At 44.9% G+C, this 57,671-nt stretch carries 43 protein-coding genes and 7 pseudogenes; 34 read left to right on the forward strand and 16 right to left on the reverse strand.

Translation table 11 applies throughout. The features are described from left to right. Positions 1-133 precede the first annotated feature (133 nt). The 7 genes from dnaA to FVA72_RS00035 all read left to right on the forward strand — a co-directional run bounded on the left by dnaA (position 134) and on the right by FVA72_RS00035 (position 11,575). Positions 134-1,525 (forward strand): chromosomal replication initiator protein DnaA, encoded by a 1,392-nt coding sequence (gene dnaA / locus FVA72_RS00005; RefSeq protein WP_004906241.1) that lies wholly within the window; start codon positions 134-136, stop codon positions 1,523-1,525. Positions 1,526-1,530: 5 nt separating this feature from the next. Further along, on the forward strand, positions 1,531-2,631 hold the full coding sequence (gene dnaN, locus FVA72_RS00010) for a DNA polymerase III subunit beta (RefSeq protein WP_004906243.1): 1,101 nt from the start codon (positions 1,531-1,533) through the stop codon (positions 2,629-2,631). Between the two features lie 9 nt (positions 2,632-2,640). Continuing rightward, entirely contained in the window at positions 2,641-3,735 is a 1,095-nt protein-coding gene (recF, locus tag FVA72_RS00015) for a DNA replication/repair protein RecF (protein ID WP_096863652.1), read from the forward strand. A gap of 18 nt (positions 3,736-3,753) precedes the next feature. Further along, positions 3,754-6,168 carry a DNA topoisomerase (ATP-hydrolyzing) subunit B gene (gyrB, locus tag FVA72_RS00020; RefSeq protein ID WP_004906247.1) on the forward strand — a complete coding sequence of 805 codons (2,415 nt, stop codon included), beginning with the start codon at positions 3,754-3,756 and terminating at the stop codon, positions 6,166-6,168. Positions 6,169-6,466: 298 nt separating this feature from the next. After that, the gene (locus FVA72_RS21790; RefSeq protein ID WP_110592766.1) at positions 6,467-9,364 is read left to right on the forward strand and encodes an autotransporter domain-containing protein; all 2,898 of its coding nucleotides are present in this window, start codon (positions 6,467-6,469) and stop codon (positions 9,362-9,364) included. Between the two features lie 210 nt (positions 9,365-9,574). Next, on the forward strand, positions 9,575-11,158 hold the full coding sequence (locus tag FVA72_RS00030; protein WP_110592765.1) for a phosphoethanolamine transferase: 1,584 nt from the start codon (positions 9,575-9,577) through the stop codon (positions 11,156-11,158). 69 nt (positions 11,159-11,227) lie between these two features. Then, positions 11,228-11,575 (forward strand): DUF1622 domain-containing protein, encoded by a 348-nt coding sequence (locus tag FVA72_RS00035; protein ID WP_004906256.1) that lies wholly within the window; start codon positions 11,228-11,230, stop codon positions 11,573-11,575. Between the two features lie 70 nt (positions 11,576-11,645). On the opposite strand, the gene asd is transcribed toward FVA72_RS00035, so the two are convergent. The 3 genes from asd to FVA72_RS00050 form a co-directional block, all read right to left on the reverse strand. Continuing rightward, positions 11,646-12,752, reverse strand: coding sequence for an aspartate-semialdehyde dehydrogenase (asd, locus tag FVA72_RS00040; protein ID WP_004906258.1), 1,107 nt, complete (start codon positions 12,750-12,752; stop codon positions 11,646-11,648). A 335-nt stretch (positions 12,753-13,087) separates the two neighbouring features. Next, entirely contained in the window at positions 13,088-13,228 is a 141-nt protein-coding gene (gene ykgO, locus FVA72_RS00045) for a type B 50S ribosomal protein L36 (RefSeq protein ID WP_004906260.1), read from the reverse strand. Between the two features lie 2 nt (positions 13,229-13,230). Beyond that, positions 13,231-13,491 (reverse strand): type B 50S ribosomal protein L31, encoded by a 261-nt coding sequence (locus tag FVA72_RS00050; protein WP_004906261.1) that lies wholly within the window; start codon positions 13,489-13,491, stop codon positions 13,231-13,233. Between the two features lie 251 nt (positions 13,492-13,742). Here FVA72_RS00050 and nagK point away from each other — a divergent pair, with 251 nt between their 5' ends. The 6 genes from nagK to FVA72_RS00080 all read left to right on the forward strand — a co-directional run bounded on the left by nagK (position 13,743) and on the right by FVA72_RS00080 (position 26,232). Then, positions 13,743-14,654 (forward strand): N-acetylglucosamine kinase, encoded by a 912-nt coding sequence (nagK, locus tag FVA72_RS00055; RefSeq protein ID WP_094962017.1) that lies wholly within the window; start codon positions 13,743-13,745, stop codon positions 14,652-14,654. 389 nt (positions 14,655-15,043) lie between these two features. Then, a complete protein-coding gene (locus tag FVA72_RS00060; protein ID WP_110592764.1) occupies positions 15,044-15,682 on the forward strand; it encodes an OB-fold-containig protein in 639 nt (212 codons plus the stop codon). A 75-nt stretch (positions 15,683-15,757) separates the two neighbouring features. Further along, complete coding sequence (locus FVA72_RS00065; protein ID WP_094961989.1) at positions 15,758-17,959, forward strand: flotillin family protein; 2,202 nt, start codon at positions 15,758-15,760, stop codon at positions 17,957-17,959. Between the two features lie 80 nt (positions 17,960-18,039). Then, positions 18,040-22,977, forward strand: a complete 4,938-nt coding sequence (locus FVA72_RS00070) for a DNA repair ATPase (protein ID WP_110592763.1) — start codon at positions 18,040-18,042, stop codon at positions 22,975-22,977. Then, the gene (locus FVA72_RS00075; RefSeq protein WP_004906266.1) at positions 22,977-23,552 is read left to right on the forward strand and encodes a rhomboid family intramembrane serine protease; all 576 of its coding nucleotides are present in this window, start codon (positions 22,977-22,979) and stop codon (positions 23,550-23,552) included. Before FVA72_RS00070 ends, FVA72_RS00075 begins: the two co-directional genes overlap by 1 nt. Before the next feature lie 166 nt (positions 23,553-23,718). After that, positions 23,719-26,232, forward strand: coding sequence for a penicillin G acylase (locus FVA72_RS00080; protein ID WP_110592762.1), 2,514 nt, complete (start codon positions 23,719-23,721; stop codon positions 26,230-26,232). Positions 26,233-26,269: 37 nt separating this feature from the next. On the opposite strand, the gene FVA72_RS00085 is transcribed toward FVA72_RS00080, so the two are convergent. Next, positions 26,270-26,932: a helix-turn-helix transcriptional regulator gene (locus tag FVA72_RS00085; protein WP_096863658.1), complete on the reverse strand. Its 663-nt coding sequence runs from the start codon at positions 26,930-26,932 to the stop codon at positions 26,270-26,272. Positions 26,933-27,006: 74 nt separating this feature from the next. On the opposite strand from FVA72_RS00085, the gene FVA72_RS00090 reads away from it, so the two are divergent. Beyond that, positions 27,007-28,416 (forward strand): MFS transporter, encoded by a 1,410-nt coding sequence (locus FVA72_RS00090; protein ID WP_110592761.1) that lies wholly within the window; start codon positions 27,007-27,009, stop codon positions 28,414-28,416. 48 nt (positions 28,417-28,464) lie between these two features. Here the strand turns inward: FVA72_RS00090 and FVA72_RS00095 are convergent, their stop codons facing one another. After that, positions 28,465-29,961 carry an MFS transporter gene (locus FVA72_RS00095; RefSeq protein WP_110592760.1) on the reverse strand — a complete coding sequence of 499 codons (1,497 nt, stop codon included), beginning with the start codon at positions 29,959-29,961 and terminating at the stop codon, positions 28,465-28,467. A gap of 95 nt (positions 29,962-30,056) precedes the next feature. On the opposite strand from FVA72_RS00095, the gene FVA72_RS00100 reads away from it, so the two are divergent. The 3 genes from FVA72_RS00100 (at position 30,057) to FVA72_RS00110 (ending at position 32,376) form a co-directional block, all read left to right on the forward strand. Beyond that, positions 30,057-30,596 (forward strand): TetR/AcrR family transcriptional regulator, encoded by a 540-nt coding sequence (locus tag FVA72_RS00100; protein ID WP_110592759.1) that lies wholly within the window; start codon positions 30,057-30,059, stop codon positions 30,594-30,596. A 66-nt stretch (positions 30,597-30,662) separates the two neighbouring features. Further along, entirely contained in the window at positions 30,663-31,460 is a 798-nt protein-coding gene (locus tag FVA72_RS00105; RefSeq protein WP_137018850.1) for a hypothetical protein, read from the forward strand. Positions 31,461-32,136: 676 nt separating this feature from the next. Continuing rightward, positions 32,137-32,376, forward strand: coding sequence for a BrxA family protein (locus FVA72_RS00110; RefSeq protein ID WP_001353740.1), 240 nt, complete (start codon positions 32,137-32,139; stop codon positions 32,374-32,376). A 187-nt stretch (positions 32,377-32,563) separates the two neighbouring features. Here FVA72_RS00110 and intI2 read toward each other — a convergent pair. Beyond that, a pseudogene (gene intI2 / locus FVA72_RS00115) lies at positions 32,564-33,541 on the reverse strand (class 2 integron integrase IntI2). Positions 33,542-33,926: 385 nt separating this feature from the next. On the opposite strand from intI2, the gene lnu(F) reads away from it, so the two are divergent. The 7 genes and pseudogenes from lnu(F) to FVA72_RS00150 all read left to right on the forward strand — a co-directional run bounded on the left by lnu(F) (position 33,927) and on the right by FVA72_RS00150 (position 40,408). Next, on the forward strand, positions 33,927-34,772 hold the full coding sequence (lnu(F), locus tag FVA72_RS00120) for a lincosamide nucleotidyltransferase Lnu(F) (RefSeq protein WP_070342364.1): 846 nt from the start codon (positions 33,927-33,929) through the stop codon (positions 34,770-34,772). Further along, positions 34,769-35,242: a trimethoprim-resistant dihydrofolate reductase DfrA1 gene (gene dfrA1, locus FVA72_RS00125; RefSeq protein WP_000777554.1), complete on the forward strand. Its 474-nt coding sequence runs from the start codon at positions 34,769-34,771 to the stop codon at positions 35,240-35,242. The genes lnu(F) and dfrA1 overlap by 4 nt, the downstream gene beginning before the upstream one ends. Before the next feature lie 16 nt (positions 35,243-35,258). Next, a pseudogene (aadA1, locus tag FVA72_RS00130) lies at positions 35,259-36,097 on the forward strand (ANT(3'')-Ia family aminoglycoside nucleotidyltransferase AadA1). Between the two features lie 116 nt (positions 36,098-36,213). Next, the gene (locus FVA72_RS00135; RefSeq protein WP_000679427.1) at positions 36,214-36,561 is read left to right on the forward strand and encodes a quaternary ammonium compound efflux SMR transporter QacE delta 1; all 348 of its coding nucleotides are present in this window, start codon (positions 36,214-36,216) and stop codon (positions 36,559-36,561) included. Beyond that, entirely contained in the window at positions 36,555-37,394 is an 840-nt protein-coding gene (gene sul1, locus FVA72_RS00140) for a sulfonamide-resistant dihydropteroate synthase Sul1 (protein WP_000259031.1), read from the forward strand. The genes FVA72_RS00135 and sul1 overlap by 7 nt, the downstream gene beginning before the upstream one ends. Positions 37,395-37,798: 404 nt before the next feature. Then, the gene (locus tag FVA72_RS00145; RefSeq protein ID WP_000050481.1) at positions 37,799-39,340 is read left to right on the forward strand and encodes an IS91-like element ISCR1 family transposase; all 1,542 of its coding nucleotides are present in this window, start codon (positions 37,799-37,801) and stop codon (positions 39,338-39,340) included. Between the two features lie 210 nt (positions 39,341-39,550). Then, a complete protein-coding gene (locus tag FVA72_RS00150; RefSeq protein WP_165119627.1) occupies positions 39,551-40,408 on the forward strand; it encodes a protein-disulfide reductase DsbD domain-containing protein in 858 nt (285 codons plus the stop codon). Between the two features lie 10 nt (positions 40,409-40,418). Here FVA72_RS00150 and FVA72_RS00155 read toward each other — a convergent pair whose 3' ends face one another. The 4 genes and pseudogenes from FVA72_RS00155 to FVA72_RS00170 form a co-directional block, all read right to left on the reverse strand. After that, positions 40,419-41,057 carry a phosphoribosylanthranilate isomerase gene (locus FVA72_RS00155; protein ID WP_004201168.1) on the reverse strand — a complete coding sequence of 213 codons (639 nt, stop codon included), beginning with the start codon at positions 41,055-41,057 and terminating at the stop codon, positions 40,419-40,421. A gap of 4 nt (positions 41,058-41,061) precedes the next feature. Next, positions 41,062-41,427 (reverse strand): bleomycin binding protein Ble-MBL, encoded by a 366-nt coding sequence (gene ble / locus FVA72_RS00160; RefSeq protein WP_004201167.1) that lies wholly within the window; start codon positions 41,425-41,427, stop codon positions 41,062-41,064. A 3-nt stretch (positions 41,428-41,430) separates the two neighbouring features. Next, complete coding sequence (locus FVA72_RS00165) at positions 41,431-42,243, reverse strand: subclass B1 metallo-beta-lactamase NDM-1 (protein ID WP_004201164.1); 813 nt, start codon at positions 42,241-42,243, stop codon at positions 41,431-41,433. A gap of 100 nt (positions 42,244-42,343) precedes the next feature. Next, positions 42,344-42,733 (reverse strand): annotated as a pseudogene (locus FVA72_RS00170) (IS30 family transposase); the annotation flags it as partial. On the opposite strand from FVA72_RS00170, the pseudogene FVA72_RS00175 reads away from it, so the two are divergent. The 3 genes and pseudogenes from FVA72_RS00175 to FVA72_RS00185 all read left to right on the forward strand — a co-directional run. Next, a pseudogene (locus FVA72_RS00175) lies at positions 42,722-43,048 on the forward strand (dihydropteroate synthase); the annotation flags it as partial. The pseudogenes FVA72_RS00170 and FVA72_RS00175 sit on opposite strands and share 12 nt — an antisense overlap. Positions 43,049-43,452: 404 nt before the next feature. After that, entirely contained in the window at positions 43,453-44,994 is a 1,542-nt protein-coding gene (locus tag FVA72_RS00180) for an IS91-like element ISCR1 family transposase (RefSeq protein ID WP_000050481.1), read from the forward strand. Positions 44,995-45,204: 210 nt separating this feature from the next. Beyond that, positions 45,205-46,062, forward strand: a complete 858-nt coding sequence (locus tag FVA72_RS00185; RefSeq protein WP_165119627.1) for a protein-disulfide reductase DsbD domain-containing protein — start codon at positions 45,205-45,207, stop codon at positions 46,060-46,062. A gap of 10 nt (positions 46,063-46,072) precedes the next feature. On the opposite strand, the gene FVA72_RS00190 is transcribed toward FVA72_RS00185, so the two are convergent. The 4 genes and pseudogenes from FVA72_RS00190 to FVA72_RS00205 all read right to left on the reverse strand — a co-directional run. Next, positions 46,073-46,711: a phosphoribosylanthranilate isomerase gene (locus tag FVA72_RS00190; RefSeq protein ID WP_004201168.1), complete on the reverse strand. Its 639-nt coding sequence runs from the start codon at positions 46,709-46,711 to the stop codon at positions 46,073-46,075. Positions 46,712-46,715: 4 nt separating this feature from the next. Further along, entirely contained in the window at positions 46,716-47,081 is a 366-nt protein-coding gene (gene ble, locus FVA72_RS00195; RefSeq protein WP_004201167.1) for a bleomycin binding protein Ble-MBL, read from the reverse strand. A gap of 3 nt (positions 47,082-47,084) precedes the next feature. Next, positions 47,085-47,897 carry a subclass B1 metallo-beta-lactamase NDM-1 gene (locus FVA72_RS00200; protein WP_004201164.1) on the reverse strand — a complete coding sequence of 271 codons (813 nt, stop codon included), beginning with the start codon at positions 47,895-47,897 and terminating at the stop codon, positions 47,085-47,087. Positions 47,898-47,997: 100 nt separating this feature from the next. Next, positions 47,998-48,387, reverse strand: a pseudogene (locus tag FVA72_RS00205) (IS30 family transposase); the annotation flags it as partial. Between FVA72_RS00205 and FVA72_RS00210 the strand changes: the two are divergent. The 4 genes and pseudogenes from FVA72_RS00210 to armA form a co-directional block, all read left to right on the forward strand. Beyond that, positions 48,376-48,702: pseudogene (locus tag FVA72_RS00210) on the forward strand (dihydropteroate synthase); the annotation flags it as partial. The pseudogenes FVA72_RS00205 and FVA72_RS00210 overlap by 12 nt on opposite strands. Positions 48,703-49,106: 404 nt before the next feature. Beyond that, the gene (locus FVA72_RS00215; RefSeq protein ID WP_000050481.1) at positions 49,107-50,648 is read left to right on the forward strand and encodes an IS91-like element ISCR1 family transposase; all 1,542 of its coding nucleotides are present in this window, start codon (positions 49,107-49,109) and stop codon (positions 50,646-50,648) included. Between the two features lie 233 nt (positions 50,649-50,881). After that, a pseudogene (locus FVA72_RS00220) lies at positions 50,882-51,721 on the forward strand (IS5 family transposase); the annotation flags it as partial. Between the two features lie 325 nt (positions 51,722-52,046). Further along, positions 52,047-52,820: a 16S rRNA (guanine(1405)-N(7))-methyltransferase ArmA gene (gene armA, locus FVA72_RS00225; protein WP_000359986.1), complete on the forward strand. Its 774-nt coding sequence runs from the start codon at positions 52,047-52,049 to the stop codon at positions 52,818-52,820. Here the strand turns inward: armA and FVA72_RS22170 are convergent. Both FVA72_RS22170 and FVA72_RS00235 read right to left on the reverse strand, forming a co-directional pair. Next, on the reverse strand, positions 52,801-53,016 hold the full coding sequence (locus FVA72_RS22170) for an aminomethyltransferase beta-barrel domain-containing protein (RefSeq protein WP_071547994.1): 216 nt from the start codon (positions 53,014-53,016) through the stop codon (positions 52,801-52,803). The genes armA and FVA72_RS22170 overlap by 20 nt on opposite strands. 285 nt (positions 53,017-53,301) lie before the next feature. Then, the gene (locus FVA72_RS00235; RefSeq protein WP_002026779.1) at positions 53,302-53,487 is read right to left on the reverse strand and encodes a hypothetical protein; all 186 of its coding nucleotides are present in this window, start codon (positions 53,485-53,487) and stop codon (positions 53,302-53,304) included. Positions 53,488-53,535: 48 nt separating this feature from the next. Between FVA72_RS00235 and FVA72_RS00240 the strand changes: the two genes are divergently transcribed. From FVA72_RS00240 to FVA72_RS00250, 3 genes are all read left to right on the forward strand, one after another. Next, positions 53,536-54,720, forward strand: coding sequence for an IS4-like element ISEc29 family transposase (locus FVA72_RS00240; protein ID WP_002001451.1), 1,185 nt, complete (start codon positions 53,536-53,538; stop codon positions 54,718-54,720). 398 nt (positions 54,721-55,118) lie between these two features. Further along, positions 55,119-56,594, forward strand: a complete 1,476-nt coding sequence (gene msr(E), locus FVA72_RS00245; RefSeq protein ID WP_000052512.1) for an ABC-F type ribosomal protection protein Msr(E) — start codon at positions 55,119-55,121, stop codon at positions 56,592-56,594. A 55-nt stretch (positions 56,595-56,649) separates the two neighbouring features. After that, the gene (locus FVA72_RS00250) at positions 56,650-57,534 is read left to right on the forward strand and encodes an Mph(E) family macrolide 2'-phosphotransferase (protein ID WP_000155092.1); all 885 of its coding nucleotides are present in this window, start codon (positions 56,650-56,652) and stop codon (positions 57,532-57,534) included. Positions 57,535-57,671: the final 137 nt, after the last annotated feature.

Consider the following 57,671-nt stretch of genomic DNA (forward strand, 5'->3'; position numbering starts at 1 on the left):
AGTTAATCTAAAACATTTTTGGGTCATGCTACTACATGCTATTAAACTACATGCGATTAAAAGTAAGCCCGAGAAATTTCTTTGTTTACATCCGTACTTCTTGTTCCATTGACCTTGTTTAGGGGAGTCCAACGTGTCACTTTCGCTTTGGCAGCAATGTCTTGCCCGATTGCAGGATGAACTACCTGCCACAGAATTCAGTATGTGGATACGCCCCCTTCAAGCTGAATTAAACGACAATACACTGGCACTTTATGCCCCAAATCGTTTCGTTCTCGACTGGGTTAGAGACAAGTACATCAATAATATCAATGAATTATTGAATGACTTTTGTGGAACTGACGCGCCTGCACTACACTTTGAGGTAGGCAACAAACCGATTACAGTCGCACCGGCAGCAACACAAGCTCGTACCGCTCAACAAGTACCTGCGTTTGCCGTTCCGTCAGCCCCAATTAAACCGAGTTGGGACAACTCAGCCAAAGTACAACCAGAAGTTGCTTATCGTTCAAATGTAAACCCTAAGCACACTTTTGATAACTTTGTTGAAGGTAAATCGAACCAATTGGCTCGCGCCGCAGCGAGGCAAGTGGCAGAAAATCCAGGTGGGGCCTACAACCCATTATTTCTTTATGGTGGGACTGGTTTAGGTAAAACCCACTTATTACATGCTGTCGGCAATAGTATTATGCAGCATAAAGCCAACGCTCGCGTGGTTTATATGCATTCAGAACGTTTTGTTCAAGATATGGTCAAAGCTCTACAGAACAACGCAATTGAAGAATTTAAACGCTATTACCGTTCTGTAGATGCATTGCTTATTGACGATATCCAGTTTTTTGCTAACAAAGAGCGCTCGCAAGAAGAGTTTTTCCATACTTTTAATGCGCTACTTGAAGGTAATCAACAAATTATTTTGACCTCCGACCGTTACCCCAAAGAAATTAACGGTGTGGAAGATCGCTTAAAATCGCGTTTTGGCTGGGGTTTAACCGTGGCAATCGAGCCTCCTGAGTTAGAGACTCGCGTGGCGATTTTAATGAAAAAAGCAGATGAAAATGAGATTCAACTTCCGGGTGAAGTGGCCTTTTTCATCGCCAAGCGCCTTCGTTCGAACGTTCGTGAGTTAGAAGGGGCGTTAAATCGTGTCATTGCCAACGCAAACTTTACTGGCCGCGCGATTACTATCGATTTTGTCAGAGAAGCACTGCGTGACCTATTAGCACTACAAGAAAAACTGGTAACTATTGATAATATTCAAAAAACAGTTGCTGAATATTATAAAATTAAGGTAGCAGATTTACTGTCTAAACGCCGTTCCCGTTCTGTCGCACGTCCGCGTCAAATGGCAATGGCACTGGCGAAAGAGCTGACTAACCATAGTTTACCTGAAATCGGGGATGCCTTTGGCGGCCGTGACCATACCACGGTGTTACATGCTTGTCGTAAAATTGAACAATTACGGGAAGAAAGCCATGACATCAAAGAAGATTTTTCTAATTTAATCAGAACATTATCATCTTAATTGCTATGAAATTTACAATAGAACGCGAGCAGTTATTAAAACCGTTACAACAGGTTAGTGGTCCTTTAGGTGGGCGTCCAACTCTGCCTATTTTAGGTAACCTTTTATTACAGGTAAAAGAAGGTACCCTCCAACTCACTGGAACCGACCTTGAAATGGAGATGATGGCCAATGTTGCCCTAACTGGGGAACATGAAATTGGCGCAACGACCGTGCCCGCACGCAAGTTTTTTGATATCTGGCGTGGGTTACCTGAAGGTTCTGAAATTCATGTAGAGCTGAATGATGACAGACTGCTCGTCCGTTCTGGGCGTAGCCGCTTTTCATTATCCACATTGCCGGCCGCTGACTTTCCAAACTTGGATGACTGGCAAAGCGAAGTGGAATTTTCTCTTCCGCAATCAATACTGAAACGTTTAATTGAAGCCACTCAGTTTTCAATGGCGCACCAAGATGTCCGCTATTACCTCAACGGCATGCTATTTGAAACCGAAGATCAAATGCTCAGAACCGTTTCAACCGATGGGCACAGGCTTGCCGTGTGTGCGATGGATATTGGCCAATCGCTACCCTCTCATTCAGTGATAGTACCTCGTAAAGGGGTTATTGAGCTAATGCGTTTGTTAGATGGTGGTGACACCCCTCTACAACTGCAAATCGGCAGTAATAATATTCGCGCTCACGTGGGGGACTTTATCTTTACCTCTAAATTGGTTGATGGCCGTTTTCCTGATTACCGCCGAGTACTACCAAAAAACCCAGATAAAACCTTAGAAGCACGCTGTGATTTACTTAAACAAGCATTTTCGCGTGCGGCTATTTTATCGAATGAAAAATTCCGTGGTGTCCGTCTGTATTTCAGTGAAAACCAATTACGCATCACTGCCAATAACCCAGAGCAAGAAGAAGCTGAAGAAATTGTTGATGTAAGCTACCAAGGTACTGAAATGGAAATTGGCTTTAACGTCAGCTACATCTTAGATGTCTTAAATGCGCTAAAAAGTGAAAATGTGCAACTTCTGTTAACCGACGCCGTTTCCAGTGTGCAGATTGAAGACGCTGATAGTAAAGCAGCCGTGTATGTTGTCATGCCAATGCGCTTGTAATCGGTATTTATGATCCTTTCGCGTTTATTGATCCGTGATTTTCGAAATATTGAAAATGCGGATCTCTCCCTTGCTAATGGGTTCAATTTTTTAATTGGCCCCAATGGGAGCGGAAAAACTAGCATATTGGAAGCCATATATACACTCGGTCATGGTCGTGCATTTCGCAGCATTCAAGCGAACAGAGTTATTCGTCATGAGCAAGAACAATTCATTCTTCATGGTAAACTTAGCCATTTAGATGAACAGCGAAAAGACCTTTCATTAGGTTTAAGCAAAAACCGTGATGGTGACAGTAAAGTTCGAATAGACGGTACTGATGGCCATAAAATTGCAGAACTAGCAAAATTATTGCCAATGCAATTGATTACCCCAGAAGGGTTTACCTTGCTAAACGGTGGCCCTAAATATCGACGGGCTTTTATTGATTGGGGTTGTTTTCACAATGACCCACTGTTTTTTTCAGTATGGTCAGATTTAAAACGGTTATTAAAGCAACGTAATGCCGCTTTACGACAAGTTACCCGTTATGAGCAAATTCGTCATTGGGATAAACAACTGGCACCGCTTTCTGAGCAAATAAGCCAATGGCGTCATGACTATATTGCAGGTATTGCCGAAAATATTGAGCAAACTTGCCAACAGTTTTTACCCGAATTTTCACTCTCGGTATCCTTCCAACGTGGTTGGGATAAAGAAATTGATTATTCAGAACAATTAGAGCGCCAATTTGAGCGTGATAGAGCACTAACCTATACCGCTTCAGGGCCACATAAAGCGGATTTGCGTATACGAGCAAATGGAACCCCTGTTGAAGATATGCTTTCGCGGGGGCAATTGAAGCTACTTATGTGTGCATTAAGGTTAGCGCAGGGTGAATTTTTCACCCATCAGAGCGGGCAACGATGCCTGTATCTACTGGATGATTTTGCTTCTGAACTTGATGCAGGCCGTCGCCAATTGCTGGCAGCCCGCCTCAAAGCTACACAAGCGCAAGTGTTTGTCAGTGCCATTACACCTGAGCAAGTTAATGATATGATAGATGCAAATAGCAAGATGTTTAGTGTAGAACATGGCAAAATAGAAGTTCAACCTCAGGAATAGAAAGAGCAGGAAACGTTGATGTCGAATACATATGACTCCTCAAGTATCAAGGTATTAAAAGGACTGGATGCGGTGCGTAAGCGCCCGGGCATGTATATCGGTGATACAGACGATGGAACAGGTCTTCATCACATGGTTTTCGAGGTTGTCGACAACGCTATCGACGAAGCCCTCGCAGGCTTTTGTGATGATATCGTGATCACTATCCATGCCGATAACTCTATCTCCGTACAGGATGATGGACGTGGTATCCCTACAGGTATCCACGAAGAAGAAGGCGTCTCCGCCGCAGAGGTTATCATGACCGTTCTGCACGCTGGCGGAAAATTTGATGACAACTCCTATAAAGTCTCCGGCGGTTTGCATGGTGTTGGGGTTTCCGTTGTTAACGCCTTATCTGAAAAATTAGAATTAGTTATCCGCCGTGATGGCAAAGTTCATGAGCAAATCTACAAACACGGTGAGCCTCAAGGGCCTCTGACTGTAGTCGGCGAAACCGACCAAACAGGAACACGCGTTCGTTTTTGGCCAAGCATGGACACCTTCAAAGGTGTGACTGAATTTGAATACGACGTCTTAGCAAAACGCTTACGTGAGTTATCGTTCCTAAACTCAGGTGTTTCTATTAAGCTCGTCGATAAACGCGATGGCAAAGAAGACCATTTCCATTATGAAGGCGGTATTAAAGCCTTTGTTGAGTATTTAAGCCGTAACAAAACCCCTATCCACCCTTCTGTCTTTTATTTTTCAACTGAAAAAGACGGTATTGGCGTCGAAGTTTCAATGCAGTGGAATGATGGTTTCCAAGAAAACGTATACTGCTTCACCAATAACATTCCTCAGCGTGATGGGGGAACTCACCTCGCTGGTTTCCGTGCAGCAATGACGCGTACATTGAATAACTACATGGAAAAAGAAGGCTATCAGAAAAAAAGCAAAGTCAACGCAACCGGTGACGATGCACGTGAAGGCCTGATTGCCGTTATTTCAGTGAAAGTTCCAGACCCTAAATTCTCATCACAAACCAAAGAAAAATTAGTCTCTTCCGAAGTGAAAACGGCGGTTGAAACGATGATGAATGAGAAATTAGTTGAGTATTTACTGGAAAACCCAAACGACGCGAAAATCGTTGTGGGTAAAATCATCGATGCAGCACGCGCACGTGAAGCAGCACGTAAAGCCCGCGAAATGACTCGCCGTAAAGGCGCGTTAGACTTAGCTGGCTTGCCAGGTAAACTGGCTGACTGCCAAGAACGTGACCCTGCGCTATCTGAACTGTACCTTGTGGAAGGGGACTCCGCGGGCGGCTCTGCAAAACAAGGCCGTAACCGTAAGAACCAAGCCATTTTGCCACTGAAAGGTAAAATTCTAAACGTAGAGAAAGCGCGTTTCGATAAAATGCTTTCTTCACAAGAGGTTGCAACCCTGATTACGGCATTAGGTTGTGGTATTGGTCGCGATGAATATAACCCAGACAAACTGCGTTATCACAGCATCATTATCATGACGGATGCGGACGTCGATGGTTCGCACATTCGTACGTTACTGTTGACCTTCTTCTACCGCCAAATGCCTGAAATTGTTGAACGTGGTCATATCTTTATAGCTCAACCACCTCTGTATAAAGTGAAACGTGGTAAACAAGAGCAATACATTAAAGATGACGATGCGATGGACGATTACCTGATTTCTATCGCCCTTGATGGTGCTGAACTGCATTTAAGTGCCGAAGCTCCAGCAATGAAAGGCGAAGAACTGGAAAAACTGGTTGTCGAATATAATGCCGCACACCGTATTATTCGTCGTCTTGAGCGCCTTTACCCTCAAGCCCTACTTAACAGCTTGGTTTATCAGTCAACCTTGACTGAAGATGATTTAAAAGTCAGCGAAAAAGTGGAAGAATGGGCTAAAACTCTGGTTAAGCGCTTAGAAGATAACGAGCAATTCGGTAGCACATATAGTTATACCATTAACGAAAACCGTGAACGTCAATTATTCGAACCAACTATCCGTATTCGCACCCATGGTGTTGATACCGACTATAATCTCGATTTTGATTTTGTTCATGGCAGTGAATACCGCCGTATCACTCATTTAGGTGACTTAATCAGTGGCTTAATTGAAGAAGGTGCTTACATCAAGCGTGGTGAACGCCGTCAAGATATCAGTAACTTCGAAGAAGCTTTGGCTTGGTTAACACGTGAGTCACGTCGCGGCCTATACGTACAGCGTTATAAAGGTCTTGGTGAAATGAACCCTGAGCAACTTTGGGAAACCACCATGAACCCTGAGACGCGCCGTATGATGCGTGTAACGGTTAAAGATGCAATTGCAACCGACTTACTATTCACCACATTAATGGGTGATGCTGTTGAGCCGCGCCGTGCATTTATCGAAGAGAATGCATTAAAAGCAGCAAATATTGATATTTAACTATTCTGCTAATTAAACGTTATTCAATAACCCCATACGAAAGTTTGGGGTTATTTTTTATGATTTTTTTTATAGCTATTATTTTATTTTTACTATTTAATCAAACCAATAATAAAATAATAAAAAAACAAAACCAATCAATAAAAAGCCTCTTCGTAAAAAACAAAACAATTAAAAATAAAACTTATCACTTTAATTAATAAAGGTTTTTTATTTTTAAAACTGTCATAAAAGATAAATATATTATAAATAAACTCCGCCAAATGAAATTTTTACCAATAGCATCGGCGGAGTTATAATGAGAAAAATTTTTATTTCAGCATCAATGACCTTATTGCCATTCATATTCACCAATACTCTAACAGCAAAAACGAATCTTTTAGAATTAGAGAAAAATATTATCAATACAAGAAGTGCATGGCTTGAAGATATAAAACAAAATATTATTAATAATACACCTAAAGAAGGTAGCGAAGTTGCTGAGCAAGATAGGCTGATTAGTAACGAATACATCAATATTACAGGTGAAAGGAAAAATTTAGCACTCGCGGATAAATCCCAAAACTCAGGTTATTTATTTAATAGTTTTCAAACCATCCTGTTTGGCGAACATGATCTTAACCTAAGAAACCATAGCCAATACAAAGAAATCAATTTATTACATGACACAAGTACTCGTGCTTATGATGAAAAAAAGCAGCGTACTCGGTCAGTCGATTTTATTCTTAAAGACCATTTTAAACGCGGTCGCCCTTATCAAGTGTTGAATGATGAAGGCCATTATATTGCGGGCTACTCACAAATACAGGGCTCATCTTACCCTAGTGGCCATACGTGGAATGGTTTTAAACAAGCTGCCGTATTAGCGATGATTTTCCCTGAAAAAGGCAGTGAAACGTTCAACCGAGCGATTGAATACGGTGAAAGCCGCGTGATTGTTGGCGCACACTTCGCCACCGATACCATCGCTTCCCGTGTAGGTAATTATTATTTATTATCACAGCTACTATCCGATGAAAAAAACACCAAATTCATTGTTGAATCGGCAAAAAATATTCGTAATGACATTTCATCATCATGTTCAAATAACATACAAAATTGCCTAACCGTTTCTTCCCCTATTACCAATGACCACATTGGTTATTATGGAAAAAAAGAAATACAAGATACACCAATGATCGACCCTAAAAATATCCCTAAAACGGCGGGTTATTTACTTCGATTACGTTTCCCTTACTTGAATAATGCACAATGGAATAATATTTTAGCCAGCACGGCATATCCAAGCCAGTCAATTGCGGGTTGGAATATCAAAGAAAATGATCCGAACTCTTATTGGGGATTAATTAACCTACCTACGGCTTATCATGGCCCCGCTTATTTATATGAAAACTTTATCGTCAACCAAAACACTAATGACTTTGATATTGCTAATTTTGGAAAGTTAGATGAATGGACAAACAATATACAAGGCACAGGAAAGTTAACGAAACAGGGCCAAGGAACATTAGTATTATCTGGTAACAATACCTTCGCAGGCTTTACAGTAAACCAAGGCCATTTAGTCTTAACGGGTGAAAATAAATACTCGCAAAAATCCCATATTAATGGCGGAACCGTCACCCTGAAAAAAACCTTAAACTCTTCATTAGATATCAATAAAGGCGCGCTGGTCCTAGATAACGGCAAAATCGGAGCTTCCGTCAATATTAACCACCACGGTTTACTAACGGGCAATGGAAGCATTCATCAATTAACCGCCAACCAAGGCGCTGTTGTTGCACCAGGCCATTCAGTTGGCACAATTAATATTGTTGATTCCGTGAGTTTTGCACCAGATAGCCATTATTTGGTTGAAATCAATCCAGCAGGTAAAAACGATAAGATCATCAGCCAAGGCTCAGCTTCATTAAAGGGCGGGACCGTCAGTGTCACTCTTGAAAATCAAAATAGCCCGCTTTCTAAGCAAGATATCAACCAACTATTTGATACACAATATACGATATTAACTGCTCAAAAAGGGATTGATGGCCAATTTGATGCCGTTGTACCTAATTACCAGTTTATTGGAACGACGCTAAATTACTCCCCCAAAGAAGTCACACTTAAAATAGGGCGTAATAACACGGCATTTTCCAGCACGGCAGCAACACAAAACCAAATCGCAGTGGCTGAAGCCATTGAAACACTTCCTACGCACCATGCGCTTTATGAACAAACGTTGAAAAGCCAAACAAAACAACAAGCTCAAACGATATTTAGCAATGTCACAGGCCAAATATACGCTGACGTATTATCCAATCAAATAAATAATAGCCGTCAGATTAAAGAAACACTACTTGAGCAAGCTCGCTTATCTGAATCATGGGGTAGCGAAAACAAAGGCAATGTGTGGGTCAAAATGCTCTATGATTGGGATAAAACGACCGACGATAACAATGCCACTGGGTATAAATCATCAAATTATGGTTTATTGCTTGGGGCAAATCGACGTTTTATTAACGAAAAAATGACATTAGGTATCGCCGCAGGTTTTAGCCAAAGTGACTTATCTAACCCCTTTGACCACGCTAATAGTAATAACTACCATGCCGCCATTTATGGTAGCGCTTTATGGCAACCTATCGCGGTTCGTGCAGGGCTCGGTCACACTTCACATCTCACTCATACCGAACGCTCAATCAGTGATGGTACAAGTCACTCATCGAGCTATTATACCAATACACATCAAGCATTTATGGAGCTGGCCTATCCAATTAACTCAAAAGGGATAAATATTGAGCCATTTACCAATCTCACTTATATCAGCGCAATGAATCATGCTATTAATGAGAACATCAACAGCACATCACTACAGGCACGTAAACAGCGCATCAATACGGTGTTATCAACCCTTGGGCTACGCCTTGATAACCAATGGAAATTGAGTAAAACATCAAATATCGGTTTACACGGTGAGCTTAACTGGCAATATCAATACGGGAATTTAAATAGAGGACTAAAATTGAATTTTACCGATACCGCGAGCTCATTTACAGCGCATAGTGTTCCTGCATCACGCCATGGTGTCGCATTAAAAGTCGGTACCGATATCAATATAAAAGAAAATACAAAGCTATCAATTAATTATAATAAATTTTTATCAAAAAATTATCACGATAACAATATTGATGCCAAAATTGCGGTAACTTTCTAACTCAATACTTTACCTCCCCTCGCAACTTGTGGGGGGCAGGTCATGACTAAACATCACGAGATTTTACAGTTTTTTACGCCACTATTTTGATTATCTTATCTTTTTTTATGTTATAAACAAACAACGCCCTAAGTTAATTAGATGTTAATTAACTATTTTTTAATTGTCTCTATAACCTCAGGTAAGGTCAAAAATACGTAAAATAACACTATGATACGCCAACTTATTATTTCAATTTATGCATTATTGATATCTATCACCCCTGTATTTTTCAGTGGAGATGCCAGCATTATGGCTGACATTGCCATCGTCATTTCAGGAGCGCTGATAATACTGTTATGTGCCGGTATTTATCGCTTTTTGCTTGGCAAAATTTTCACGGTGTTTGTTTCACTCCTGTGGGCTCTCAATTTATCTGTTTCATTCTTCTTTTATCAAAAACACGATATCCGCTTTTCTTCTTCGATTGCAGAAACTTTTATCAATACCAATAGCAGTGAAACCGTAGGAATGCTTTCCTATAACATTGGTTATGTTATTTTTTATTTATTTGTTTTTTCTGCTTATTTAGCATGTATTCATCAATGTGCAAAATACATGAATCGTCGTATAACAACGACAAGTATGGCTCTACTTTGTGGCTATCTATTAGCTATTCCAACCTATTACGCCTCATTACTAAGCAAGCCTGATAGCGCGTTATTGATCACAGAAAAATACTTCTTAAATACCCCTTTCTACAATGCGGCGGCTTTAGTCAAAAATTTGTATGAAAACCGGGGCATAAAAAAAATATCATCACAAAAGGTCGCATTTAACTACCAGAAAAAAGCGTCTGAAACTGAAATCTATGTGCTTGTCATTGGTGAGTCATTGCGCCGTGATCATATGGGTTTTTACGGCTATCAGTATGATACAACGCCTAACTTAAATAAGCGCAAATCACAAATATTGGCGTTTCAACAAGCTTATTCCCCTGCACCTGTGACTATCTTGTCAGTCCCTATTTCACTATCTAATATTCGCTTTGAGCAAATGCAGGATAAATCACACTATTCGGACAATATCATTTCATTAGCCAATCATGCGGGCTTTAAAACCTATTGGGTCAGCAACCAGGGAAAAACCAATAAACGTACCAGTATCATTTCTGCTATTGCTTCTATGTCACAAAAGAAAACGTGGAACGAATTTGTCGGCTACGATGAAGAGCTGCAAGATGACTTCAATAACGCGATCAATGACCCTACTGATAAGAAAAAACTCATTGTGTTACATACTTATGGCAGCCATGAACCTGCCTGTAACCGCTTTCCTGAAGATGAGCTAAAAACATTTAGTGGCCAAGACGATGACGATTGCTATGACAGTTCAATTGCTTATACCGATAAATTTATCGAAAGCCTAATGCAACAACTCGAAGGGAAACCTGCGACGTTGATGTACTATTCAGACCACGCATTACAACGCCTAGACAGCGATAACAATATTCACTACCACCATGGCGTTAACAACCCAAGAAAAGAAGCCTATGAAATCCCCTTGCTGATTTGGTACAGTCAAAGCGCCAGTAAACCAAGTATCAGCCCAGAAAATTTACAGTCTCCCTATTCTACTGCGAATAATTACTGGCTAATCAGTGATTGGCTTAATATACAACAAGGTTCACAGCAAGCTTGCTTATCACCTTTACGTGAATGTTATCAACCCAATAAAAATATTCAGGTAATCGATGGCAATCGAAATATTTTATCCATTAGCCAATTACCTTCTGAGACGATAGATCCACAATAAAACTCGATATTTTGCGAATATTTGCCCATAGTTAACAAATATGAATCCTGCTTACCTATCGAGGTTTTAATGTTCGATTTAGTTTTTTTACGTGAATTACTGGTGTCTAGTGTTCACGTACTCCAGTTACTTTTAGAAGCAATTTCAGTCATCTGCGTGGTGATTGGGTTAATCAAGACCCTAATCGTGTGGATGAAAACCCAAAAAGCACGTACCGCTCGCTATTGTTTTGGTGATTGGTTAGCGACTGCATTGGAGTTCCAACTCGCTGCGGATATTTTAGCAACGACCGTCGACCCTGATTTAGATAGCCTTATCAAATTAGGTATTATTGCCGTGATCCGAACATTCTTGAACTACTTCTTGGCAAAAGAGTTAGAACACCAGCCACCGCAGAATGAACCGACTCGTCACTGATTTAGGTACAAAAAAACCTGCATATTGAATTATGCAGGTTTATCGAATACGACTTATCGCTGTGCCGCGCTTATAATAAAATTCTTAGCATGCGGCGAAGAGGCTCGGCGGCTCCCCACAATAATTGGTCACCAACCGTAAAGGCAGATAAGTATTCAGGGCCCATATTCAGTTTACGCAAGCGACCAACAGGAGTGCTAAGCGTACCAGTAACTGCCGCTGGAGTTAACTCACGCATAGTGATTTCGCGGTCATTAGGAACCACTTTCACCCAATCATTATGTGAGGCAAGCAATTGCTCAACTTCATTCAACGGAACATCTTTTTTCAGCTTCAATGTGAAAGCTTGGCTATGACAGCGCAGCGCACCAATACGTACACATAAACCATCAACTGGAATAATGTTATTGCCTGTTGCAAGAATTTTGTTCGTTTCCGCTTGACCTTTCCATTCTTCACGACTTTGACCGTTTTCTAATGCTTTATCAATCCATGGGATCAGGCTGCCCGCTAATGGTACACCGAACGCATCCGTTGGCATTGTGCCACTACGAGTGAAATCTGTGACTTTTTTCTCAATATCTAAAATAGCAGAAGCTGGGTCTTGGAGTTCTTTAGCGACCTGAGTATGTAAAGACCCCATTTGTGCCAGAAGCTCACGCATATTACGAGCCCCTGCCCCTGATGCTGCTTGATAAGTTGCAACAGATGCCCATTCCACTAAATTATTAGTGAACAGCCCACCTAAAGACATCAACATCAGGCTTACCGTACAGTTACCACCAACAAAGGTCTTAATGCCTTTATTTAACCCATCTTGGATATGTTGGTTATTCACTGGGTCAAGAATAATGATCGCGTCATCTTTCATACGTAATGAAGACGCCGCATCAATCCAGTAACCATTCCAACCAGACTCACGAAGTTTAGGATAAACTTCATTAGTGTAATCACCACCTTGGCAGCTAATAATAATATCCAGCGCTTTTAATGCATCAATATCAAAGGCATCCTGTAAAACACCACGGTGACCACCATAAACAGGTGCTTCGGCACCATGTTGTGATGTGGTAAAGAAAACAGGATGAATCGCATCAAAATCACGTTCTTCTACCATTCTCTGCATCAATACTGAGCCGACCATTCCTCGCCAGCCAACAAACCCTACATTTTTCATTTTTACTCACCCTGTTCGTTTAAATTTTTACCAAGAAATTTCTAGTTTCGACTCCACAAAGTAAATACCGTCATTGTTATCATTCATTCAGTATTCACAAAAATTGAAGCTAGAAATTTTTCGGATGTATTAAACCTGACAAAATATGCATCTATGTGCAAGTGAATTTCATCACTAATAATAAGAAGATTAGTAATCATGCTAATAATCGAGGGAATCAGTGGACAAAAAAACAAATAAAAAAAGCCACGGCAGAGAGCAATAATCTGCAATGGCTAAGCAAATAGAATATAAAGCGATACAGGAAATTTTATAATTATATTTAAATTCAATAGTTAACGTTTTTTCTTACAGCCTTGAACCGCTTTAAAGCGCGGGTTTGTTTTACAAATGACATACACCCGCCCACGACGGCGAACAATTTGGCAATCTGGATGACGGGTTTTTGCCGTTTTTAATGAACTCAGTACTTTCATCTTTATTTACCCTCTGACTGTAAAAAACGACCAAAGCGTTTCTGGAACTGTGCCGTTTTACCTTCCTGAGAAATCATTTTCTGTTTACCGGTATAAAACGGATGTGACTGAGAAGAGACATCAAGCGTGACATATGGAAATATTTCACCCTCATACTCGATTGTTTTTTCAGTTTTTATTGTTGAACCTACTTTAAAATAGGCGTCTGCACTTGTGTCATGGAAAACCACGGTGCGGTATTGTGGATGGATCCCCTGTTTCATAATAACCACCTAGATGTAATGTTATAATATAACAATAACGCATTTAAAATAGTGGTGCAATTATTTTTTATTCAAAAAGGTTCAAAAAGGCTAAAAGTTAAGAAAAGGTGCCATATACAAAATAAAAACCAAAACAGTAATTTATCCTCTGATGAACTTTTGTATAATTAGATCAGTAGATTCCATCATTTATTATTTATCAAATAGATACGTTATCTTTTTAATAAATAAACCATTAGGGGAAGATGAAAATGTATTACGGCTTTGACATGGGCGGGACAAAAATTGAGCTTGCCGTCTTTGACAACGAATTAAATCAGGTCTGGCAAAAGCGTGTTCCTACACCCAAAGATGACTACCAAACGCTCTTAAATACGTTTCTCGAACTCACACTCGAAGCAGATGAAAAATTTAATTGCCAAGGAAAAGTTGGTGTTGGCGTCCCCGGTATCGTAAACCATGCTGAAGGAACCGTATTTACAACCAATGTCCCTACTGCACAATACAAACCTTTAATTCATGATCTTGCTAATATATTACAACGCCCAGTAAAAGTAGAAAATGATGCAAATTGCTTTGCATTATCAGAAGCTTGGGACCCTGACTTCAAACGCTATCCTACCGTCCTTGGTTTAATTTTAGGGACTGGTGTGGGCGGTGGGTTTATTATAAATGGCAAAGTTTTATCCGGTAAAAATGGAATCGCTGGAGAAATTGGCCATATGAACCTCAGCGTTCGTGGAGCCAAGCTGTTAGGGGAAAAAGTTCCTGAAATAACTTGCGGCTGTGGCCAAACTGCTTGTTTTGAAACCTACCTATCAGGCCCAGGCTTTGAGCGTATTTATTCCTCATTCACCAATGAAAAACGTTCCGCTATCGAAATTATCGAACAATATAAACAAGGTGATATTCAAGCAAAAGAACATGTTAACCGCTATATGTCATTACTTGCGATGTTTATGGGGCAAATTGTCACTGTTTTTGACCCCGATTTAGTGGTTATTGGCGGAGGTTTGTCACAGTTTGAAGAAATCTATAAACAACTACCAGAAGTGCTTCCACAATACCTTTATGGCATCGCAACACTACCTGCAATTGAAAAAGCACGTTATGGTGACTCTGGAGGTGCACGAGGTGCGGCATTCCTGAACTTGATAGACTAATCTTACTTTTTTGCGCTTCATAGATGCTTTAAACAGTGAAGCGCAAATTTATCACCTTAATCAACTCTATTCTCCCCATTTTGTACTTTAAACCCCCATTCTTTGTTTGAGAATGATTATCATCAACTTAACGATTAATGGTAAAATTCTCTCCTATCAATGCCCTGTTATTATCAATAAGACTTTAGGAATAACTTCACCAAATAAAACTGGATAAACAACCAGTGTTATAAGAAACTCCCAAAAAATAAAAGTGCTTATAGACTAGTCTGATACTGCTATTAATTAAAAAATATATTATTAAGTTAAATTATTTTATGGTGATAAATTAAACAAACGTTACTTTTCACGTAAACTCAATAATGTATTAATAATAAAGAGAAAACCCTATGAGTTTGTTTTTCCATAACAGTTTGATGTTCCCAACAATTATCTTTAGTGGTTTGCTAATCATTGTTTTATTTTATTGGTTATGTGCCGCTTTTGGTTTATTGGATATCGACGTATTTAATATTGATACCGAATTTGATGCCGGTATTGATGCAACCGGTTTTGCTGGCTGGTTAACTAAGCTTGGCTTAGCAGGGATCCCTGTCACCATTATTGTCACGTTATTTACTCTTTTTGGCTGGATAATCAGTTATTTCAGCGTACATATCTTTATTCGCTTCATTGATACTGACTTATTACGCTATCTCGTCAGCTTCGCCGTTTTTGCGATCACCCTATTTATCTCTCTTCATTTAACCGCTTTGTGCTTAAAACCTGTGCGTAAAAAACTAGTGAGCCTCAATAAACCAAAAACAGTACAACAACTTATCGGTAAATACGCCACTGTACGGTCAGGAGCGGTAACTGAACAAAATGGCGAGGCACTATTAGAAGATGGTGGAGCTGGGTTAATTCTACAAATACGCGCCCCATCCTCAGAACAGTTAAAACGCGGTGATCGTGTAGTCATCATTAGCTATGACGCAGCATCGCACAGTTATCAAGTTGTCAGTGAAAATGAATTTCGCCACGGATAACTTCTCTTTTTAAAAATAAATATCTTGCTTGCATAATCGAAATGACGTCATCGTCAGAACCAATGGAGAATCAATATGGACTTGGCTGCACTAATGCCCTTTTTAACAATTATCGGGGGGATCATCCTAGTTATTTTAGGGTTCTTTGGGTTATTCAAAGCCTTCTATATCAAAGTCCCACAAGGTACTGCTTTGATTGTCAATGACATGTCATCACAGCCTAAAGTGCATTTTACAGGGGCATTAGTTTACCCTGTCATCTACAAAAAAGAATTCATGCGTATTTCTTTGCTAACACTTGAAGTTGATCGCCGCGGTAAAGATGGCTTGATTTGTCATGATAACTTACGTGCTGATATCACCGTTGCTTTCTATTTGCGAGTGAATGAAACGACGGAAGACGTGCTGAAAGTTGCAAAAGCTATCGGTGTTGACCGTGCATCAGACCATCAAGCGGTCAGCACGTTATTCAGTGCAAAATTCTCTGAAGCCTTAAAAACAGTAGGTAAGCAACTGGATTTAGCCACTTTATTTGAAAACCGACAAGACTTCCGTGACCGCATTGTTGATGTGATAGGAAAGGACCTTAACGGCTACGCCCTTGAAGATGTAGCTATTGATTACCTAGAACAAACACCTAAATCAGCCTTAGACCCAAATAATATCTTTGACTCCGAAGGTATTCGTAAAATTACTGAAATCACCGCAATTCACAATATTGAGACCAACCAAAAAGAGCGTGACCAAGAGCTCGCAATTCAAAAGAAAAACGTTGAAACCCGCGAAGCAAGTTTAGCTTTAGAGCGCCAACAAGCCGATGCCGAAGCTCGCCAAAAACGTGAAATTGATAATATTCGTGCCCGTGAACAAGCTGAAACTTTACGTGTTCAAGAAGAAGAACGCCTTAAAGCAGAGCAAGCGCGTATTCAAACCCAGCAAGAAATTGAAATCCGTGAAGAAAACCGCATGCGTGAAGTTGAAGTCGCTCAACAAAACCGTACTCGTGCTGTAGCTATCGAAGAAGAGCGAGTGAGCCGAGCACGTGAGCTTGAAATTGTTGCCCGTGAAAGAGAAGTTGAATTACAGCGCATAGAAAAAGAAAAAGCACTCGAAGAAGAACGCAAAAATATCTCCAATGTTATACGTGAACGTGTAGCAGTTGAAAAAACCGTGGCACAGGAAGAGGAACGAATCAAAGAAGTTCGTGAAGTCTCTGAAGCTGAACGTATGCGCCAAGTCACAGTGATTAATGCACAAGCAGAAGCGGAAGAATCGTTAGTTCGCCAAGTGAAAAAAGCCGAAGCCGATGAAGCCAGTGCTAAGCACCGTGCAGAAGAAATAAGCACCATGGCACAAGCAGAATTAGAAGCATCAGCAAAACAAGCTGAAGCCAAAAAACGCTTAGCTGAAGGGGTTGAAGCTGAACATGCGGCATTAGGTTTAGCAGAAGCTCGAGTTCGCCAAGCAACCGCAGAGGCGGAAGAAAAAGAAGGTCTTGTTCTTGCCAACATTACAGCTGAGAAATTGTTAGCGGAAGCACGTGGGCTGAAAGAAAAAGGCTTAACGGAAGCTCAGGTAATGGAAGCCAAAGCCAAAGCAGAACAACAACAAGGATTTGCTGAAGCGAAAATCCTTGAAGAGAAATTAGCCGCTCAAGCTCGTGGTGAAGAACAACAAGCCAATGCCAAAGAAAAACTAGGCTTGGCTGATGCGAAAGTACTGGAAGAAAAACTGGCAGCACAAGCTCGAGGAGAAGGCCAATTAGGTTCAGCACAAGCAGAAGTTATCCGCCAACGCTTGAAAGCTGAAGCCGATGGTTTAACTGACAAATTTAAATCTATGGATCATCTCAGCGATACCGCTCGCTCTCATGAAGAGTTTCGTATGCGCCTTGAGAAAGAATTTGAACAAGCCATGGCATCTATCGACGCCAATAAAGAAATTGCCCGGGAGCAAGCTGATGTATTGGCTGCAGCGCTTAGCAAAACCAATATTGAAATTGTGGGCGGTGATGGCAGCTTCTTCAACACCTTCTCTAAAGCACTAAGCCTCGGAAAAGCCGTTGATGGTTTTATGGATAAAAGCAGTTTCGCAAAAGAAAATGTTGAAAAACTCATTAATCGTAGCAAAGAAGACAAAAAAGTTGATATTGCCGCATTATTGAAAAACCCCGAAGTTCAAGATCTTATAAACGGTTTTATGGCAGCTAAAGGGGCTAATCAGCCAGCAAAAACGGTTATATCAAAACCGATTCCACCAACGGATGACCAACTGTAAACCTTTAGCACATTGGGGTAGTGAACCTACCCCTATTGTTTTTCATTTTTATTGTCTTAGTTAAGGGAATTCGCTGCGCAATGTCAGATATTCAGGATACGGATCGCGAACAAGAAATACTCGATAGTGCTGTTGCAGAAGGTGGTGCTTATGAAATATTACGCAAACGCCTGACCGACCAAGGGCAACAACTTCATCAAAAAGCCGCTCAACTCAATGAAATGCGGTTAGATGAATTCGGCCAGAGCCAAATGGATATCATTGGCCGCATTCGCATTCGTACTGAAAATAATTGCCAAGCAAGGGACATTGTCCGCGTTGGCGAGTGGCTTTTATTTGGCTATAACGTATTCCTCGGCCTAAAAAAAGAAACGCACCTCGAAGAGGTATTTTCACTATATCGGTTAATTGAAAACGACAATGAGTTTGATGTTGAAGCAGTCCCTTATGAAGATACCTTCTTGAGTGATAATCGCTTTGTTCAAGATTTTACTGAACTCTATACCTATTATAAGAACACACAGTTACTGCAACTTGTTGAACGGGACGGCAAACTTCTTGCTAGTTTTCAAATTGGCGATCGCATCACGGACGTGCGAGTTTTTCGCTGGTCAATCTCCAGCGACAAACGCAAAATTGAGTATATTGATAACCGGGGTGAACGCGATATCGCCCTCCCACCAGCCTATGACTTTGAATGGCAAAAAACCACGCGAGAAGACACCGTTAACGGCCGATACCCTCACATCAATATTCTTGACACCGTATTCATTGAAACTATCGGCGGTGATTTAACCATCAAGTGTGAAAATAACACTGAAGATGGTTTGGGGATTTACCGAGAAGCGGTTCTTGATAAAAACCAATCACTAGACGACGCCCAAATTGAATACGCACAAACTGGCAGTTTAATTATCTTAAAAGTTTTACCTTATCGGGAAGAAACTTGGCGTTATTTAGTTTACAACACGTTATCCCAATCCGTACAACGTATTGATGCTATTGGGCAAGCGTGCGTCCAGTTACCAGAAGACCACGGTATTATTTTCCCTGGCGGTTACTACTTACAAAATGGTGATTATAAAACGTTTGAACAGCCTATGGATGGAATGCGTTTTCGCCGTTTACGTCGTTCCCCAAATGGAGAGGATGTTCTATATGTTTTCTATTCACCAAATCAAGGTCGTATTGCCCTATTCAATTACAATTTAATTGAACGAACACTTTCAATTCCACTCATTGGGCATGGTTATGCCATGCTGGAAGATGGAAAAATGGTGTTATTTGAAGGCGAAGGGGAAGAAGCGACTCGCGTTCACCCAATGCAAGTTTGGCAGACCCCATTTTACTCAGAAGAGTTTGCCGACAAACAGCCTACTCGTAGCGGTTTTTTAGGCCGTATAGGTAATGCAGACTTAGTTCGTGGTATTTCTGAAATATTGCATGTATCCAAAGAAATAGAAGGCAGCCAAATTTCTATTGCTCGCTACGAACAACTCAGCCAACGAGCAAAAAATTTACTGGATATTTATTACTGGTTTGGTGATGAGCAATGCCTTGATATTGGCAAATTGCTTAAAGAAATCACTCAAACAAGTGAGCTCGTCCTTGATGAATATGAAAAGGTCGAAAGCATACGGCAGCAATCTGCCAAATCAATGAATGAAGCCATCAGCCGCCAAAAATCACTGCTTTCATTAACATTGCCTGAAAGTTGGGCTGATATTCAACAATTTGTTGATGGCTTAAATGCCCTAAGTGCTCAACGTGGGCACTTGATTTCACTGCGTGAATTTCGCTATATGGATTTAGAAAAACTTAGCGAAATGGAAAGCGAAATAGAGAAAAATCAACAATATGTATCACAAGAAACCGCTGTTTTTCTTGCTAGTGATAAAGCGTTACAGCCCTTTAAAACACAATTAACTGTTTTCGAAGAACAAATAGAAAAAGCCCAAAACAGTGCCCAGTTAGACATTCCCATGAAGGATATGGAAAAAATGTCTGCTGACTTAGATATGCTTTCAAACCTAATGGCATCACTAAGCTTCAACGATGTTACACAACAAACCCACATTATTGATGCTATTTCGCAAATCTATGCTCAGCTAAACCAATCTCGAGCTCGTTTACAACAAAAACGAAAATCACAAAGCAGTGTGGAAACAGTCGCTCAATTTGGCGCACAATTTCGCCTATTCAGCCAAGGCATTACCAATGCTCTGTCTCTTGCCACTGATCCTGAACGTTGCGATGATCAGTTATCAAGATTGCTTGTTCAGTTAGAAGAACTCGAAAGTCAATTTAGCAATCATGATGAATTTCTTGATGATATTTTGGCTAAGCGGGAAGAATTACTCGAAACCTTTGAATCTCATAAACAAGTTCTTATTGATGACCGCCAGCGCCGCGCACAAAATTTAGTCACTGCTGCAGACCGTCTACTAGACAGCCTGCAACGACGAACAACTCGTTTACAGTCTCAAGATGAACTCAATGCTTTCTTTGCCTCAGACCCTCTGGCGCTTAAAACCCGTGAAATTATTGAAAAATTAAGGGAAATTAACGATAACGTTAAAGCTGATGATATTGACGCACGCCTGAAATCTTCTCGGGACCAAGCCATTCGAGTTTTACGTGATAAAATAGATATTTTTGAAAATGGTGGAAATGTCATTAAGCTCGGGCGTCACCGGTTCAGTGTAAATACCCAAGAGCTCGACCTCACCATTTTACCGAAAAATGAACAACTATGGGTTTATCTCACCGGGACAGATTTCCAAGAACCAATAGAAAATGAACAACTATCACAGCTAAAACCTTATTGGAGCGCCTCATTAGAGTCTGAATCTGATACGGTTTACCGCGCGGAATATCTTGCTTATTCAATTATCTATGCAGCAACAAAACGCCAAGAAGGGCTAAATTTTGATATCCTAAAAAACGCATTAACATCAACGGAAAAACTTGAAAAAATTGTCCGTGATTTTGCGAGCCCACGTTATAAAGAAGGTTATGAAAAAGGTATTCATGACCACGATGCTGTTGCTTTACTGAAAAAACTACTGCCAATCGGTGAAAGTGCTGATCTATTACGGTATAACCCAACAGCCCGTGCTATCGCAGCTATTTATTGGCAACAAGTTCAAAATGACGATTTTCCTGCACTATGGCCTGAACGTGCAAGAACAGCCATGAATATTCACCAATTATTCCATAATGACAATGCATTACTTGACCTACAAGCCGAAATCGAAGCGGGAATTAGCTTGTTTTTACAAGATAACCCCATTCAATGCCAAGCTTATGAGCAGACTCAAGCCGCCGAATATCTTAGCTTTGCACTTGCAAGAACCCCGATAGAACTCGTCTATAGCAAATATGCAAGAGAATTAGTTTTAGCACTCCAGAGCCGCTTAGAAGAAGCCCATATGTGGGGAGATTTTAATCGCTCACAACAAAATTTAGGGGCTCGCTATGCCCAGCGCTGGTCATTAGTTCAAAACTGGTTACAAGGGCTGTGCTCAACCCCTGAATTTTCTCACCTTGTTCCATACATACCCGGTGCTATTGCCATTATTATCTTAGATAAAGCGGCTTCCGCTCGCTTTAGTGAAGCTGACCTTTACTTTAAAGTTAACGGGTTACTTGGCGAACATGCGACCATTGAAAACCAAACTCTATCACTGAGTTTAGATAACTACTTCAGCCGTATGCGAGGGCAACGGAAACGTTTTATCCCCGAATTTCGTCAGTATCAAGCACTGCGCCAACAGATTGTTACTGAAGAGCGTAGCCGTTTAAAACTGCATGAATATAAAGCAAAACCACTAAGTTCTTTTGTACGTAATAAACTGATAAACGATGTCTATTTGCCTATCATAGGCGATAACATGGCAAAACAAATTGGGGCTTTAGGGGAAGGTAAACGCACTGACCTCATGGGGCTACTCTTAATGATCTCACCACCAGGGTACGGTAAAACTACCTTAATGGAATATGCCGCAGACCGTTTAGGGCTAATTTTTATGAAGGTCAACGGCCCTGCTCTTGGTCATGATGTGCTTTCTCTAGACCCTGAACAAGCGCCTAATGCAACGGCAAGACAAGAGCTAGAAAAACTCAATTTAGCTTTAGAAATGGGTAATAATGTGATGTTATACGTTGATGATATTCAGCACACTCACCCTGAGTTTTTGCAAAAATTTATTTCCTTATGTGATGGAACAAGACGTATTGAAGGCGTTTGGAAAGGCAAAACCAAAACTTATGATATGCGGGGTAAAAAATTCTGTGTCGTTATGGCAGGTAACCCCTATACCGAGTCAGGGGAAGTTTTCCGAATCCCTGATATGCTTGCAAACCGCGCTGATATTTATAACCTTGGTGAGGTATTAGGTGGTATGGATGAAGCATTTTCCCTGAGCTATATAGAAAACAGCCTGACATCAAACCCAGTATTAGCCCCTCTTGCATTACGAGACCTGAACGACCTGTACTTATTTGTTGATAAAGCGATGGGTAAATCTGTCTCTACCAACACTTTAAGTTACCCGTACTCTGATGCAGAAATTAATGAAATCACATCGGTAATCAGTAAATTAATCAAGTTACGAGATGTTGTATTGAAAGTGAATCAACACTATATCGCCAGTGCAGCACAATCCGATAAGTACCGGACAGAACCCGCATTTCGCTTGCAAGGTAGTTACCGTAATATGAATAAGCTCAGCGAAAAAGTCTCTTCCGTTATGAATAATGATGAACTTGAAAGATTACTAGATGACCACTACTTGGGTGAGGCACAGCTGCTCACAACCGGCGCAGAAGAAAACTTACTCAAACTCGCTGAGTTACGAGGAACACTTACCGAAAAAGATGCAGCACGTTGGCAACAAATTAAGAAAGACTTTATGCGTAATAAATCTTTAGGTGGTGATAATACAGATATTGGTGATCGGGTTGTTGGTCAGTTAGCGTCGCTTGTTGAAAGTGTACAAGCGCTGGGTAACCACTAATGAAATATTTACAAGGGCATCCTCGCATTAAGCTATTAGTCTGCATTGTCGCAATTTTTATTGCGGTACAGCTTATTAATAGCTTAATGGCTGGGGGGTTAACTTCATTCGGAATTATACCACGCACAGCGACTGGGCTTATCGGTATATTCTTTGCCCCATTTATCCATAGTAATTGGGAGCATTTATTCAGTAATTTACCGCCATTTATCATACTAAGTGCCCTATTACTGCACCGTACTATTAAGGCATATTTGCTTGCATCACTATTTATTATTGTTGTTGGGGGTTTTGCTGTTTGGTTATTAGGTCGTAATGCTATTCATATCGGTGCCAGTGGTTGGGTTTTTGGTTTATGGGGCTTACTCATCGCCCAAGGTTTTTTCCGCCGAAGCTGGGTTGATATAGCTATCGCGTTATTAGTGCTATTCTATTTTGGCACAATGGCTAGCGGCTTATTACCGACTCACTTGTACATCTCAACTGAATCCCATATAGCAGGGGCTATTGCTGGGGTCATCTATGCATGGCTAAGTCATCGTTTCCATCAAAAAACCCATAATCTCTCACCTTAAATAGTATCCCAACACAGTTGTGACTCATTTTTTGTAATTTATCTAAATTTATGTATCCTTTTTTGTGATCATGATTCATATATTAACAATTAACCATAAATTAACCATTTATTAACAATATAATAATACTAGTCTCAAAAAATAATAACAATATGGGACTCAATAAATGAAAAAACATCTCATTTCAATCGCTATTGCTTTTAGTTTAAGCTCGCTATCGCTCTCATCATTTTCTCAGTCAACTCAAATTAAAATTGAACGAGATAACTACGGCGTTCCTCACATCTATGCCAGTGATACTTATAGCCTTTTCTATGGATACGGCTATGCAGTGGCACAAGACCGATTATTCCAAATGGAAATGGCTAAACGCAGTACTCAAGGTACGGTTTCCGAAGTATTAGGTAAAGATTACATTTCTTTTGATAAAGAAATCAGAAATAACTATTGGCCTGATTCCATCCACAAACAAATCACGCAGCTACCCTCTAAAGAACAAGATATTTTAAGAGGTTATGCAGATGGCATGAATGCATGGATTAAACAAATCAATGCTAAACCTGATGACTTAATGCCTAAACAGTTTATTGATTATGATTTTTTACCATCCCAATGGACAAGTTTTGATGTTGCGATGATTATGGTCGGTACAATGGCAAACCGCTTTTCTGATATGAATAGTGAAATTGATAATCTGGCATTACTCACTGCGCTTAAAGATAAGTATGGTGAACAAATGGGAGTAGCGTTCTTTAACCAAATTAATTGGCTTAATAATCCCAATGCACCCACAACAATATCATCAGAAGAATTTACCTATTCAGACTCACAAAAAACAAAAAATATAACGCAGTTGAATCAAATTAGTGATTACCGACTTACTGCTCCAATGTTTGAACGCACGGCAAAAGATGCAACGGGAAAATTAATTGCGCTTTCTTCTCAGGAAAATAATGCGCTAATCGCTCAGCAATATGAGCAAGGTGGTGCTAATGGGCTAGCTGGGTACCCAACCACCAGCAATGTTTGGCTTGTTGGAAAAACAAAAGCTTCTGACGCAAAAGCCATTTTACTTAATGGTCCACAATTTGGTTGGTTTAACCCAGCATATACATACGGTATAGGTTTACATGGAGCAGGGTTTAATCTTGTTGGAAATACACCGTTTGCTTATCCCGCTATTTTATTCGGTCATAACGGGCAAATTTCTTGGGGCTCTACGGCTGGTTTTGGTGACGGCGTTGATATTTTTGCAGAACAGATTTCACCTGAAGACCCAAATAGCTACCTCCACCAAGGGCAGTGGAAACAAATGCTATCGCGCCAAGAGACATTGAATGTAAAAGGTGAAAAACCCATTACTTTTGATGTGTACCGTACTGTTCATGGTAATGTGGTCAAGCGAGATAATACAACTCACACCGCATACAGCAAAGCTCGCGCATGGGATGGCAAAGAGCTTACATCCTTAATGGCTTGGGTGAAGCAAGGGCAAGCGCAAAACTGGCAGCAATGGCTAGACCAAGCACAAAACCAAGCACTGACAATCAATTGGTATTATGCGGATAAAGACGGAAACATTGGCTATGTCCATACCGGGCACTACCCCGAGCGCCAAATAAACCATGACCCTCGTTTACCCGTATCAGGCACGGGAGAATGGGACTGGAAAGGGATACAGCCCTTTGCAAATAATCCTAAAGTCTATAATCCCAAATCCGGCTACATCGCCAACTGGAATAACTCCCCAGCTAAAAATTATCCCGCTAGCGACTTGTTTGCCTTCTTATGGGGAAGTGCAGACAGGGTGACAGAAATCGATAGCCGCATTGAGGCCTATGATAAGTTAACAGCTGATGATATGTGGACGATTTTGCAGCAAACTAGCCGTGTCGACCTCAATCATCGCTTGTTTACCCCTTTTTTAGCTCAAGCGACACAAGGTTTGCCGTCAACTGACAATGCGGTCAAATTAGTGTCTATTCTCCAGCAATGGGATGGTATAAACCAGTTATCAAGTGATGGGAAACACTATATTCACCCTGGGTCTGCTATTCTCGATATCTGGCTAAAAGAAATGCTTAAAGCCACCCTAGGCCAAACCGTCCCCGCACCATTTGATAAATGGTATCTAGCAAGTGGTTATGAAACGACACAAGAAGGCCCTACTGGGTCGTTAAATATCAGTACAGGCGCAAAATTACTGTATGAATCTCTCTTAGAAGATAAATCACCAATACCTCAGCCTATCGATTTATTTTTAGGACAATCGCGGAATGATGTAATTAAAAAAGCACTGAATGCGACCTACCAAAAAATGAGAGTAAAATACGGTGATAACCCAGCTAATTGGCAAACACCAGCCACGGCATTAACCTTCCGTGAAAATAATTTTTTTGGTGTACCACAAGCCTTACCTCAAGAAAATTTTCATCAAAATGAATATCACAACCGGGGAACGGAAAACGACCTAATCGTATTTACCGAAAAAGGAGTGAATGCATGGGATGTTGTTGCTCCAGGGCAAAGTGGCTTTATTTCCCCGCAAGGAAAACCGTCACCTCACTACCAAGACCAACTCTCATTATACCAACAGTTTGGTAAAAAGCCGCTATGGCTTGATAGCGAAGAGCTGGCACCACATGTTGAGTCAACTGAAACACTAATAATTGAGAGATAATACTATTATTAAGCTAAATACCAAGGTGTCTCGGTATTTAGCTTTTAACCTTCACACGATACACACAACGTCCAGCACCATTTAATAAGTACTGTTCGCGCTCAATGCTACCATCATCACCCACAATCTCACTGAACAACGCCAATTCCGAACGACAAAAGTTTTGGCAAGCGGTGGCTGCTGCACAAATTGGACAATGGTTTTCGATAAACAACCAACTGTCATCATCTTGTTCAACCTTCGCCATATACCCTTCTTCGCTACGCACTTCAGCCAGCTCTTCAAGCCGCTCAGCTAATGGTAAATTTTTACAACGGGCAAAATATTTTTCTCGGCTTTCCATTTCCCTTTGGCTAATCAGCTTTTCTAGCCCTTCATCACCAAAAATAGTTTGAACAGAATTAATTAATTGAAGAGCAAGTTGCGCATGAGTATCAGGAAAACGTTGATGCCCTAATTCCGTTAACACCCAATTTTGCCGAGGGCGCCCTGCCCCTGTTTGTGATAAGCACTGCGCACCTTCAACTAGCCCCAACGAAGTGAGTTTTTGAATGTGTTGCCTTGCAGCTTCCCCAGTCATATTTAAGTCATTTGCGATCACTGCGGTAGAAATTGGTCCTTTAGTTTTGATACAAAATAGAACCTTATCCACAGCCTGCGTTAGATTTAAATTATCAAAGTAATTACTTGCATTAATCATTATGCGACTCTATTATCCAAGCGATTACTTGTATAATACATCTTTTTCTACTATTCCGTCTAGCGGGTCTCTCTATGAGCAATGAAACATCAACCGTATCTCAAGCCAAGTGGGCTGATTTACTTAGTGGCACCAATGCATTACTCACTATCGCCTTAACTGGTGGTGTTGCGCTACACGCTATCAATATTTATATCGTAACAACCATATTGCCTAGTGTTGTTAATGATATTGGCGGTCTTGAATATTATGCATGGAATACCACTTTATTTGTGGCAACATCAATTGTCGGTTCAGCCCTTTCCAGTAAAGTATTAGACAGCTTTGGGCCTAAATTTTCTTATTTATTCGCACTCATTCTCTTTTCTTTAGGGTCTATTTGGTGTGCAGCTTCCCCATCAATGCTAGTGTTGCTGGGAGGCAGGGCATTACAAGGACTGGGTGGCGGTATTTTATTTGCTCTGAGCTACGCATTAATTCGCATTGTTTTTACTGAAAACTTATGGTCCCGAGCCATGGGTGTCGTTTCGGGTATGTGGGGAATAGCAACACTCTGTGGCCCTGCAATTGGAGGTATTTTTGCTGAAAGTGGCCATTGGCGTTGGGCATTTTGGGCTTTACTACCTGTCGCTATTTTTCTAGCGCTCATTGTCATCAATCAACTCCCCAAAAAACAATCCCAGGCACCAAAAACTAACAAAATCCCATTCTTAGCGATTTCTTTGTTAGTGATATCCGTTCTTGCTATTTCAATTGGAAGTTTGTCTGACAGCTTATTCATGAACCTTATTGGTTTATTAATTGGCCTAGCCATACTGCTGACGATTGCCTTACTCGATGGCAAAAATGAAAAACGTTTATTACCGACGGGAGCCTATTCACTCAAAAGTCCACTTGGCGTCATATTTTTAACCATGTGTTTGTTAGTTGGAGGCATGACAACAGAAATTTATGTCCCTTATTTCTTACAAACCATCCATCTGTTTTCTCCGCTCACAGCAGGTTATTTAACCGCAATAATGGCTGCGGGTTGGACTCTTGGGGCACTCTTTAGTGCCAATAAAACAGGTGCTATTGTTATCCGAATTATTCGAACAGGCCCGGTCATCATATTTATTTCTTTAATTGCGCTTGCTGTTCTAACTCATAATCAACAACTTATCGAATCATGGCCATTATTCGTTATTTATCTCATCGCCATGGCAGGGGTTGGTCTAGGAATTGGTGTGTGTTGGCCACATCTGGTATTACGTGTTTTTAAGAATGCACCAGAGGGAGAGGAAAACCTTGCGTCATCTTCTATTATTACCACTCAATTGTATGCAACTGCGCTATCTGCGGCCTTAGTAGGAGTCGTCGTCAATAATAGCGGGCTAATTAACCCTGGGGGGATCGCGGGGGCACAGCAAGCTTCAATCTGGTTATTCGCCCTATTTGCAATTAGCCCATTACTAGCAACGGTATTAATCCGCAAAATAAAATAAAGAGCAAAAGGGAGTAAAAGCTCCCTTTTTGCGGGAAAATCAACCTAATTAATTTACTAATGCCTTTTTGGAACGTAACAAATAAGGCAGAACAATAATACTGATCAGCAGAACAAAAATAGTTGCTACCATCACCCCTAAGAAAGCATGGTCAAAGGCAATATTTGCCTGATTTATCAATGCTGATGCAGTATTTACTGGCAGTGATTCAGAAACTAATAAAGCCTCATCAATACTGTCATAAACTTTATCGCTGACAGTCATGTCTTCAGGTAATGAGAGTTTTAACGTATAGATAGCACTCATTAACCCCCCCATAAAGGTGACACCTAAGACACTGCCAATTTCATAAGCAATTTCTTCAATTGATGCTGCCATACCCGCTTTTTCATCAGGGGCGTTTAACATCACTGTCGTTGATGCTGTCGTGAATATCGCACCAAGACCAAAACCAATAAGAAAAAGAAATGAAAGCAGTAAGATACCCGTTGATGTTTGATAAACGACAGCCAATCCCACAACACCAATTAGCGTACAACTAAACCCTAAAATGGTAAGTTTAATCTCACCCAACTTATGTAAGAACATACCGGCTAAAGGTGCTGCAAATACTGACGCTAAGGGTATTGGGATGATGTACAACGCAGCTTGAAATGGGGTATAGCCCAATACCAGTTGTAAACGTTGGCTTAGTAATAATTCGACACCAACAATAACCACAATGGATAAAATCGCCATCATCAACCCTGCATTGAATTTAGGGTGCTTTAATAGCGTAAAATCAATCATTGGTGATGTTGATTTCACTTGTCGATTTCTAAATGCCACCAAAAAGAAAACCCCAATAACACCTGAAACCAATACCGCCGGCCAGTCGGTATAAGGTTTACCGAGCTCTTTCAACGCATAAATAACCCCAATTAAACCAATTAACACTAGAATGGAACCTAAAATATCGATTTTTTTATCGCTGTTACCACCACATTTGGGGATTAAATAACAAGCGAACGGAATAACCAATAAAACGACGGGTACATTAATTAAAAAAACAGAGCCCCACCAAAAGTGGTTAAGTAAGATACCGCCGATCAAAGGGCCTATTGCCGCCCCACCTGAAGCAACTGCCGACCATATTCCAATTGCTAATGCCCTTTCTTTCGGGTCTAAAAAAACATGCCTTACAATCGCAAGGGTGGCAGGCATACTTACTGCGGCACCTACAGCCAAAAAGCCACGAGACAAAATCAAACTTGTTGCTGTTGGTGAAAATGCAGCACACAACGAGGCTAAACCAAATAACGGCAGCCCCAACAAAAACATTTGTTTGTGACCGACTTTATCACTTAGCATCCCCGCTGCAGGCAATAACCCAGCGACAACAAGTGGGTACGCATTCATTATCCACAGTTTTTCAGATGACGTAGCGCCTAAATCATGGGTTAATTTAGGTAATGCGGTATACAGTACAGTGACATCAATAACGATAAGAAACAGTACACTTGAAACTAATAGAAGCACTATCCAGCGCTTATAATCGGTTAACATAAAATTCTCTCAATGAGTTTATTTGATCATGATTTCTGTGCTGATCGTGCTACAATATAAATCCATACGTACGTATTGAAAAGAGGTTTTTCTAAATGGGACGTCAACGAACAATCGATAGAGAAAAATTACTTGATACTGCTGAAGACATTGTTCTACAGCAAGGCGCTACAGCGCTCACTATCGACGCAGTCGCCAAAGCGATGGGGATATCTAAAGGTGGGGTTCAATATTGTTTTGGCAATAAAGATGCCTTAATCGATGCAATGTTTGAGCGTTGGGGCCAGTCCTATGATGAAATTTTCAATCAAACAATTGAACAAGATAACTCCCCTGAAGGGAAAATTTTTGCGCATATGCAAGCGACCCACCAGCACGACAAAGTCTCGATGGCAAAAGGCGCTTCCTTAATGGCATCCTTATTACAAACCCCTGAATATCTGGAAAGTACGCGTATTTGGTACCGTGAACGGCTTGCTAAGTTAGACACCTCAACAGAAAAAGGTAAACAGGCCAGAATTGTTTTTCTAGCAACAGAAGGCGCTTTTATGCTGCGCTATATGGGATTCATGGAAATTGATGATAATGAATGGCAATCTATATTTAGTGATTTGGAAAATTTACTAAAAAATTAATACTATTATCTTTTTTTGATATTACATTATATAACCATTTTATATAATTAATAAAAATGGAGGATTATGATGAGAAAAGATACAAGTATTTATATAAGGAATAATGTAAGTACCCCCACTGAAGTAAAAACAGATTGTTTCCCATTTTTAAATGGGATAAAAAAAATTAATTTTTGTATAAACAAAAACCCAATAATATCAATTATCAACAGAATCAAAAAGTTATCTAACAGAGAAACTATTAACAAAAAAACAATTAATCCAAACAATAGCTCCAATCTGAATAAATTAGAAAATACCAAGCACATCAAGATATTCACTAATGAAATTACAAATAAAAAAATACTTCAAATTGATGAAAATAACAAATTATTAATTGATAATATTAATAATGACTCACTAATATTAGATAAAAAAAATTGTATTGGTAGTGGTACTTATGGTGTTGCTTATCGAGTAGGCAACTTTGCCATTAAAATCCCTAAAAATAAATATCATCTAGAAACTTACTTTGCTTGTCTAGGTCGTAGTAGAAGAATACTAAACCAAATTAATAATGACAATGATTACTCAAGAGTCATAACCTCGAAAAATGGTATTCAAGTTTTAATTTCAAAATTTATTGATGGGCAATCAGTTACAGGAAAAGAGGCTTATCAATTTGTTAAATCTAGAGGAAGAATATTGCATGACTATCAAGTTGATGGCAACGTGAAAAAAGATAAACAAGGAAAATTATACTTAATTGATGCAGATTTTGCCTCATTACCAATTGAAGCAAGACGTAACTCTCTTGGTAGTGAACAGCTTTATAATGAGTTTCCCGAATATACCCGCCACTATTTAAAACTTAAGAAAATATAAATTACATCTAATTATGAATTAGGTAACACACAGAGCCTAGTGAAAGTTTAAGTTTTATTTTAAAGCAAAAATAAATACAGCTATATAATGAACTTATTATTAAATTATAAAACGCCCGATGATGTTCATCGGGCGTTTTATACCTGAAAAGTAGTCAATCTATATCATGTGGGCGGACAAAATAGTTGGGAACTGGGAGGGGTGGAAATGGAGTTTTTAAGGATTATTTAGGGAAGAGTGACAAAATAGATGGGAACTGGGTGTAGCGTCGTAAGCTAATACGAAAATTAAAAATGACAAAATAGTTTGGAACTAGATTTCACTTATCTGGTTAACTAATCTAGCTAACCTGCCGCTCAGCTTAGTACGATCCTATATCCAACTGATCATAATCCTTTCATCAGTATCCCAAATTAAATCCCCCTCCTAGACTGCCTCACCAACACTTTACAGTGATCCCGTATTTCCGGACAGGTGATTGATTTTTTTCGCTTGTACAGGTGTTAAGCCACAGTTATCTTGATGTGGACATTATGCATTGTAATAGCCCATTAACATGCGCTAAGAGCATAAATTAATATACAGTAACAAGCATTACGAGGTGCTAATGTTTGGAAAGCAGCCTCTTCCAACTACAATAATAAGTTAACTATCCTCCACCCACAAATAATTACAAATGACCCCTTTCCGCTATAACTCCGATCTCACCAGCGGCTCGCTACAAACCCGAGAGTGTCGCATTATTACTGGCTTGTTACTCCAAGAGCTTGATGAAGCTGCCTGGGATAAAGCCATGTATAAGGAAAATGTGCTTCAGAAACGCACGCAATCTACGGTAAGACGTATTTCTTCAGCGCTTAGAAAACGCCTAGAACACCTAAGCTCTGACTTTTGGGCTTTTGCGTTTTTATGTTAGGCATTGTCTGGCAACTGGAGGAAGTGTAATGACCATGAATGGTCACTGTGATTGACAGTATCTTGCTTAAACTTATCTGAACAATGGTAGAACTGGCTCATATTTATCCCCTCTATGATTGTTTATCTTTTTCACCATAAAAAGTATCAGGGGCTACTCAGGGCTACATAAAGATATTTATCTACTTTTACTGATTGATAAGTAGCATCAGTCCATCCGCAGGACTGGTGGTGCCGGCAAAATGCTGACCCAACACATGCGTATAGATTTGCGTGGTCTTAACATCGTTATGCCCTAAGAGTTCTTGCACAGTGCGAATATCACGCCCCGCTTGTAATAGATGCGTAGCAAACGAGTGACGAAATGTATGACAAGTGACACGCTTGCTAACGATGCCTGCTTTTTGTACGGCTGCCTTCAATGCCTTTCGCGCAACGGAGTCATGCAGATGATGGCGGCATAATTTGCCGTTATACGGGTGGTTGCAGAGCGTGCTGGAGGGAAAGACAAACATCCACGCCGCTTGTCGATAAGCAGAAGGGTATTTGTGATCTAAAGCAAAAGGCAGCGATGGCCCTACGCCTTGTAAGTTGTCGTCTTGCTGAATAAGCCGCGCTTGCTCAATGAGTTATTTTATTGCTGGGATTAGGCGCGTGGGCAGTAGGCTGTTTCTGCTTTTCCCACCCTTACCGTCATGCACAGTGATGCAGCCATTATCAAAATCAAAATCTTTAACCCGCAAACGCAAGCATTCATTAATGCGCAAACCTGCACCATACAGCAGCGTAAAAATAACTTGGTTGCGAGTATCCATAACCTGCAAAATGCGTTGCACTTCATTTGCAGAGATAACAGAGGGTAGCCGTCTAGGCTTGCTTGCAGGGATATAATCAATATCGCCCAACGGCTGTTGTAAAAACCTGTTGTACAAAAAAGCTAGGGCATTTAAAGCGATTTTCTGCGTGTTTATGGCTACATGTCTGCTGTTTGCTAAGCTGGATAAAAACAGCCTGACCTCTTCACTGCCCATGGTCTGAGGATGACGTTTTTTGTGAAACAGAATAAAACGCTTAATCCAGTGCAGGTAAGTTTTTTCAGTTTTCAGCGCATAACCTTTTTGTCGCATATCCGTGCGTATAGAATTTAAAAATGGACTGTTAGACATAAAACGCTCCTTGTCTTGCAACTGTCTGCCTATACAGCCTATTCTAGCTGGGATTTAAAAAAGTGCCTGTTTTTTACGCCTAGAGATGCTTGTTTACCGGTAGAGTTTTAATTTAATGCTAAATAAATTAAAATGTTATGAGTTCTTTGGGTGAGATAATGTGCATCGTGCAAGCAGGATAGACGGCATGCACGATTTGTAATAACAGAGTGTCTTGTATTTTTAAAGAAAGTCTATTTAATACAAGTGATTATATTAATTAACGGTAAGCATCAGCGGGTGACAAAACGAGCATGCTTACTAATAAAATGTTGTGCGTAAGAATAAAACAAAAGCTGCGTATACCTTTCCGCAGAATCAGTGGCTTCAACAAAAGGATGTTTCAATGCTTCAGCAGAAAATGATCGAACGCTTCAAGGAAGCTTGCCATGAGGATGCACGAATAATCGCGGCGCTGATGTTCGGCTCATTTGCTATCGGAGAGGGTGACGAGTTCTCTGATATCGAATTTGCAGTGTTCATCCAGGATGATCATTTTGAAAATTTCGATCAGCGCTCGTGGCTTAATGCTGTAAGTCCGGTTGCAGCTTACTTTCCGGATGACTTCGGCCACCACACCGCGCTTTTTGAAAACGGCATTCGCGGTGAATTCCATTTCATGCGAAAATCGGACATACCGGTCATTTCCACTTGGCAAGGCTACGGGTGGTTTCCCTCGCTTGAGGAGGCTGTTTTGTTGGACCGATCAGGAGAGTTGTCAAGGTACGCGAGTGCTCTCGTGGGCAGTCCCCCGAAACGTGAAGGCGCGCCGCTGGTGGAAGGACTTGTATTGAACCTCATCAGCCTGATGCTCTTTGGGGCAAATCTTTTAAATCGGGGAGAGTATGCTCGCGCCTGGGCTTTGCTCAGCAAAGCACATGAAAACTTACTCAAGTTGGTTCGCCTCCATGAAGGGGCAACAGACCACTGGCCGACACCTTCACGCGCGCTCGAAAAGGATGTCTCGGAGGACTCGTATAATCGCTACCTGGCATGCACAGGCAGCGCGGAACCAAAAGCACTATGTGTAGCCTATCATGAAACGTGGAAGTGGAGTCTCGAATTGTTCAGGAGTGTGGCTGGACCTCTGAATATCGAGCTTCCGAGAATTGTAATTGCGCAGACAAAAAGGTTGCTAAATGAATCTGCGACGCCGCACAATAAAATGTTAACCTCTGAGGAAGAATTGTGAAACTATCACTAATGGTAGCTATATCGAAGAATGGAGTTATCGGGAATGGCCCTGATATTCCATGGAGTGCCAAAGGTGAACAGCTCCTGTTTAAAGCTATTACCTATAACCAATGGCTGTTGGTTGGACGCAAGACTTTTGAATCAATGGGAGCATTACCCAACCGAAAGTATGCGGTCGTAACACGTTCAAGTTTTACATCTGACAATGAGAACGTATTGATCTTTCCATCAATTAAAGATGCTTTAACCAACCTAAAGAAAATAACGGATCATGTCATTGTTTCAGGTGGTGGGGAGATATACAAAAGCCTGATCGATCAAGTAGATACACTACATATATCTACAATAGACATCGAGCCGGAAGGTGATGTTTACTTTCCTGAAATCCCCAGCAATTTTAGGCCAGTTTTTACCCAAGACTTCGCCTCTAACATAAATTATAGTTACCAAATCTGGCAAAAGGGTTAATAAAATGTTAAACATCATGAGGGAAGCGGTGATCGCCGAAGTATCGACTCAACTATCAGAGGTAGTTGGCGTCATCGAGCGCCATCTCGAACCGACGTTGCTGGCCGTACATTTGTACGGCTCCGCAGTGGATGGCGGCCTGAAGCCACACAGTGATATTGATTTGCTGGTTACGGTGACCGTAAGGCTTGATGAAACAACGCGGCGAGCTTTGATCAACGACCTTTTGGAAACTTCGGCTTCCCCTGGAGAGAGCGAGATTCTCCGCGCTGTAGAAGTCACCATTGTTGTGCACGACGACATCATTCCGTGGCGTTATCCAGCTAAGCGCGAACTGCAATTTGGAGAATGGCAGCGCAATGACATTCTTGCAGGTATCTTCGAGCCAGCCACGATCGACATTGATCTGGCTATCTTGCTGACAAAAGCAAGAGAACATAGCGTTGCCTTGGTAGGTCCAGCGGCGGAGGAACTCTTTGATCCGGTTCCTGAACAGGATCTATTTGAGGCGCTAAATGAAACCTTAACGCTATGGAACTCGCCGCCCGACTGGGCTGGCGATGAGCGAAATGTAGTGCTTACGTTGTCCCGCATTTGGTACAGCGCAGTAACCGGCAAAATCGCGCCGAAGGATGTCGCTGCCGACTGGGCAATGGAGCGCCTGCCGGCCCAGTATCAGCCCGTCATACTTGAAGCTAGACAGGCTTATCTTGGACAAGAAGAAGATCGCTTGGCCTCGCGCGCAGATCAGTTGGAAGAATTTGTCCACTACGTGAAAGGCGAGATCACCAAGGTAGTCGGCAAATAATGTCTAACAATTCGTTCAAGCCGACGCCGCTTCGCGGCGCGGCTTAACTCAAGCGTTAGATGCACTAAGCACATAATTGCTCACAGCCAAACTATCAGGTCAAGTCTGCTTTTATTATTTTTAAGCGTGCATAATAAGCCCTACACAAATTGGGAGATATATCATGAAAGGCTGGCTTTTTCTTGTTATCGCAATAGTTGGCGAAGTAATCGCAACATCCGCATTAAAATCTAGCGAGGGCTTTACTAAGCTTGCCCCTTCCGCCGTTGTCATAATCGGTTATGGCATCGCATTTTATTTTCTTTCTCTGGTTCTGAAATCCATCCCTGTCGGTGTTGCTTATGCAGTCTGGTCGGGACTCGGCGTCGTCATAATTACAGCCATTGCCTGGTTGCTTCATGGGCAAAAGCTTGATGCGTGGGGCTTTGTAGGTATGGGGCTCATAATTGCTGCCTTTTTGCTCGCCCGATCCCCATCGTGGAAGTCGCTGCGGAGGCCGACGCCATGGTGACGGTGTTCGGCATTCTGAATCTCACCGAGGACTCCTTCTTCGATGAGAGCCGGCGGCTAGACCCCGCCGGCGCTGTCACCGCGGCGATCGAAATGCTGCGAGTCGGATCAGACGTCGTGGATGTCGGACCGGCCGCCAGCCATCCGGACGCGAGGCCTGTATCGCCGGCCGATGAGATCAGACGTATTGCGCCGCTCTTAGACGCCCTGTCCGATCAGATGCACCGTGTTTCAATCGACAGCTTCCAACCGGAAACCCAGCGCTATGCGCTCAAGCGCGGCGTGGGCTACCTGAACGATATCCAAGGATTTCCTGACCCTGCGCTCTATCCCGATATTGCTGAGGCGGACTGCAGGCTGGTGGTTATGCACTCAGCGCAGCGGGATGGCATCGCCACCCGCACCGGTCACCTTCGACCCGAAGACGCGCTCGACGAGATTGTGCGGTTCTTCGAGGCGCGGGTTTCCGCCTTGCGACGGAGCGGGGTCGCTGCCGACCGGCTCATCCTCGATCCGGGGATGGGATTTTTCTTGAGCCCCGCACCGGAAACATCGCTGCACGTGCTGTCGAACCTTCAAAAGCTGAAGTCGGCGTTGGGGCTTCCGCTATTGGTCTCGGTGTCGCGGAAATCCTTCTTGGGCGCCACCGTTGGCCTTCCTGTAAAGGATCTGGGTCCAGCGAGCCTTGCGGCGGAACTTCACGCGATCGGCAATGGCGCTGACTACGTCCGCACCCACGCGCCTGGAGATCTGCGAAGCGCAATCACCTTCTCGGAAACCCTCGCGAAATTTCGCAGTCGCGACGCCAGAGACCGAGGGTTAGATCATGCCTAGCATTCACCTTCCGGCCGCCCGCTAAATATCTCCTTTTGGGTTGTTAATAAAACATCCAATAAGTTGACTGTGCGTGAAAAAGAAAGTTTTGTGTGATGGCGTTGAAGATCGCACCGTTAAGCTCTTATGTGGGATGGTGCAGAGCTCGACGACTACCGATAAAACGCAACCGCCGCAAACAGACAAGAAAAAGCCCCAACTGATAACAGTTGGGGCTTCAGTATTGTGATTGGTGGAGCAATAGCACCCTGAACCCAAAACCTTCTCGCTCAACCGGTAGTGGCTGATAACAACTCGTGAGGGCTATTGCGGGTTAAGCATTTAGCGATGTCTAGGGCCAGACTGGACGTCTGAACGCAAGCCGCTGATACTGTACATAACCACAGTATCAGCGGAGGATACCCATGTCGCTGGCAAGGAACGCCACGGCGAGTCAATCGCCCACTCAAACAAACGGTTACGAACGCCACCAACCCGACCAGACGCTGCTCTACCAGCTGGTTGAGCAGCACTACCCAGCCTTCAAAGCCTCACTCGAAGCCCAAGGTCAACACCTGCCTCGCTACATCCAACAAGAATTCAACGACCTCCTCCAATGTGGCCGTCTGGAGTATGGTTTCATGCGGGTTCGCTGCGAGGATTGTCATCACGAGCGTCTGGTCGCCTTCAGCTGTAAACGACGCGGCTTTTGCCCTAGCTGCGGTGCCCGCCGGATGGCCGAGAGTGCGGCGCTGCTGATAGACGAAGTCTTCCCCAAGGAGCCCATTCGCCAGTGGGTGCTCAGCTTTCCTTTCCAGCTACGCTTTTTGCTGGCTCGCCATCCCCAGCTGATGGGCCAGGTCTTGAGTATCGTCTATCGTACACTCTCAACTCATCTGATCAAAAAAGCCGGTTACACCAAAGCCTCTGCACAAACTGGCTCAGTGACTCTTATCCAACGCTTTGGCTCCGCGCTAAATCTCAATGTCCACTACCACATGCTGTTTCTCGATGGTGTCTATGCCGAAGATGACTATGGCAAGCAACGCTTCCATCGTGTCAAGGCACCCACTTACGATGAGCTGAATACGCTCGCTCACACCCTCAGCCATCGCATCGCTCGCTGCATGGAAAAGCGTGGGATTTTGGAGCGTGATGCCGAGAATACGTGGTTGACACTGGAAGAGGGCGAAGACGATACGCTGACTCAATTACATGGTGCTTCGGTTACGTATCGCATTGCCGTCGGCCCCCAGCAAGGGCGCAAAGTCTTCACCCTGCAAACCTTGCCAGGGCGTGAGGATAAAGCCGACTCAAGCAGTCGAGTAGCCAACCATGCTGGTTTCTCGCTACACGCCGGTGTGATGGCCGAAGCGCATCAGCGGGATAAGCTTGAGCGCTTGTGTCGCTACATTAGTCGGCCAGCGGTTTCAGAAAAACGTCTGGCATTAACCGCCAATGGGCAGGTGCGTTACGAGCTCAAAACTCCGTACCGCAATGGCACCACCCATGTGATCTTCGAGCCGCTGGACTTCATCGCCAAACTCGCTGCGTTGGTACCTAAGCCGCGAGTCAACCTCACACGCTTCCACGGCGTCTTTGCACCGAACAGCAAACACCGAGTTCAAGTAACACCCGCCAAGCGGGGCAAGAAGCCCGACAAATCGGAAGGTCTCGATACTAACTGGCGTGACAAGAGTCCTGCAGAGCGCCACCGCGCCATGACCTGGATGCAACGCCTCAAGCGAGTCTTCAATATTGATATTGAAGTCTGCGAACACTGCGGCGGTCACGTCAAAGTGATTGCCAGCATCGAAGATCCGAAGGTCATTGAGCAGATTCTCAAGCATCTGAAACAGAAAACAGCCAAGGCGAATGCCGCCAAGCAGCGTGAGCTGCCACCAGAACGAGCGCCGCCACTGACTCCCAGCCTGTTCGATCCATCACAGAGTCGTCTCTTTGACTGACGACCCCAAATCCAACACTGCTCAACACTGCCAACTTTTAAACGGGGCGGTGGGGCAGTTTGTATCTCTCGAGCTATCAGGCTAGAGATTTTACCGCCAAATCGAACCTTATTAGAGCGGTTTAGGCTGGACCGGCAGTTAAAATTGGGGCTTGAGCGGTAAACGAGTGAGGGAATTTCAGGTAAGATACTTCGGATGAGGAGCAAAAAGGTGGTTTATACTTCCTATACCCGGCACCGCACCTCGGTCAAGGCCGATGCCGCCTTCACCGGCGCGACCATGGCGCTGCCGAAGGGCAAGGCCTACCGCGACGAATTCTTCGGCGACGTCGAAACCTACCGCAAGGAATTGCTCGGCACCCTCACCGGCACGCCCGCGGCCGGCGCGAGCGCGACCACCCTGACCGTGAAGTACCAGGGCTGCGCCGATGCCGGCGTGTGCTACCCGCCGCAGACCCGCACCCTGAAGGTCGCGTTGCCGGGCGAAGCGGGCGCTGGCGGCTTCGGCTGTAAGGCGCGCGGGCTGCATGATTATGTCGTCAAGAACGGCTCTGCCGATCATCCCAACGCCGAGGTGAAATTCGCACTGGGTGATGTGGTCAACACCATGATCGGCTGCACTAATGGTGAAACGATCATGCTGTGCCACGACACCTCGCTGCCGCGCCCCTATTCTCTCGGCTTTCGGGTGCAAGGCACCGAGGGGCTGTGGATGGACGTCAACAAGTCGATCTATCTGGAGGGCAAGAGCCCACAGCCGCACCGCTGGGAGCCTGCCGAGGGCTGGTTTGCGAAATACGATCACCCGCTATGGAAACGCTACGCCGATCTGGCGGCAGGGGCCGGGCATGGCGGGATGGACTGGTTCGTGATCCACGCTTTTGTCGAGGCGCTGAAGGCCAAGGCCCCGATGCCAATCGACATTTACGACGCGCTGGCCTGGAGCGCGATCACGCCTCTGTCGGAACAATCGATTGCTGAGGGCAATCGCACGTTAGATTTTCCCGACTTCACCCGAGGGCAGTGGCGCACCCGCAAGCCGATCTTTGCGCTGAACGACGCCTATTGATCGACGCGATTTAGGCCAAGCGCACCGCAAAGGCGAAATTGGTAATCTTGTCGGTATCCTTGACGCCCGGCGCGCTTTCGACGCCGCTGGAGGTATCGACCAGCGGCGCTCCGGTGCGCGCAATCGCCTCGGCAACATTCGTCGGATTTAGCCCGCCTGCCAGCCCCCACGGCAAGGCACCGCGATATCCGGCCAGCAGCGACCAGTCGAACGCCAACCCCATGCCGCCGGGCAGCGCGCCTTTGGGGGTCTTGGCGTCGAACAAGATCAAGTCCGCCGCCCCGGCATAGGCTGCGGCGCGTGCGACATCGCTGGCGCTGGCGACGGGCAGCGCCTTCCACACCGGCTTGCCAAACCGCGCGCGCAACTGGGCCACGCGTTCGGGCGATTCCGAACCGTGCAGCTGCAGCGCGTTCAGCTTGGCTGCCACCAGTGCGTCGGCGATGACAGCATCATCCGCATCGACGAACAAACCGACCATGGCGATCTGGCCAGCTGCGCGCGATGTCAAAGCGCCCGCGACATTCGACGTAACCGCACGGGGCGACGCTGGATAGAACACCAACCCGGCATAGTCCGCCCGCGCCGCGATGGTCGCATCGAGCGCCTCGGGTGTGCTGATCCCGCAAATCTTGATTTTCGCGGGCATGCGGTCAGTCGGGGTTCTGGATCAGCCGCACCAGCGTGCAGTCGGGATCGATCAGGTAGCCGATCCTCAGGCCGCTCGCCTCCAGTTGCGGAGCTTTGAAGCGCGGCCAGCCGGTGCTTTTTTCCTCGGCTCCCGCCGCGTTCACCAATGCCACCATGGCATCGAGATCATCCAACCGCAGGCAACAGCCGAACGAGCTCGTAGCTGGGTCGAGGTCAGGATAGGGGAAGAATTCGAGCTGCAAACCGCCGCGCTGCAGGATCATCCAGCCGCGATCCTTCCAACTCGTCGCAAAGCCCAGCTTCGCATAAAACGCCTCTGTCACATCGAAATCGCGCGATGGCAGATTGGGGGTGACGTGGTCAGCCATGGCTCAGCGCAGCTTGTCGGCCATGCGGGCCGTATGAGTGATTGCGGCGCGGCTATCGGGGGCGGAATGGCTCATCACGATCATGCTGGCCTTGGGGAACGCCGCACCAAACGCGCGCGCTGACGCGGCGTAGTGCTCAGTGTCGGCATCACCGAGATTGCCGAGCGACTTGGCCTTGCTGTCCTTGATCAGGCAGCCACCAAAAGCGATGTCGGTGCCGTCGATCCCAACGGTGATATTGTCACTGGTGTGGCCGGGGCCGGGGTAAAATACCTTGAGCGGGCCAAAGTTGGGCGCGGTTGCTGGTTCGACCCAGCCATTGGCGGCGAAAGTCAGGCTGTGTTGCGCCGCAACCATCCCCTCTTGCGGGGCAAGCTGGTTCGACAACGCATTGGCATAAGTCGCAATCCCCGCCGCATGCAGCGCGTCCATACCGCCCATCTTGTCCTGATGCGCGTGAGTCACCACCGCCAGCGCGACCGGCAGGTTGATCTCCTGCTTGATCCAGTTGAGGATCTGGGCGGTCTGGTCATCGGTCCAGGCGGTATCGACCACCAGCACGCGGCCGCCATCCCTGACGATCAAACCGTTGGAAGCGACTGCCCCGAAACCCGGCATGTCGAGATAGGAAGTGTGCTGCCAGACATTCGGTGCGAGCTGGCGGAAAACCAGATCGCCAAACCGTTGGTCGCCAGTTTCCATTTGCTGGCCAATCGTCGGGCGGATTTCACCGGGCATGCACCCGCTCAGCATCAATGCAGCGGCTAATGCGGTGCTCAGCTTCGCGACCGGGTGCATAATATTGGGCAATTCCATCAAGTTTTCCTTTTATTCAGCATTAAAAACCCCGCAAATGCGAGGCCTAGTAAATAGATGATCTTAATTTGGTTCACTGTAGCAAAAATATGGGGCGAATTCAAACATGAGGTGCGACAGTTTCAAAAGCCATATGATAATCAACAAGCTGAGCAAATTTCTCTAATGGTGTAAGCCAATCTAACGCCTTTCTAGGACGAGTATTCAGTGACATGGCAACTTGATTTAAATAATGCTGATCTGCCTGATTTAAATCAATCCCTTTAGGTAAATATTGCCTAATTAAACCATTCATATTTTCGCATGTGCCTTTTTGCCAGGGTGAATGTGGGTCACAGAAATATACATCTATGCCTAAATCTTCTTCGAGTATTTTATGTTCTGACATCTCACGTCCACGGTCATAGGTCAACGTTTTACGCAGTTCTGCAGGTAAATATTTCAGAGCTTCAGTTAAAGCCTTGCGCACTGATTCTGCCTTTGCCCGGGGATGGGATTTTTCTTGAGCCCCGCACCGGAAACATCGCTGCACGTGCTGTCGAACCTTCAAAAGCTGAAGTCGGCGTTGGGGCTTCCGCTATTGGTCTCGGTGTCGCGGAAATCCTTCTTGGGCGCCACCGTTGGCCTTCCTGTAAAGGATCTGGGTCCAGCGAGCCTTGCGGCGGAACTTCACGCGATCGGCAATGGCGCTGACTACGTCCGCACCCACGCGCCTGGAGATCTGCGAAGCGCAATCACCTTCTCGGAAACCCTCGCGAAATTTCGCAGTCGCGACGCCAGAGACCGAGGGTTAGATCATGCCTAGCATTCACCTTCCGGCCGCCCGCTAAATATCTCCTTTTGGGTTGTTAATAAAACATCCAATAAGTTGACTGTGCGTGAAAAAGAAAGTTTTGTGTGATGGCGTTGAAGATCGCACCGTTAAGCTCTTATGTGGGATGGTGCAGAGCTCGACGACTACCGATAAAACGCAACCGCCGCAAACAGACAAGAAAAAGCCCCAACTGATAACAGTTGGGGCTTCAGTATTGTGATTGGTGGAGCAATAGCACCCTGAACCCAAAACCTTATCGCTCAACCGGTAGTGGCTGATAACAACTCGTGAGGGCTATTGCGGGTTAAGCATTTAGCGATGTCTAGGGCCAGACTGGACGTCTGAACGCAAGCCGCTGATACTGTACATAACCACAGTATCAGCGGAGGATACCCATGTCGCTGGCAAGGAACGCCACGGCGAGTCAATCGCCCACTCAAACAAACGGTTACGAACGCCACCAACCCGACCAGACGCTGCTCTACCAGCTGGTTGAGCAGCACTACCCAGCCTTCAAAGCCTCACTCGAAGCCCAAGGTCAACACCTGCCTCGCTACATCCAACAAGAATTCAACGACCTCCTCCAATGTGGCCGTCTGGAGTATGGTTTCATGCGGGTTCGCTGCGAGGATTGTCATCACGAGCGTCTGGTCGCCTTCAGCTGTAAACGACGCGGCTTTTGCCCTAGCTGCGGTGCCCGCCGGATGGCCGAGAGTGCGGCGCTGCTGATAGACGAAGTCTTCCCCAAGGAGCCCATTCGCCAGTGGGTGCTCAGCTTTCCTTTCCAGCTACGCTTTTTGCTGGCTCGCCATCCCCAGCTGATGGGCCAGGTCTTGAGTATCGTCTATCGTACACTCTCAACTCATCTGATCAAAAAAGCCGGTTACACCAAAGCCTCTGCACAAACTGGCTCAGTGACTCTTATCCAACGCTTTGGCTCCGCGCTAAATCTCAATGTCCACTACCACATGCTGTTTCTCGATGGTGTCTATGCCGAAGATGACTATGGCAAGCAACGCTTCCATCGTGTCAAGGCACCCACTTACGATGAGCTGAATACGCTCGCTCACACCCTCAGCCATCGCATCGCTCGCTGCATGGAAAAGCGTGGGATTTTGGAGCGTGATGCCGAGAATACGTGGTTGACACTGGAAGAGGGCGAAGACGATACGCTGACTCAATTACATGGTGCTTCGGTTACGTATCGCATTGCCGTCGGCCCCCAGCAAGGGCGCAAAGTCTTCACCCTGCAAACCTTGCCAGGGCGTGAGGATAAAGCCGACTCAAGCAGTCGAGTAGCCAACCATGCTGGTTTCTCGCTACACGCCGGTGTGATGGCCGAAGCGCATCAGCGGGATAAGCTTGAGCGCTTGTGTCGCTACATTAGTCGGCCAGCGGTTTCAGAAAAACGTCTGGCATTAACCGCCAATGGGCAGGTGCGTTACGAGCTCAAAACTCCGTACCGCAATGGCACCACCCATGTGATCTTCGAGCCGCTGGACTTCATCGCCAAACTCGCTGCGTTGGTACCTAAGCCGCGAGTCAACCTCACACGCTTCCACGGCGTCTTTGCACCGAACAGCAAACACCGAGTTCAAGTAACACCCGCCAAGCGGGGCAAGAAGCCCGACAAATCGGAAGGTCTCGATACTAACTGGCGTGACAAGAGTCCTGCAGAGCGCCACCGCGCCATGACCTGGATGCAACGCCTCAAGCGAGTCTTCAATATTGATATTGAAGTCTGCGAACACTGCGGCGGTCACGTCAAAGTGATTGCCAGCATCGAAGATCCGAAGGTCATTGAGCAGATTCTCAAGCATCTGAAACAGAAAACAGCCAAGGCGAATGCCGCCAAGCAGCGTGAGCTGCCACCAGAACGAGCGCCGCCACTGACTCCCAGCCTGTTCGATCCATCACAGAGTCGTCTCTTTGACTGACGACCCCAAATCCAACACTGCTCAACACTGCCAACTTTTAAACGGGGCGGTGGGGCAGTTTGTATCTCTCGAGCTATCAGGCTAGAGATTTTACCGCCAAATCGAACCTTATTAGAGCGGTTTAGGCTGGACCGGCAGTTAAAATTGGGGCTTGAGCGGTAAACGAGTGAGGGAATTTCAGGTAAGATACTTCGGATGAGGAGCAAAAAGGTGGTTTATACTTCCTATACCCGGCACCGCACCTCGGTCAAGGCCGATGCCGCCTTCACCGGCGCGACCATGGCGCTGCCGAAGGGCAAGGCCTACCGCGACGAATTCTTCGGCGACGTCGAAACCTACCGCAAGGAATTGCTCGGCACCCTCACCGGCACGCCCGCGGCCGGCGCGAGCGCGACCACCCTGACCGTGAAGTACCAGGGCTGCGCCGATGCCGGCGTGTGCTACCCGCCGCAGACCCGCACCCTGAAGGTCGCGTTGCCGGGCGAAGCGGGCGCTGGCGGCTTCGGCTGTAAGGCGCGCGGGCTGCATGATTATGTCGTCAAGAACGGCTCTGCCGATCATCCCAACGCCGAGGTGAAATTCGCACTGGGTGATGTGGTCAACACCATGATCGGCTGCACTAATGGTGAAACGATCATGCTGTGCCACGACACCTCGCTGCCGCGCCCCTATTCTCTCGGCTTTCGGGTGCAAGGCACCGAGGGGCTGTGGATGGACGTCAACAAGTCGATCTATCTGGAGGGCAAGAGCCCACAGCCGCACCGCTGGGAGCCTGCCGAGGGCTGGTTTGCGAAATACGATCACCCGCTATGGAAACGCTACGCCGATCTGGCGGCAGGGGCCGGGCATGGCGGGATGGACTGGTTCGTGATCCACGCTTTTGTCGAGGCGCTGAAGGCCAAGGCCCCGATGCCAATCGACATTTACGACGCGCTGGCCTGGAGCGCGATCACGCCTCTGTCGGAACAATCGATTGCTGAGGGCAATCGCACGTTAGATTTTCCCGACTTCACCCGAGGGCAGTGGCGCACCCGCAAGCCGATCTTTGCGCTGAACGACGCCTATTGATCGACGCGATTTAGGCCAAGCGCACCGCAAAGGCGAAATTGGTAATCTTGTCGGTATCCTTGACGCCCGGCGCGCTTTCGACGCCGCTGGAGGTATCGACCAGCGGCGCTCCGGTGCGCGCAATCGCCTCGGCAACATTCGTCGGATTTAGCCCGCCTGCCAGCCCCCACGGCAAGGCACCGCGATATCCGGCCAGCAGCGACCAGTCGAACGCCAACCCCATGCCGCCGGGCAGCGCGCCTTTGGGGGTCTTGGCGTCGAACAAGATCAAGTCCGCCGCCCCGGCATAGGCTGCGGCGCGTGCGACATCGCTGGCGCTGGCGACGGGCAGCGCCTTCCACACCGGCTTGCCAAACCGCGCGCGCAACTGGGCCACGCGTTCGGGCGATTCCGAACCGTGCAGCTGCAGCGCGTTCAGCTTGGCTGCCACCAGTGCGTCGGCGATGACAGCATCATCCGCATCGACGAACAAACCGACCATGGCGATCTGGCCAGCTGCGCGCGATGTCAAAGCGCCCGCGACATTCGACGTAACCGCACGGGGCGACGCTGGATAGAACACCAACCCGGCATAGTCCGCCCGCGCCGCGATGGTCGCATCGAGCGCCTCGGGTGTGCTGATCCCGCAAATCTTGATTTTCGCGGGCATGCGGTCAGTCGGGGTTCTGGATCAGCCGCACCAGCGTGCAGTCGGGATCGATCAGGTAGCCGATCCTCAGGCCGCTCGCCTCCAGTTGCGGAGCTTTGAAGCGCGGCCAGCCGGTGCTTTTTTCCTCGGCTCCCGCCGCGTTCACCAATGCCACCATGGCATCGAGATCATCCAACCGCAGGCAACAGCCGAACGAGCTCGTAGCTGGGTCGAGGTCAGGATAGGGGAAGAATTCGAGCTGCAAACCGCCGCGCTGCAGGATCATCCAGCCGCGATCCTTCCAACTCGTCGCAAAGCCCAGCTTCGCATAAAACGCCTCTGTCACATCGAAATCGCGCGATGGCAGATTGGGGGTGACGTGGTCAGCCATGGCTCAGCGCAGCTTGTCGGCCATGCGGGCCGTATGAGTGATTGCGGCGCGGCTATCGGGGGCGGAATGGCTCATCACGATCATGCTGGCCTTGGGGAACGCCGCACCAAACGCGCGCGCTGACGCGGCGTAGTGCTCAGTGTCGGCATCACCGAGATTGCCGAGCGACTTGGCCTTGCTGTCCTTGATCAGGCAGCCACCAAAAGCGATGTCGGTGCCGTCGATCCCAACGGTGATATTGTCACTGGTGTGGCCGGGGCCGGGGTAAAATACCTTGAGCGGGCCAAAGTTGGGCGCGGTTGCTGGTTCGACCCAGCCATTGGCGGCGAAAGTCAGGCTGTGTTGCGCCGCAACCATCCCCTCTTGCGGGGCAAGCTGGTTCGACAACGCATTGGCATAAGTCGCAATCCCCGCCGCATGCAGCGCGTCCATACCGCCCATCTTGTCCTGATGCGCGTGAGTCACCACCGCCAGCGCGACCGGCAGGTTGATCTCCTGCTTGATCCAGTTGAGGATCTGGGCGGTCTGGTCATCGGTCCAGGCGGTATCGACCACCAGCACGCGGCCGCCATCCCTGACGATCAAACCGTTGGAAGCGACTGCCCCGAAACCCGGCATGTCGAGATAGGAAGTGTGCTGCCAGACATTCGGTGCGAGCTGGCGGAAAACCAGATCGCCAAACCGTTGGTCGCCAGTTTCCATTTGCTGGCCAATCGTCGGGCGGATTTCACCGGGCATGCACCCGCTCAGCATCAATGCAGCGGCTAATGCGGTGCTCAGCTTCGCGACCGGGTGCATAATATTGGGCAATTCCATCAAGTTTTCCTTTTATTCAGCATTAAAAACCCCGCAAATGCGAGGCCTAGTAAATAGATGATCTTAATTTGGTTCACTGTAGCAAAAATATGGGGCGAATTCAAACATGAGGTGCGACAGTTTCAAAAGCCATATGATAATCAACAAGCTGAGCAAATTTCTCTAATGGTGTAAGCCAATCTAACGCCTTTCTAGGACGAGTATTCAGTGACATGGCAACTTGATTTAAATAATGCTGATCTGCCTGATTTAAATCAATCCCTTTAGGTAAATATTGCCTAATTAAACCATTCATATTTTCGCATGTGCCTTTTTGCCAGGGTGAATGTGGGTCACAGAAATATACATCTATGCCTAAATCTTCTTCGAGTATTTTATGTTCTGACATCTCACGTCCACGGTCATAGGTCAACGTTTTACGCAGTTCTGCAGGTAAATATTTCAGAGCTTCAGTTAAAGCCTTGCGCACTGATTCTGCCTTTGCCCGGGGATGGGATTTTTCTTGAGCCCCGCACCGGAAACATCGCTGCACGTGCTGTCGAACCTTCAAAAGCTGAAGTCGGCGTTGGGGCTTCCGCTATTGGTCTCGGTGTCGCGGAAATCCTTCTTGGGCGCCACCGTTGGCCTTCCTGTAAAGGATCTGGGTCCAGCGAGCCTTGCGGCGGAACTTCACGCGATCGGCAATGGCGCTGACTACGTCCGCACCCACGCGCCTGGAGATCTGCGAAGCGCAATCACCTTCTCGGAAACCCTCGCGAAATTTCGCAGTCGCGACGCCAGAGACCGAGGGTTAGATCATGCCTAGCATTCACCTTCCGGCCGCCCGCTAAATATCTCCTTTTGGGTTGTTAATAAAACATCCAATAAGTTGACTGTGCGTGAAAAAGAAAGTTTTGTGTGATGGCGTTGAAGATCGCACCGTTAAGCTCTTATGTGGGATGGTGCAGAGCTCGACGACTACCGATAAAACGCAACCGCCGCAAACAGACAAGAAAAAGCCCCAACTGATAACAGTTGGGGCTTCAGTATTGTGATTGGTGGAGCAATAGCACCCTGAACCCAAAACCTTCTCGCTCAACCGGTAGTGGCTGATAACAACTCGTGAGGGCTATTGCGGGTTAAGCATTTAGCGATGTCTAGGGCCAGACTGGACGTCTGAACGCAAGCCGCTGATACTGTACATAACCACAGTATCAGCGGAGGATACCCATGTCGCTGGCAAGGAACGCCACGGCGAGTCAATCGCCCACTCAAACAAACGGTTACGAACGCCACCAACCCGACCAGACGCTGCTCTACCAGCTGGTTGAGCAGCACTACCCAGCCTTCAAAGCCTCACTCGAAGCCCAAGGTCAACACCTGCCTCGCTACATCCAACAAGAATTCAACGACCTCCTCCAATGTGGCCGTCTGGAGTATGGTTTCATGCGGGTTCGCTGCGAGGATTGTCATCACGAGCGTCTGGTCGCCTTCAGCTGTAAACGACGCGGCTTTTGCCCTAGCTGCGGTGCCCGCCGGATGGCCGAGAGTGCGGCGCTGCTGATAGACGAAGTCTTCCCCAAGGAGCCCATTCGCCAGTGGGTGCTCAGCTTTCCTTTCCAGCTACGCTTTTTGCTGGCTCGCCATCCCCAGCTGATGGGCCAGGTCTTGAGTATCGTCTATCGTACACTCTCAACTCATCTGATCAAAAAAGCCGGTTACACCAAAGCCTCTGCACAAACTGGCTCAGTGACTCTTATCCAACGCTTTGGCTCCGCGCTAAATCTCAATGTCCACTACCACATGCTGTTTCTCGATGGTGTCTATGCCGAAGATGACTATGGCAAGCAACGCTTCCATCGTGTCAAGGCACCCACTTACGATGAGCTGAATACGCTCGCTCACACCCTCAGCCATCGCATCGCTCGCTGCATGGAAAAGCGTGGGATTTTGGAGCGTGATGCCGAGAATACGTGGTTGACACTGGAAGAGGGCGAAGACGATACGCTGACTCAATTACATGGTGCTTCGGTTACGTATCGCATTGCCGTCGGCCCCCAGCAAGGGCGCAAAGTCTTCACCCTGCAAACCTTGCCAGGGCGTGAGGATAAAGCCGACTCAAGCAGTCGAGTAGCCAACCATGCTGGTTTCTCGCTACACGCCGGTGTGATGGCCGAAGCGCATCAGCGGGATAAGCTTGAGCGCTTGTGTCGCTACATTAGTCGGCCAGCGGTTTCAGAAAAACGTCTGGCATTAACCGCCAATGGGCAGGTGCGTTACGAGCTCAAAACTCCGTACCGCAATGGCACCACCCATGTGATCTTCGAGCCGCTGGACTTCATCGCCAAACTCGCTGCGTTGGTACCTAAGCCGCGAGTCAACCTCACACGCTTCCACGGCGTCTTTGCACCGAACAGCAAACACCGAGTTCAAGTAACACCCGCCAAGCGGGGCAAGAAGCCCGACAAATCGGAAGGTCTCGATACTAACTGGCGTGACAAGAGTCCTGCAGAGCGCCACCGCGCCATGACCTGGATGCAACGCCTCAAGCGAGTCTTCAATATTGATATTGAAGTCTGCGAACACTGCGGCGGTCACGTCAAAGTGATTGCCAGCATCGAAGATCCGAAGGTCATTGAGCAGATTCTCAAGCATCTGAAACAGAAAACAGCCAAGGCGAATGCCGCCAAGCAGCGTGAGCTGCCACCAGAACGAGCGCCGCCACTGACTCCCAGCCTGTTCGATCCATCACAGAGTCGTCTCTTTGACTGACGACCCCAAATCCAACACTGCTCAACACTGCCAACTTTTAAACGGGGCGGTGGGGCAGTTTGTATCTCTCGAGCTATCAGGCTAGAGATTTTACCGCCAAATCGAACCTTATTAGAGCGGTTTAGGCTGGACCGGCAGTTAAAATTGGGGCTTGAGCGGTAAACGAGTGAGGGAATTTCAGGTAAGATACTTCGGATGAGGAGCAAAAAGGTGGTTTATACTTCCTATACCCCTGGATGGACGAACAAGCCATTAAGCAGTGGCATTGCCTGGTCCACCATGGCCGCCGAGGGAGAGGTTTCCACTACAGTGACACCGCCATTGAGACGGCCCTGATGCTAAAAGGCTTGTTCAAGTTGCCGCTGCGGGCGCTAGAAGGCTTCATTAACTCGTTGTTCCAACTGATGGCGGTGCCTTTGCAGTCGCCGGACTATAGCTGTATCAGCAAGCGCGCCAAGACCGTCGACATCAAGTACCGCCTCCCCAGCCAAGGCCCGGTGGCTCACTTGGTCATTGATGCCACCGGCCTCAAGGTCTATGGCGAAGGCGAATGGAAAATTCGCAAACACGGCAAGGAGAAGCGACGAGTGTGGCGCAAGCTCCACTTGGCGGTGGATGCCACAACCCATGCGGTCATCGCTGCCGAAGTCAGCCTGGAGACGGTGGCGGATAACGAGGTGTTACCGACGTTGCTCAACCCCTTACGACGCAAGATAAAACAGGTCAGCGCCGATGGTGCGTATGACACCAAGGCCTGTCATGCGCTACTGAAGAAAAAGGGGGCGAAAGCCACCATACCGCCGAGAAAAAATGCGGCACCGTGGGAGGAAGGCCATCCCCGCAACGAGGCGGTGACGGCGCTCAAGGCCGGTGAACTGAAGCAATGGAAGAAAGACTCCGGCTATCACCAGCGCTCGATAGCCGAGACCGCCATGTACCGGTTCAAGCAACTCATCGGGCCAACGCTGAGCCTGCGGAACTACAACGCCCAGGTGGGCGAAATCCTGGCTGGCGTGAAGGTGATGAACAAGCTGATAGGGCTTGGTATGCCTGTTCGCCAGCCAGTGAATTGAGTGGTATCAACGGGTTGGGGAACGGCCATCCAGCGACGGATTTGGTCAACAACGCCGATAACACCTCGAAATCGGAGTTTATATGGCTTCGTGGGGGAGTTATGTGTTTGAGCTTTGTCGCATTAACGCGAATCAGGGGTTGACGGCAGAAATGGACTGGAATTACACTTCTTAGAGTCGGCGTTGCCGGAAAATTCTGATTGGATTAGTTGTTCGGGGTGCGAAAACAGTCGTAGTTCGGGGGAAAAACCGAATTTTGACCCGAAACCGCAAAAAACCCGAAATGACAGTTCCTATCAAATACTTAACTTGTAGGTACTTTCAAATGGATAAGAATGATGTTGTTAAGAAGATACTTGAATCAAAAAAGTACGAAAACCTTGATTCAGATATTGTTGAAAAGGTTGTTTCCATTTCTGAGAAGAAATATAAATTAAAGGAAGTTGAGAATTATTCTAAAAAGAAATTGCATCAAATATGGGGGTCTTACTATTCTGCCTATCCTAATTGGGATAAATTATTAAAAAAGTACAATCAGGGGCAGTTATCAATAGAAGATTTACTAAAGATTCATTCTTCGACGAATGAAAGAGTCGCAACATTAAATGACTTTTACACTTATGTATTTGGAAATATCAAACATGTCTCATCTATTTTAGATTTTGGTTGTGGCTTCAATCCATTAGCTTTATACCAATGGAATGAAAATGAAAAAATAATATATCATGCATACGATATTGATAGAGCTGAGATAGCTTTTTTGAGTAGCATTATTGGGAAGTTAAAGACGACGATAAAGTATAGGTTTTTGAATAAAGAGAGTGATGTCTACAAAGGTACTTATGATGTAGTATTCCTTTTAAAGATGCTTCCTGTGCTAAAACAGCAAGATGTAAATATCTTGGATTTCCTACAGCTTTTTCATACTCAAAACTTTGTAATATCTTTTCCAATAAAGTCTTTATCTGGAAAGGAGAAGGGAATGGAAGAGAATTACCAGCTATGGTTTGAATCTTTTACAAAAGGTTGGATAAAAATCCTTGATTCGAAGGTTATAGGGAATGAGTTAGTATATATTACTAGTGGATTTCAGAAATAACTCCGCCTCCAAGGCACTCATTTTCTTGGAAAAGTACTAAACTCTGTCCAACGGCTGGAGCCCATTGTGGTGCAGAAAATTCAAATATATATCCATTTTCATTCTGGGTTACTTTTACTGGTGTATCCTGACTTCTATAACGGATAGATGCTGTATAGTTATTATTAAGTAATGAAGTTTCGTTTATCAAGTGCAATTCTGAAACACTTACTATGTTTTTCCAAAGTTTTGGATTATCTTTTCCTTGGACAACATAGAGGATATTTTGAGGAAAAGATAGGTTTCAACTACAGTTTAGAAGGTTAAAAACAAATGCATGCATGGCTCAAAAGCAATCTAGGGAAGGTGCGAATAAGCGGGGAAATTCTTCTCGGCTGACTCAGTCATTTCATTTTTTCCTGTTTGAGCCGTTTTTTCTCCCGTAAATGCACTGTATACCGATATGGGCAGGGCGAAGCGCTAAAGTACAACAATCTTATTGTTAGCTATTGTCTTGGCGTTCCAGAAAATCTTTAAACTCAATAGTATAAAGCCGTAACAGCACCATGGTTAACGCAAAAATAATTGGCCCATAAATCAAACCAATTAAACCAAAGAGTTGCAAACCACCTGAGGTATCCCCAGAAATTCTGTAGTTAAAATAAAATGTTAGTTGATTGGGGAACATTCATGGCGGTTCCTGATCTGATCATTCGCCAAAACTCCCACACCGCGGATGCTCACCATGAATGTAAAAGCTATGCTCGCTGATTTCCTCACCTTTGTCACGCCAAAATCAATGCATAAAGCCCGATTTTCGGTTTTGCTAGATGCGGTAACCGCCCTGGCAAAGGATGCGTGTTGCACCGTTACTGCGATTGGCCGGGCGATGCCTGGCTCTTCAGATAAGGTCAGTATCAAACGGGCAGATCGTCTACTCAATAATCCTAACCTGCAACGAGAGCTGCCATTGATTTATGCTGCGCTGACGGCTTCTATTGTTGGCCATAAAACTAAGCCGATGATTTTGGTTGACTGGAGCAATGCCGATACTGCCAAGCGACACTTTATCCTGCGTGCCAGCATTGCCGCTGACGGTAGAGCGTTGACTCTGCTACAGAAGATTGCCGCCGCAGAAGATTATACCTGCCCACACCTACACGGGGCGTTTTTAAAGCAGCTTAAAGCCATGCTACCCAAGGACTGTAAGCCCGTAATTGTCACTGACGCGGGGTTTAAAGTTCCATGGCTGAAACAAGTGCGTAAGCTGGGATGGCATTATGTAGCTAGAGTTCGAGGCAATGTGAAGCTTAAATTGGCAGAGCAGGACAAGTTTATCAGTGTTAATCAGCTTTATCGGCAAGCGAAGAAGGATCCAAAAAGTGTAGGAAAAATCATGCTTGCCCAAACACAACACTATGAAACGCAGGCCGTCCTGGTTGGCAAAGGTTATAAGCTATTGAAACGCGATAAAAATAAGACGTATAAGGAACCATGGTTGTTGGTGTCATCCTTAGCTGACTGCCATGGGTATGCGGATAAAATTGCTAAGTGCTACAGTAGCCGAATGCAAATTGAAGAAAGCTTCCGTGATCAGAAAAGTCACCGCTATGGCCTGGGTAGCGATTTGCATGGTACCAAGAAGAAATCTCGCTTAGAGATACTGCTACTACTGGCCGCATTGGTTAATTGGTTTCATTACCTGCTAGGTAGCGCAGCGGAGAAAGCGGGTTTGCACCTGCGTTATCAAGCTAACACCGTTAAAAATAGGCGGGTATTGGCCCTGAATTTCCTTGGGATATTACTTTGCAAAGAACCCAAACAGCGAATACGCAGGCAATATTATCAGCAGGGACTTAAACAAATACTACAGTGGGTGGTTCAGTGGGACTGGGCAGTAATCAAACAGGCTGATAGCTGATTGTATGAATGGAAATTTTGTGGGGATCCCTCAGGTTGTCTAGACTTCTTTTAACAGTAAAGTTATCATAAAACTGAATTTTATTTTTTAGGTAAGTTTATGCATTCTATCCGCATTCGTTAAGACACAACTATTTGCATAGTGACACTATTTTATAATGGTGGGCTTTTGTTGTGTCTTTAAGAATATATGCGGATATATAAAGTAAAAGTATGCTTAATTTATAAGTATGCTTTTAGTGCATAGTTTCCAGTTATAACTTAATTGACTAGCTATTTGTCCACCCTGTGGATGAATAGCTTTTTTTTTGGGAGGACACTGTGATGCTAGCTTTTGTTTTCACCTAAATCCTGTTTGCTGCATAAAAAATTTCAAGAGCTAAACAGGAGTAAATAAAAATGAGTTTAATTATTAAAGCGAGAAACATACGCTTGGATTATGCTGGGCGTGATGTTTTGGATATTGATGAATTGGAAATTCACTCTTATGACCGTATTGGTCTTGTGGGTGATAACGGAGCAGGAAAGAGTAGTTTACTCAAAGTACTTAATGGCGAAATTGTTTTAGCCGAAGCGACATTACAGCGTTTTGGTGATTTTGCACATATCAGCCAACTGGGCGGAATCGAAATAGAAACGGTCGAAGACCGGGCAATGTTATCTCGCCTTGGTGTTTCCAATGTACAAAACGACACAATGAGTGGCGGAGAGGAAACTCGTGCAAAAATTGCTGCCGCATTTTCCCAACAAGTACATGGCATTCTAGCGGATGAACCAACCAGCCACCTTGATCTCAATGGAATAGATCTACTTATTGGTCAACTTAAAGCATTTGATGGAGCATTACTTGTTATCAGTCATGACCGATATTTTCTTGATATGGTTGTAGACAAGATATGGGAGTTAAAAGACGGTAAAATTACGGAATATTGGGGTGGTTACTCGGATTACTTGCGTCAAAAAGAAGAAGAGCGACAACACCAAGCCGTAGAATATGAGCTGATGATGAAGGAACGGGAGCGATTAGAATCTGCTGTGCAAGAAAAACGCCAGCAAGCTAATCGATTAGACAATAAGAAAAAAGGAGAAAAATCCAAAAACTCTACCGAAAGTGCTGGACGACTTGGGCATGCAAAAATGACTGGCACCAAGCAAAGAAAACTGTATCAGGCAGCTAAGAGTATGGAAAAGCGTTTGGCTGCATTAGAAGATATTCAAGCACCAGAGCATTTGCGTTCTATTCGTTTTCGTCAAAGTTCAGCCCTAGAACTGCACAATAAGTTCCCGATTACGGCAGATGGTCTGAGCTTAAAATTTGGTAGCCGTACTATCTTTGATGACGCTAACTTTATAATACCGCTTGGCGCTAAAGTCGCTATAACTGGATCGAATGGAACAGGGAAAACGTCCTTGTTAAAAATGATATCAGAACGTGCTGATGGATTAACCATATCTCCAAAAGCTGAAATTGGCTACTTTACACAAACAGGATATAAATTTAACACGCATAAATCTGTGCTCTCCTTTATGCAGGAAGAGTGCGAGTACACAGTTGCGGAAATTCGTGCAGTATTGGCTTCAATGGGGATCGGAGCGAATGATATTCAAAAAAACTTATCCGACTTATCGGGAGGTGAAATCATCAAACTGCTTTTATCCAAAATGCTTTTAGGAAAATATAATATTTTGCTTATGGATGAACCAGGAAACTATCTTGACCTAAAAAGTATTGCCGCATTAGAAACAATGATGAAGTCCTATGCAGGAACTATTATCTTCGTATCTCATGACAAGCAATTGGTCGATAATATTGCTGACATTATCTACGAGATCAAAGACCACAAAATCATCAAGACTTTTGAGAGAGATTGTTAATGATAGCCAATCTAATCCGAACATTAATTATTGAACTCTTTAAAGGAAATTAAAAATGACAATTCAAGATATTCAATCACTTGCTGAAGCACACGGCTTGTTGCTTACGGACAAAATGAATTTCAATGAAATGGGCATTGATTTTAAGGTCGTTTTTGCTCTTGATACAAAGGGGCAACAATGGTTGCTGCGTATTCCTCGTCGTGATGGCATGAGGGAACAAATCAAGAAAGAAAAACGCATTTTAGAATTGGTAAAAAAACATCTTTCTGTAGAGGTTCCTGATTGGAGAATTTCATCTACAGAATTAGTGGCTTATCCCATACTTAAAGATAATCCTGTTTTAAATTTGGATGCTGAAACCTATGAAATAATTTGGAATATGGACAAAGATAGCCCGAAATACATAACATCTTTGGCAAAAACCTTATTTGAAATCCATAGTATTCCTGAAAAAGAAGTTCGGGAAAATGATTTGAAAATTATGAAACCTTCAGATTTAAGACCTGAAATAGCAAACAATTTGCAGTTAGTAAAATCTGAAATTGGTATAAGTGAGCAATTGGAAACCCGCTACAGAAAATGGTTGGATAATGATGTTCTATGGGCAGATTTCACCCAATTTATACATGGCGATTTATATGCTGGGCATGTACTAGCTTCAAAGGATGGAGCTGTTTCAGGCGTTATTGATTGGTCAACAGCCCATATAGATGACCCAGCGATTGATTTTGCTGGGCATGTAACTTTGTTTGGAGAAGAAAGCCTCAAAACTCTAATCATCGAGTATGAAAAACTAGGGGGTAAAGTTTGGAATAAACTATATGAACAGACTTTAGAAAGAGCAGCGGCCTCTCCTTTGATGTATGGTTTATTTGCCTTAGAAACTCAAAATGAAAGCCTTATCGTTGGAGCAAAAGCTCAGTTGGGAGTTATATAATTTAAAAATATGATTGCTGAGAACTGCCTTGTTTTGAAACTTGGTTGGCTTTAATTAGTTTTTAGTATTCTTTATAGAAAATGCCTCGATCAAGGGGCATTTCTAACAATCATTTAACATAAAATTTCTTATACGAA

It is taken from the genome of Providencia sp. PROV061 (assembly GCF_011045655.1).
Lineage (GTDB): Bacteria > Pseudomonadota > Gammaproteobacteria > Enterobacterales > Enterobacteriaceae > Providencia > Providencia hangzhouensis.

Bases quoted from the DNA above. Each gene is read 5' to 3' on its own strand.
- dnaN (WP_004906243.1), top strand. From the start codon at position 1,531: ATGAAATTTACAATAGAACGCGAGCAGTTATTAAAACCGTTACAACAG.
- recF (WP_096863652.1), top strand. From the start codon at position 2,641: ATGATCCTTTCGCGTTTATTGATCCGTGATTTTCGAAATATTGAAAAT.
- gyrB (WP_004906247.1), top strand. From the start codon at position 3,754: ATGTCGAATACATATGACTCCTCAAGTATCAAGGTATTAAAAGGACTG.
- FVA72_RS21790 (WP_110592766.1), top strand. From the start codon at position 6,467: ATGAGAAAAATTTTTATTTCAGCATCAATGACCTTATTGCCATTCATA.
- FVA72_RS00030 (WP_110592765.1), top strand. From the start codon at position 9,575: ATGATACGCCAACTTATTATTTCAATTTATGCATTATTGATATCTATC.
- FVA72_RS00035 (WP_004906256.1), top strand. From the start codon at position 11,228: ATGTTCGATTTAGTTTTTTTACGTGAATTACTGGTGTCTAGTGTTCAC.
- asd (WP_004906258.1), bottom strand. From the start codon at position 12,752: ATGAAAAATGTAGGGTTTGTTGGCTGGCGAGGAATGGTCGGCTCAGTA.
- ykgO (WP_004906260.1), bottom strand. From the start codon at position 13,228: ATGAAAGTACTGAGTTCATTAAAAACGGCAAAAACCCGTCATCCAGAT.
- FVA72_RS00050 (WP_004906261.1), bottom strand. From the start codon at position 13,491: ATGAAACAGGGGATCCATCCACAATACCGCACCGTGGTTTTCCATGAC.
- nagK (WP_094962017.1), top strand. From the start codon at position 13,743: ATGTATTACGGCTTTGACATGGGCGGGACAAAAATTGAGCTTGCCGTC.
- FVA72_RS00060 (WP_110592764.1), top strand. From the start codon at position 15,044: ATGAGTTTGTTTTTCCATAACAGTTTGATGTTCCCAACAATTATCTTT.
- FVA72_RS00065 (WP_094961989.1), top strand. From the start codon at position 15,758: ATGGACTTGGCTGCACTAATGCCCTTTTTAACAATTATCGGGGGGATC.
- FVA72_RS00070 (WP_110592763.1), top strand. From the start codon at position 18,040: ATGTCAGATATTCAGGATACGGATCGCGAACAAGAAATACTCGATAGT.
- FVA72_RS00075 (WP_004906266.1), top strand. From the start codon at position 22,977: ATGAAATATTTACAAGGGCATCCTCGCATTAAGCTATTAGTCTGCATT.
- FVA72_RS00080 (WP_110592762.1), top strand. From the start codon at position 23,719: ATGAAAAAACATCTCATTTCAATCGCTATTGCTTTTAGTTTAAGCTCG.
- FVA72_RS00085 (WP_096863658.1), bottom strand. From the start codon at position 26,932: ATGATTAATGCAAGTAATTACTTTGATAATTTAAATCTAACGCAGGCT.
- FVA72_RS00090 (WP_110592761.1), top strand. From the start codon at position 27,007: ATGAGCAATGAAACATCAACCGTATCTCAAGCCAAGTGGGCTGATTTA.
- FVA72_RS00095 (WP_110592760.1), bottom strand. From the start codon at position 29,961: ATGTTAACCGATTATAAGCGCTGGATAGTGCTTCTATTAGTTTCAAGT.
- FVA72_RS00100 (WP_110592759.1), top strand. From the start codon at position 30,057: ATGGGACGTCAACGAACAATCGATAGAGAAAAATTACTTGATACTGCT.
- FVA72_RS00105 (WP_137018850.1), top strand. From the start codon at position 30,663: ATGATGAGAAAAGATACAAGTATTTATATAAGGAATAATGTAAGTACC.
- FVA72_RS00110 (WP_001353740.1), top strand. From the start codon at position 32,137: ATGACCCCTTTCCGCTATAACTCCGATCTCACCAGCGGCTCGCTACAA.
- FVA72_RS00135 (WP_000679427.1), top strand. From the start codon at position 36,214: ATGAAAGGCTGGCTTTTTCTTGTTATCGCAATAGTTGGCGAAGTAATC.
- sul1 (WP_000259031.1), top strand. From the start codon at position 36,555: ATGGTGACGGTGTTCGGCATTCTGAATCTCACCGAGGACTCCTTCTTC.
- FVA72_RS00145 (WP_000050481.1), top strand. From the start codon at position 37,799: ATGTCGCTGGCAAGGAACGCCACGGCGAGTCAATCGCCCACTCAAACA.
- FVA72_RS00155 (WP_004201168.1), bottom strand. From the start codon at position 41,057: ATGCCCGCGAAAATCAAGATTTGCGGGATCAGCACACCCGAGGCGCTC.
- ble (WP_004201167.1), bottom strand. From the start codon at position 41,427: ATGGCTGACCACGTCACCCCCAATCTGCCATCGCGCGATTTCGATGTG.
- FVA72_RS00165 (WP_004201164.1), bottom strand. From the start codon at position 42,243: ATGGAATTGCCCAATATTATGCACCCGGTCGCGAAGCTGAGCACCGCA.
- FVA72_RS00180 (WP_000050481.1), top strand. From the start codon at position 43,453: ATGTCGCTGGCAAGGAACGCCACGGCGAGTCAATCGCCCACTCAAACA.
- FVA72_RS00190 (WP_004201168.1), bottom strand. From the start codon at position 46,711: ATGCCCGCGAAAATCAAGATTTGCGGGATCAGCACACCCGAGGCGCTC.
- ble (WP_004201167.1), bottom strand. From the start codon at position 47,081: ATGGCTGACCACGTCACCCCCAATCTGCCATCGCGCGATTTCGATGTG.
- FVA72_RS00200 (WP_004201164.1), bottom strand. From the start codon at position 47,897: ATGGAATTGCCCAATATTATGCACCCGGTCGCGAAGCTGAGCACCGCA.
- FVA72_RS00215 (WP_000050481.1), top strand. From the start codon at position 49,107: ATGTCGCTGGCAAGGAACGCCACGGCGAGTCAATCGCCCACTCAAACA.
- armA (WP_000359986.1), top strand. From the start codon at position 52,047: ATGGATAAGAATGATGTTGTTAAGAAGATACTTGAATCAAAAAAGTAC.
- FVA72_RS00235 (WP_002026779.1), bottom strand. From the start codon at position 53,487: ATGTTCCCCAATCAACTAACATTTTATTTTAACTACAGAATTTCTGGG.
- FVA72_RS00240 (WP_002001451.1), top strand. From the start codon at position 53,536: ATGCTCACCATGAATGTAAAAGCTATGCTCGCTGATTTCCTCACCTTT.
- FVA72_RS00250 (WP_000155092.1), top strand. From the start codon at position 56,650: ATGACAATTCAAGATATTCAATCACTTGCTGAAGCACACGGCTTGTTG.